The sequence below is a fragment of the Priestia sp. D3YE.R1 genome, from assembly GCF_049199565.1.
GTDB classification, from domain to species: Bacteria; Bacillota; Bacilli; order Bacillales; family Bacillaceae_H; genus Priestia; species Priestia aryabhattai.
The window spans coordinates 1-57671 of the sequence record NZ_JBLTHW010000008.1 but is presented as its reverse complement, the minus strand read 5'-3'; the positions used below and the strand labels follow the sequence as shown (position 1 = coordinate 57671).

The 57671-nt window shown below is 38.1% G+C and carries 50 protein-coding genes, 4 tRNA genes and 1 pseudogene (1 of these 55 running past the window's edge); 14 read left to right on the top strand and 41 right to left on the bottom strand.

Annotated features, from left to right (window positions below; all coding sequences use genetic code 11):
• Together ACOZIR_RS26045 and proB are read right to left on the bottom strand one after the other, a co-directional pair.
• Nucleotides 1–25 carry the 5' end (the start) of a glutamate-5-semialdehyde dehydrogenase gene (locus ACOZIR_RS26045; RefSeq protein ID WP_340141656.1) on the bottom strand. The gene continues 1220 nt to the left of window position 1, outside the view, so only the first 25 of its 1245 coding nucleotides appear in the window; its start codon is at nucleotides 23–25; its stop codon lies beyond the left edge, outside the window.
• Complete coding sequence (gene proB / locus ACOZIR_RS26040) at nucleotides 22–855, bottom strand: glutamate 5-kinase (protein WP_310878176.1); 834 nt, start codon at nucleotides 853–855, stop codon at nucleotides 22–24. Before proB ends, ACOZIR_RS26045 begins: the two co-directional genes overlap by 4 nt.
• 244 nt (nucleotides 856–1099) lie before the next feature.
• Here proB and cstA point away from each other — a divergent pair, with 244 nt between their 5' ends.
• Together cstA and katA are read left to right on the top strand one after the other, a co-directional pair.
• A complete protein-coding gene (gene cstA, locus ACOZIR_RS26035; protein ID WP_045293904.1) occupies nucleotides 1100–2908 on the top strand; it encodes a carbon starvation protein CstA in 1809 nt (602 codons plus the stop codon).
• Between the two features lie 274 nt (nucleotides 2909–3182).
• Nucleotides 3183–4643: a catalase KatA gene (gene katA, locus ACOZIR_RS26030; protein WP_340141655.1), complete on the top strand. Its 1461-nt coding sequence runs from the start codon at nucleotides 3183–3185 to the stop codon at nucleotides 4641–4643.
• Nucleotides 4644–4968: 325 nt separating this feature from the next.
• On the opposite strand, the pseudogene ACOZIR_RS26025 reads toward katA, so the two are convergent.
• Nucleotides 4969–5169, bottom strand: a pseudogene (locus ACOZIR_RS26025) (ATP-binding protein); the annotation flags it as partial.
• A gap of 238 nt (nucleotides 5170–5407) precedes the next feature.
• On the opposite strand from ACOZIR_RS26025, the gene ACOZIR_RS26020 reads away from it, so the two are divergent.
• The gene (locus ACOZIR_RS26020; protein ID WP_045293907.1) at nucleotides 5408–6859 is read left to right on the top strand and encodes an alpha-amylase; all 1452 of its coding nucleotides are present in this window, start codon (nucleotides 5408–5410) and stop codon (nucleotides 6857–6859) included.
• A 27-nt stretch (nucleotides 6860–6886) separates the two neighbouring features.
• On the opposite strand, the gene ACOZIR_RS26015 is transcribed toward ACOZIR_RS26020, so the two are convergent.
• The 3 genes from ACOZIR_RS26015 to ACOZIR_RS26005 all read right to left on the bottom strand — a co-directional run bounded on the left by ACOZIR_RS26015 (nucleotide 6887) and on the right by ACOZIR_RS26005 (nucleotide 11021).
• The gene (locus ACOZIR_RS26015; RefSeq protein ID WP_045293908.1) at nucleotides 6887–8320 is read right to left on the bottom strand and encodes an anion permease; all 1434 of its coding nucleotides are present in this window, start codon (nucleotides 8318–8320) and stop codon (nucleotides 6887–6889) included.
• Between the two features lie 277 nt (nucleotides 8321–8597).
• Entirely contained in the window at nucleotides 8598–9797 is a 1200-nt protein-coding gene (locus ACOZIR_RS26010; RefSeq protein WP_045293909.1) for a class I SAM-dependent rRNA methyltransferase, read from the bottom strand.
• A 186-nt stretch (nucleotides 9798–9983) separates the two neighbouring features.
• On the bottom strand, nucleotides 9984–11021 hold the full coding sequence (locus ACOZIR_RS26005; RefSeq protein WP_340141653.1) for a PepSY domain-containing protein: 1038 nt from the start codon (nucleotides 11019–11021) through the stop codon (nucleotides 9984–9986).
• 233 nt (nucleotides 11022–11254) lie between these two features.
• Here ACOZIR_RS26005 and ACOZIR_RS26000 point away from each other — a divergent pair, with 233 nt between their 5' ends.
• A complete protein-coding gene (locus ACOZIR_RS26000) occupies nucleotides 11255–11938 on the top strand; it encodes a response regulator transcription factor (RefSeq protein ID WP_045293923.1) in 684 nt (227 codons plus the stop codon).
• Entirely contained in the window at nucleotides 11935–13380 is a 1446-nt protein-coding gene (locus ACOZIR_RS25995; RefSeq protein WP_340141652.1) for a HAMP domain-containing sensor histidine kinase, read from the top strand. The genes ACOZIR_RS26000 and ACOZIR_RS25995 overlap by 4 nt, the downstream gene beginning before the upstream one ends.
• A gap of 40 nt (nucleotides 13381–13420) precedes the next feature.
• On the opposite strand, the gene ACOZIR_RS25990 is transcribed toward ACOZIR_RS25995, so the two are convergent.
• The gene (locus ACOZIR_RS25990; RefSeq protein ID WP_328120462.1) at nucleotides 13421–14263 is read right to left on the bottom strand and encodes a PepSY domain-containing protein; all 843 of its coding nucleotides are present in this window, start codon (nucleotides 14261–14263) and stop codon (nucleotides 13421–13423) included.
• A gap of 381 nt (nucleotides 14264–14644) precedes the next feature.
• Between ACOZIR_RS25990 and ACOZIR_RS25985 the strand changes: the two genes are divergently transcribed.
• Together ACOZIR_RS25985 and ACOZIR_RS25980 are read left to right on the top strand one after the other, a co-directional pair.
• The gene (locus tag ACOZIR_RS25985; RefSeq protein ID WP_421536024.1) at nucleotides 14645–16543 is read left to right on the top strand and encodes a PhoX family protein; all 1899 of its coding nucleotides are present in this window, start codon (nucleotides 14645–14647) and stop codon (nucleotides 16541–16543) included.
• Nucleotides 16544–16936: 393 nt separating this feature from the next.
• A complete protein-coding gene (locus ACOZIR_RS25980; protein ID WP_028411924.1) occupies nucleotides 16937–17935 on the top strand; it encodes a tRNA dihydrouridine synthase in 999 nt (332 codons plus the stop codon).
• Between the two features lie 135 nt (nucleotides 17936–18070).
• Here ACOZIR_RS25980 and rlmH read toward each other — a convergent pair whose 3' ends face one another.
• The 24 genes from rlmH to ACOZIR_RS25860 form a co-directional block, all read right to left on the bottom strand.
• Nucleotides 18071–18550: a 23S rRNA (pseudouridine(1915)-N(3))-methyltransferase RlmH gene (rlmH, locus tag ACOZIR_RS25975; protein WP_028411923.1), complete on the bottom strand. Its 480-nt coding sequence runs from the start codon at nucleotides 18548–18550 to the stop codon at nucleotides 18071–18073.
• 83 nt (nucleotides 18551–18633) lie between these two features.
• A complete protein-coding gene (locus ACOZIR_RS25970) occupies nucleotides 18634–18792 on the bottom strand; it encodes a CxxH/CxxC protein (protein WP_080890215.1) in 159 nt (52 codons plus the stop codon).
• A 73-nt stretch (nucleotides 18793–18865) separates the two neighbouring features.
• Nucleotides 18866–20098, bottom strand: coding sequence for a S1C family serine protease (locus tag ACOZIR_RS25965; RefSeq protein ID WP_013059902.1), 1233 nt, complete (start codon nucleotides 20096–20098; stop codon nucleotides 18866–18868).
• 57 nt (nucleotides 20099–20155) lie between these two features.
• Nucleotides 20156–20950, bottom strand: a complete 795-nt coding sequence (locus ACOZIR_RS25960; RefSeq protein ID WP_014457688.1) for an MBL fold metallo-hydrolase — start codon at nucleotides 20948–20950, stop codon at nucleotides 20156–20158.
• 18 nt (nucleotides 20951–20968) lie between these two features.
• A complete protein-coding gene (locus ACOZIR_RS25955) occupies nucleotides 20969–21748 on the bottom strand; it encodes a two-component system regulatory protein YycI (protein WP_045293915.1) in 780 nt (259 codons plus the stop codon).
• Nucleotides 21735–23102, bottom strand: a complete 1368-nt coding sequence (locus ACOZIR_RS25950) for a YycH family regulatory protein (protein WP_028411920.1) — start codon at nucleotides 23100–23102, stop codon at nucleotides 21735–21737. The genes ACOZIR_RS25955 and ACOZIR_RS25950 overlap by 14 nt, the downstream gene beginning before the upstream one ends.
• Nucleotides 23093–25000 (bottom strand): cell wall metabolism sensor histidine kinase WalK, encoded by a 1908-nt coding sequence (walK, locus tag ACOZIR_RS25945; RefSeq protein WP_045293916.1) that lies wholly within the window; start codon nucleotides 24998–25000, stop codon nucleotides 23093–23095. Before walK ends, ACOZIR_RS25950 begins: the two co-directional genes overlap by 10 nt.
• A 6-nt stretch (nucleotides 25001–25006) precedes the next feature.
• Nucleotides 25007–25714 (bottom strand): response regulator YycF, encoded by a 708-nt coding sequence (gene yycF / locus ACOZIR_RS25940; RefSeq protein WP_013085552.1) that lies wholly within the window; start codon nucleotides 25712–25714, stop codon nucleotides 25007–25009.
• Nucleotides 25715–25976: 262 nt separating this feature from the next.
• Nucleotides 25977–26049: transfer RNA gene (locus ACOZIR_RS25935), tRNA-Phe, on the bottom strand.
• A 4-nt stretch (nucleotides 26050–26053) separates the two neighbouring features.
• Nucleotides 26054–26129 (bottom strand) — tRNA-Asp (locus ACOZIR_RS25930).
• 35 nt (nucleotides 26130–26164) lie between these two features.
• Nucleotides 26165–26236: transfer RNA gene (locus tag ACOZIR_RS25925), tRNA-Glu, on the bottom strand.
• Nucleotides 26237–26251: 15 nt separating this feature from the next.
• A tRNA-Lys gene (locus tag ACOZIR_RS25920) sits at nucleotides 26252–26324 on the bottom strand.
• Nucleotides 26325–26491: 167 nt separating this feature from the next.
• Nucleotides 26492–27778, bottom strand: coding sequence for an adenylosuccinate synthase (locus tag ACOZIR_RS25915; RefSeq protein ID WP_013085553.1), 1287 nt, complete (start codon nucleotides 27776–27778; stop codon nucleotides 26492–26494).
• 187 nt (nucleotides 27779–27965) lie between these two features.
• A complete protein-coding gene (gene dnaB, locus ACOZIR_RS25910; RefSeq protein WP_045293917.1) occupies nucleotides 27966–29330 on the bottom strand; it encodes a replicative DNA helicase in 1365 nt (454 codons plus the stop codon).
• A 115-nt stretch (nucleotides 29331–29445) separates the two neighbouring features.
• Nucleotides 29446–29895: a 50S ribosomal protein L9 gene (gene rplI, locus ACOZIR_RS25905; RefSeq protein WP_045293918.1), complete on the bottom strand. Its 450-nt coding sequence runs from the start codon at nucleotides 29893–29895 to the stop codon at nucleotides 29446–29448.
• Nucleotides 29892–31865: a DHH family phosphoesterase gene (locus ACOZIR_RS25900; RefSeq protein WP_013085556.1), complete on the bottom strand. Its 1974-nt coding sequence runs from the start codon at nucleotides 31863–31865 to the stop codon at nucleotides 29892–29894. The genes rplI and ACOZIR_RS25900 overlap by 4 nt, the downstream gene beginning before the upstream one ends.
• 36 nt (nucleotides 31866–31901) lie before the next feature.
• Nucleotides 31902–32846, bottom strand: a complete 945-nt coding sequence (locus tag ACOZIR_RS25895) for a YybS family protein (RefSeq protein WP_045293919.1) — start codon at nucleotides 32844–32846, stop codon at nucleotides 31902–31904.
• 138 nt (nucleotides 32847–32984) lie between these two features.
• Entirely contained in the window at nucleotides 32985–33224 is a 240-nt protein-coding gene (gene rpsR, locus ACOZIR_RS25890) for a 30S ribosomal protein S18 (RefSeq protein ID WP_013059913.1), read from the bottom strand.
• A 66-nt stretch (nucleotides 33225–33290) separates the two neighbouring features.
• The gene (gene ssb / locus ACOZIR_RS25885) at nucleotides 33291–33791 is read right to left on the bottom strand and encodes a single-stranded DNA-binding protein (protein ID WP_013059914.1); all 501 of its coding nucleotides are present in this window, start codon (nucleotides 33789–33791) and stop codon (nucleotides 33291–33293) included.
• 47 nt (nucleotides 33792–33838) lie between these two features.
• Nucleotides 33839–34126, bottom strand: coding sequence for a 30S ribosomal protein S6 (rpsF, locus tag ACOZIR_RS25880; protein ID WP_013059915.1), 288 nt, complete (start codon nucleotides 34124–34126; stop codon nucleotides 33839–33841).
• A 189-nt stretch (nucleotides 34127–34315) separates the two neighbouring features.
• Complete coding sequence (gene ychF, locus ACOZIR_RS25875; RefSeq protein WP_045293920.1) at nucleotides 34316–35416, bottom strand: redox-regulated ATPase YchF; 1101 nt, start codon at nucleotides 35414–35416, stop codon at nucleotides 34316–34318.
• A 170-nt stretch (nucleotides 35417–35586) separates the two neighbouring features.
• The gene (locus ACOZIR_RS25870; RefSeq protein WP_013059917.1) at nucleotides 35587–35784 is read right to left on the bottom strand and encodes a DUF951 domain-containing protein; all 198 of its coding nucleotides are present in this window, start codon (nucleotides 35782–35784) and stop codon (nucleotides 35587–35589) included.
• Nucleotides 35785–35798: 14 nt separating this feature from the next.
• Entirely contained in the window at nucleotides 35799–36692 is an 894-nt protein-coding gene (locus ACOZIR_RS25865) for a mechanosensitive ion channel family protein (protein WP_028409761.1), read from the bottom strand.
• Between the two features lie 67 nt (nucleotides 36693–36759).
• Nucleotides 36760–37773: a membrane protein gene (locus tag ACOZIR_RS25860; RefSeq protein ID WP_045293921.1), complete on the bottom strand. Its 1014-nt coding sequence runs from the start codon at nucleotides 37771–37773 to the stop codon at nucleotides 36760–36762.
• An 86-nt stretch (nucleotides 37774–37859) separates the two neighbouring features.
• Between ACOZIR_RS25860 and yyaC the strand changes: the two genes are divergently transcribed.
• Nucleotides 37860–38480: a spore protease YyaC gene (gene yyaC, locus ACOZIR_RS25855; protein WP_045293922.1), complete on the top strand. Its 621-nt coding sequence runs from the start codon at nucleotides 37860–37862 to the stop codon at nucleotides 38478–38480.
• Nucleotides 38481–38512: 32 nt separating this feature from the next.
• Here the strand turns inward: yyaC and ACOZIR_RS25850 are convergent, their stop codons facing one another.
• The 10 genes from ACOZIR_RS25850 to rpmH form a co-directional block, all read right to left on the bottom strand.
• Nucleotides 38513–39382, bottom strand: a complete 870-nt coding sequence (locus ACOZIR_RS25850) for a ParB/RepB/Spo0J family partition protein (RefSeq protein WP_013059921.1) — start codon at nucleotides 39380–39382, stop codon at nucleotides 38513–38515.
• Nucleotides 39354–40136, bottom strand: coding sequence for a ParA family protein (locus ACOZIR_RS25845; protein ID WP_028409764.1), 783 nt, complete (start codon nucleotides 40134–40136; stop codon nucleotides 39354–39356). The genes ACOZIR_RS25850 and ACOZIR_RS25845 overlap by 29 nt, the downstream gene beginning before the upstream one ends.
• A gap of 116 nt (nucleotides 40137–40252) precedes the next feature.
• Complete coding sequence (noc, locus tag ACOZIR_RS25840; RefSeq protein ID WP_045295507.1) at nucleotides 40253–41128, bottom strand: nucleoid occlusion protein; 876 nt, start codon at nucleotides 41126–41128, stop codon at nucleotides 40253–40255.
• Nucleotides 41129–41263: 135 nt separating this feature from the next.
• Complete coding sequence (rsmG, locus tag ACOZIR_RS25835) at nucleotides 41264–41980, bottom strand: 16S rRNA (guanine(527)-N(7))-methyltransferase RsmG (RefSeq protein ID WP_045295506.1); 717 nt, start codon at nucleotides 41978–41980, stop codon at nucleotides 41264–41266.
• Between the two features lie 30 nt (nucleotides 41981–42010).
• The gene (gene mnmG / locus ACOZIR_RS25830; protein ID WP_013059925.1) at nucleotides 42011–43900 is read right to left on the bottom strand and encodes a tRNA uridine-5-carboxymethylaminomethyl(34) synthesis enzyme MnmG; all 1890 of its coding nucleotides are present in this window, start codon (nucleotides 43898–43900) and stop codon (nucleotides 42011–42013) included.
• A gap of 22 nt (nucleotides 43901–43922) precedes the next feature.
• Nucleotides 43923–45311: a tRNA uridine-5-carboxymethylaminomethyl(34) synthesis GTPase MnmE gene (gene mnmE / locus ACOZIR_RS25825; protein WP_080890254.1), complete on the bottom strand. Its 1389-nt coding sequence runs from the start codon at nucleotides 45309–45311 to the stop codon at nucleotides 43923–43925.
• A gap of 308 nt (nucleotides 45312–45619) precedes the next feature.
• Nucleotides 45620–46249 (bottom strand): RNA-binding cell elongation regulator Jag/EloR, encoded by a 630-nt coding sequence (gene jag / locus ACOZIR_RS25820; RefSeq protein WP_045295504.1) that lies wholly within the window; start codon nucleotides 46247–46249, stop codon nucleotides 45620–45622.
• Nucleotides 46246–47010, bottom strand: coding sequence for a YidC family membrane integrase SpoIIIJ (spoIIIJ, locus tag ACOZIR_RS25815; protein ID WP_045295502.1), 765 nt, complete (start codon nucleotides 47008–47010; stop codon nucleotides 46246–46248). Before spoIIIJ ends, jag begins: the two co-directional genes overlap by 4 nt.
• A 115-nt stretch (nucleotides 47011–47125) precedes the next feature.
• Complete coding sequence (gene rnpA / locus ACOZIR_RS25810; RefSeq protein ID WP_045295500.1) at nucleotides 47126–47479, bottom strand: ribonuclease P protein component; 354 nt, start codon at nucleotides 47477–47479, stop codon at nucleotides 47126–47128.
• 110 nt (nucleotides 47480–47589) lie between these two features.
• Nucleotides 47590–47724, bottom strand: a complete 135-nt coding sequence (gene rpmH, locus ACOZIR_RS25805; RefSeq protein WP_013059930.1) for a 50S ribosomal protein L34 — start codon at nucleotides 47722–47724, stop codon at nucleotides 47590–47592.
• A gap of 754 nt (nucleotides 47725–48478) precedes the next feature.
• Here rpmH and dnaA point away from each other — a divergent pair.
• From dnaA to gyrA, 6 genes are all read left to right on the top strand, one after another.
• Complete coding sequence (dnaA, locus tag ACOZIR_RS25800; RefSeq protein WP_028411911.1) at nucleotides 48479–49822, top strand: chromosomal replication initiator protein DnaA; 1344 nt, start codon at nucleotides 48479–48481, stop codon at nucleotides 49820–49822.
• A gap of 186 nt (nucleotides 49823–50008) precedes the next feature.
• Complete coding sequence (gene dnaN, locus ACOZIR_RS25795; protein WP_013054821.1) at nucleotides 50009–51145, top strand: DNA polymerase III subunit beta; 1137 nt, start codon at nucleotides 50009–50011, stop codon at nucleotides 51143–51145.
• 100 nt (nucleotides 51146–51245) lie between these two features.
• The gene (gene yaaA / locus ACOZIR_RS25790; protein WP_013054822.1) at nucleotides 51246–51461 is read left to right on the top strand and encodes a S4 domain-containing protein YaaA; all 216 of its coding nucleotides are present in this window, start codon (nucleotides 51246–51248) and stop codon (nucleotides 51459–51461) included.
• Between the two features lie 14 nt (nucleotides 51462–51475).
• Nucleotides 51476–52594 carry a DNA replication/repair protein RecF gene (gene recF / locus ACOZIR_RS25785; RefSeq protein WP_013054823.1) on the top strand — a complete coding sequence of 373 codons (1119 nt, stop codon included), beginning with the start codon at nucleotides 51476–51478 and terminating at the stop codon, nucleotides 52592–52594.
• Nucleotides 52595–52834: 240 nt separating this feature from the next.
• Complete coding sequence (gyrB, locus tag ACOZIR_RS25780) at nucleotides 52835–54751, top strand: DNA topoisomerase (ATP-hydrolyzing) subunit B (RefSeq protein ID WP_045295496.1); 1917 nt, start codon at nucleotides 52835–52837, stop codon at nucleotides 54749–54751.
• 126 nt (nucleotides 54752–54877) lie between these two features.
• Nucleotides 54878–57388: a DNA gyrase subunit A gene (gyrA, locus tag ACOZIR_RS25775; protein ID WP_045295494.1), complete on the top strand. Its 2511-nt coding sequence runs from the start codon at nucleotides 54878–54880 to the stop codon at nucleotides 57386–57388.
• The last annotated feature ends 283 nt before the right edge of the window (nucleotides 57389–57671 follow it).

Below are 57671 nucleotides of genomic sequence, written 5' to 3'. Positions count from 1 at the left end.
TTCCTTTAAGCTGCAATTCACTCATTTCATTACTCCTTCAGCTTGTTTTAAGAATAACGTTCCAATTTCTTGGCCTTCAATAATATCTCGCAAAATACTTGGCTCTTTACCATTTGCTAAGATTAAGCTCACGCCTGCACTTGTAGCTGTTTTAGCAGCGGTAAGCTTTGTGACCATTCCGCCTGTTCCAACGTCAGTTCCACTATCTCCAGCAAAATTCTCAAGCTCCGGCGTGATGCCATCTATTACTTTCATTAATTTAGAGTTAGGGTTTTTTGTGGGATCTGAATCAAAGAAACCTTCAATATCAGATAAAATAACGAGTAAATCTGCGTGAATCAAAACTGAAACAATGGCCGATAAATTATCGTTATCTCCAAAACGCACGATGTTTTCAATCTCATCGATTGCAACTGTATCGTTTTCATTCACAATAGGAATCACTTTGTCTTCAATTAATTTTTCAAACGTGTTCACAACGTTATTGCGCACATGTTCATCTTCGATTACATCTTTTGTTAACAGTACTTGACCAACAATGTGACTGTACTCACCAAAGAATTTACTGTAGATATGCATAAGCTCACATTGCCCGACAGAGGCTGCTGCTTGTTTTTCTCGAATAGAAGTTGGCTTTTCTTTTAACTTTAGTTTTTTTACTCCCACTTGAACGGCACCTGATGTAACAAGCACAACTTCTTTTCCTGCATTCATTAAATCAGATAAAACACGCGCTAGTTTTTCAATGCGTGCTAAGTTAATATCTCCATTATCATAAGTCAACGTAGAGGTCCCTACTTTGACTACAATACGCTTGCTATTTTGTAACTCTTGACGATGGTTCACTCTTTTCATCTCCCTAACTAAAAACACCTAAATGCGTACTAATTTTTTTAAAAATTATAGCAGAGATTATGCGAAAAGTCTTATAGTTTTTCAAAGGGAATTTGAACTTTCTAATTTTTAAAATAATTAAGGGAAAAACTGGTGATAAAAGCGCTTTCTTCTTTTATAATGAAAGTTGTAAGGGGAACACACAATTACATAACGTTGTGTAGTAGTACAAACATCAGACAACTAAGGGATAGGGGGATTTGTAATGAATGCGGTTACGATTGTTATTGGATCTATCTGTATTTTAATGATTGCGTATCGGCTTTATGGAACATTCATGGCTGTTAAGGTCTTGAAGCTAAACGATGCGCAACAAACGCCGGCACATGAGCTTGAAGATGGAAAAGATTATGTGCCAACCAACCGATGGGTAACATTTGGTCATCACTTTGCAGCTATTGCAGCTGCGGGTCCGCTTGTTGGACCTATTTTAGCGGCTCAGTTTGGCTATTTACCCGGACTGCTCTGGCTTTTAATCGGAGCTGTAATCGGAGGAGCCGTTCACGATGCAGTTGTGTTATTTGCATCTATGCGCCAAAAAGGCCAGTCGCTTTCAGAAGTGGCTAAAAAAGAGCTAGGACCCGTCGCTGGTTTTTGTACAGGTTTAGCTATGCTTTTTATCATTACCATCACAATGGCCGGTTTATCTATGGTCGTGTTACACGCACTTGAGAAAAATCCTTGGGGTACATTCGCTGTTGGAATTACGATTCCGATCGCAATGGGGGTAGGTATTTACCACAAAAAAACAGGTAATTTAAAAGCGGCTTCTACCGTCGGCTTCATTTTAATTTTAATTGCCGTATTTAGCGGTCCTTATATTCAAGGAACAGCTTTAGGAGATTTTTTAACGCTAGATATTAAAACACTTTCAATTATTCTTCCCGTTTATGCATTTTTCGCAGCGGCCTTGCCCGTTTGGCTGCTTTTAGCACCTCGAGATTACTTAAGCAGCTTTATGAAAATTGGTGTCTTTATCGCGCTGATTGTAGGCGTGTTTTTCGTAAATCCAGCAATTCCATTTCCTGCAGTTACTGAATTTATTCACGGAGGCGGCCCTATTTTAGCAGGACCTGTGTGGCCGTTCATTTCCATTACGATCGCCTGCGGTGCTATTTCTGGCTTCCATGCATTTGTTGGTTCAGGAACAACCCCTAAGATGCTTGATCGTTGGAGTGACATTAAAGTTGTAGGCTTCGGCGCGATGTTAGTCGAATGCTTAGTAGGAATTATGGCATTAATTGCAGCAACAGCTTTACATCCTGGAGACTATTTTGCAATTAACTCTACACCTGAAGTGTTCAAAACGCTTGGCATGAATGTAACAGCTCTTCCTCAGCTTAGCCAAGAGATTGGTCTAAACTTAGAAGGCCGCACAGGGGGCGCTGTTACACTAGCTGTAGGAATGACGTATATCTTCACGGAAATTCCTTGGTTCAGCCACCTGTCTTCTTATTTTTTCCAATTCGTCATTATGTTTGAAGCAGTGTTTATTTTAACTGCTATCGACGCTGGCACACGCGTTTCCCGCTATTTAATTCAAGACTTTTTCGGTGAGTTTTATAAACCTTTAAAGCGAGTAGACTGGCTTCCGGGGTCAATTTTTGCAAGTGCCCTAGCCTGTTTTATGTGGGGGTACTTATTGTTCTCAGGAGATATTGGCTCCGTTTGGGCGCTGTTCGGCGTATCGAATCAGTTAATGGCCTCTATTGGTTTAATTATTGGAGCAACCGTCATTCTTAGAATTGCAGATAAACGCTCCTATATGCTTACTTGCCTTATTCCACTAGCCTACCTTTACGTAACGGTTAACTATGCGGGTTATTGGATGGTTAAGAATGTGTATTTAAACGAAGCTGCGGCAGGTTACAGCATATTAAATGCGACTCTTTCGATCATCATGCTTATACTTGGTCTCATTATTATGATAGCCGCGATTCAAAAATGGACACAGCTTTGGCGCACGCCTCAGGCTGAGCTGGCAGCAAAAGCAAATTTATCACAAAATATATAAAACGAACACGCTTGCTTATATAAGCAAGCGTGTTTTTAATGTAGTAATAGCCGTTCAAAATAATTACACACCAGGCATTTTTATCATTAAACTAAATATACTATACAGAAAATTTTAAAAATAGTTCGTACATTCCACATGCGTATCCCCCACTGATTACATCTCAGAATACACAGGTTAAATTATAATAATTATAAATTAGTATTGATTTTTTATTTAAAAATGTTATCATTATTTCTAACATAACAAAATTCAAATAAGAGGTGGTTCTAAGATGACAACAAACAAGAATAACCTAACGACTAGTTGGGGAGCTCCGGTTGGAGATAATCAAAATTCAATGACCGCTGGTTCACGCGGTCCTACCTTAATTCAAGATGTTCACCTTTTAGAGAAATTAGCCCATTTTAACCGAGAGCGTGTTCCTGAACGTGTCGTGCACGCAAAAGGCGCCGGTGCCCATGGTTATTTTGAAGTGACAAACGATGTTTCAACCTATACAAAAGCAGGTTTCCTTTCTGAAGTAGGAAAACGAACACCTCTATTTGTTCGCTTTTCAACAGTAGCTGGTGAAAACGGCTCAGCAGATACCGTTCGCGACCCTCGCGGATTTGCTGTTAAATTTTATACAGAAGAAGGAAACTACGACTTAGTCGGAAATAATACACCTGTATTTTTCATCCGAGATGCGATTAAATTTCCCGATTTTATTCATACACAAAAACGCGATCCACGCACGCATTTAAAAAATCCGACGGCCGTGTGGGATTTCTGGTCCCTCTCTCCTGAATCTTTGCATCAAGTTTCTATTTTGATGTCTGACCGAGGTATCCCGGCAACGTTACGCCATATGCATGGATTTGGCAGCCACACATTTAAGTGGGTTAACGCCGAAGGAGATGGCGTTTGGGTGAAGTATCACTTTAAAACAGAGCAAGGCGTGAAAAATCTGGCTCCAGACGTAGCCGCCAAGATAGCTGGTGAAAATCCAGATTATCATACCGAAGATTTATTTAATGCCATTGAAAAAGGCGATTTGCCTTCATGGAAGCTGTACGTTCAAATTATGCCGTTAGAAGATGCTGATACGTATCGCTTCGACCCGTTCGATGTAACAAAGGTATGGTCACAAAAAGACTATCCACTAATTGAAGTAGGTCGCATGGTATTAGATCGCAATCCGGAAAATTATTTTGCAGAAGTGGAGCAGGCTACATTCTCACCTGGAACGCTTGTGCCGGGAATTGACGTATCACCTGACAAAATGCTGCAAGGTCGACTATTCGCATACAGCGACGCACATCGCTACCGCGTCGGCGCTAATCATCAAGCGCTACCGATCAACCGTCCCCGCAGCGAAGTAAATAACTATCAGCGTGACGGTCAAATGCGCTTTGACGATAACGGCGGCCGTTCTGTTTACTATGAGCCAAACAGCTTTGGGGGCCCGACAGAATCTCATGAAAACAAACAAGCGGCATACCCTGTTTCAGGCGTTGCTGATAGTGTTGCATATGATCACAACGATCATTACACACAAGCAGGTGATTTATACCGCCTTCTAAGCGAAGAGGAGCGTACACGCTTAGTTGCAAACATCGTTGAAGCTATGAAGCCTGTAGAAAAAGAAGAGATTAAACTGCGCCAAATTCAACACTTCTACAAAGCGGATCCAGAGTATGGAAAACGCATTGCAGATGGTTTAGGGTTGTCTGTTCCACAGCAAGTAAAATAAATTTATCAGTTTTCTAAATGAAAAAATAAAGAGATTTTTCTCATTATAGATTCTCGTTTATTCTCAATTAGTTTAATATTTTATCAATAAATAAGTATCCGTATTTTATGGATACTTATTTAAATTCCTGTAAAAAGAGGAAGGGATGAAGAAATGATTGGACAAGAAATAAGATGTAATCAGTGTCATAGAGAAATAAAAGTACTAAAGCACAGTACGCTTTGCGGTTGCGGAATAAAATTAAGAACGTTAAAAAAAGAGAAGCAACCAGCATAATGAGGTTGCTTCTTTTTTTTACTAGATATGCTGTTTATATTCACTCACATTAAAGAGTAATCGTTACTTTAAATAAATCTCCGTCAATTTCAATATTCAGTTCTCCTCCGTGCAAATCAATAATTGACTTAGCAATAGCTAACCCAAGTCCGGAGCCATCGGTTTGTCTTGAAGTGTCCCCTCTTTTAAATCGTTCAAACAGCTCATTGTTTACAACTAAAACCACATATTCGTCCATTGCTTTCTCAGTCTCCTTTCAAAAGTATGTCATGGGTCATTTCGTCTATGGGTTTTATTGTAAACTGCATTTTTTAAGAAAAAAGAAGAGAAAATTTTAAGATTTTCTTAAGCGACATATATTGAAAAAGGTTTAAGGAATAGGGATAACAGGAACGTTAAAAGAAAAAATATAATCAATTCCTCATTTGATTCTAAAGAACTATCCGTGAGCGATTATATCTTTTTATTTAAAAGGAGGATGATTTAACTTGGAACGGAATCATACAATTATGCAATTTTTCGAATGGCATGTGCCAGCTGATGGCGAGCATTGGAAACGCCTCAAAGAGCTCGCTCCTCAACTAAAAGAACAAGGAATTGATTCCGTGTGGATTCCCCCGGTTACAAAAGGTGTTTCATCAGAGGATAATGGCTACGGCGTTTACGACTTATACGATCTTGGCGAATTTGATCAAAAAGGAACCGTTCGTACAAAGTATGGAACCAAACAAGAGCTGCATGAAGCGATTGATGCCTGTCATAATCATGGAATTAATGTCTATGTGGATGTTGTAATGAACCATAAAGCCGCAGCAGATGAAAAAGAAACGTTCCACGTCATTGAAGTGGACCCCATGAACCGAACAGAAGAAATTTCTGAACCTTTTGAAATTGAAGGATGGACAAAGTTTACATTTGAAGGGCGCGGCGATCAATATTCTTCTTTCAAATGGAACTTTAATCATTTTAACGGCACTGATTACGATGATAAAAATGGAAAAGAAGGCGTTTTTCGTATTGCCGGAGAAAATAAAAGCTGGAACGAAAATGTGGATCAAGAGTTTGGCAACTACGATTATTTAATGTTTGCGAATATTGATTACGATCATCCTGAAGTTCGAGAAGAAATGATCAAATGGGGAAAATGGTTAGCAGACACTCTGCAGTGCGACGGTTATCGATTAGACGCCATTAAACATATTAACCACGATTTTATTAAAGAGTTTGCCCACGAATTGTCCTCTTCTCAAGAAAAGCCCTTTTATTTTGTGGGAGAGTTTTGGAATCCAGAGTTAACAGCCTGTCAGGAATTCCTAGACGTGATTGATTATCAAATCGATTTGTTTGACGTATCGCTGCACTATAAACTGCATGAAGCCTCTCAGCAGGGAAGAGATTTTGATTTAACCACGATTTTTGATGATACATTGGTTAAGACTCATCCGTTGAATGTTGTCACATTTGTAGATAACCATGACTCTCAGCCAAATGAATCTTTAGAATCTTGGGTAGAAGATTGGTTCAAACAAAGTGCTTACGCTCTAATTTTACTTCGTGAAGACGGCTATCCTTGTGTGTTTTACGGAGACTATTTTGGGATAGGCGGAGAGCACCCAATTGAGGGAAAAGAAAAAGATATTTCCGCTCTCTTGCATGTGCGGTATGACAAAGCATACGGCCAGCAAGACGATTATTTTGATCACCCGAATACCATTGGATGGGTAAGGCATGGTGTAGAGGAATTTGAGAAGTCTGGATGCGCTGTGGTGATGTCAAACGGCGAAGATGGCGAAAAGAGAATGTTCGTCGGCGAACACCGAAGTGGACAAACGTGGATCGACTTCACAAATAACCGAGAAGACCAAGTTGTGATTGAAGAAGACGGCTACGGACACTTTCCTGTAAATGGCGGCTCTGTATCCGTTTGGGCTGAAGCATAAAAAAACAGTGGCCTGCGCCACTGTTTTTTACCATAGACCTATCAGTTTCCACCACAAGCCGCCAATTCCAATCCAAATGATAATATGAATAATTGAAATTAAAAAGCCGAGCGACCACCATTTTTGCTGCGTTACATATCCACTACCGAAGAACACCGGTGCCGGTCCACTGCCGTAGTGAGTTAAACAGCCAAATAAATTGCTAAAGAACGCTAAAATTAATGCTGACAGTAACGGAGGCGCACCAGCGGCCACGATGACAGATAAAAATGCTGCGTACATAGCGCTGACGTGAGCCGTATTACTGGCAAAAAAGTAGTGAGAATAAAAATACGCAATAGCTAGTACAATTAACGCCGTCATCCAAGACATATGACTAACAGTGCCTTTCATCAGATCACTGAACCAAGGAATCATGCCTAGATCATTTAAGAAAGTTGCCATCATAACCAAAACAGCAAACCAGACTAATGTATCCCATGCTCCCTGTTCTTTTTTGATGTCCGACCAGCTTAATACTTGTGTTAAAAGCAGCGTACATAGACCAATAAAAGCAGTTGTTGTTGCATTAATATTTAAATTAGCTCCAAAAATCCAAAGCACAAGAAGAAGTAAAAATACGCCAATCATGTACCATTCTTCCTTCTTTAGTGGCCCCATTTCATTTAATTTTTTCACTGCAATTTCAGATGCTTCCGGTGTTTCTTTTAATTCTGGGGGATACAGCTTATAAATAACAAGCGGAATCACAATTAAACTAATAATTCCAGGTACAATTGCAGCCGCTGCCCAGCCAACCCATGAAATAGTCTTGCCTGTAATTTGTTCCGTCATTTTAACAGCAAGAGGATTGGCCGCCATTGCGGTTACGAACATAGCGGATGTAATCATATCTCCTTGAAACGATACTTTTGTTAAGAAAGCACCGACTCTGCGCTCCGTACCGTCTCCAGTTCTCGATCCGTATGTTTCAGATAAAGAACGAATGATTGGAAGAATAATTCCTCCAGCTCGTGCTGTATTAGACGGCATTGCAGGTGATAAAAGTAAATCACTTACGATAAGAGAATACGATAGTCCCAACGTCTTTTTACCGAACAAACGAACAAAGATATAGGCAACCCTTGTTCCTAGACCAGTCTTAATAAAGCCTCTAGAAATAAAGAATGCAATAACAATTAACCAAATCGTCGTATTTTGAAAACCGCTGAGCGATTGTTCAAGTGTTAATGTATTAGTTAATACAATAATGGTTAAAGATAAAATAGCTACACTGCCTAATGGCAATGGTTTAATGATAAGCCCTACGATAGTAGCCACAAAAATAGCGAATAAGTGCCAAGCCTTTACATCAAGTCCGGACGGAGGTGTAATAAACCATAAAATAAGTCCGATTGCCAGACAAATTAATAAAGGAATAAATTTCACTTCGCCGGCAGGCTTTTTTGTTATTTCAGCCATAATCTTTCTCCTTTCATGTTTTTAAATAATAGTAGTAGTATGCTCTTTCCACTTCGTACCCAATCTTATCCCATTCAAAATAAAACAATTGTAAAAATACGTTTCTTAAGGATGATATTGTAAAATTGTGAAGTGTTGAGCATAATTCCTTTATTATTTTATCATACATATTGACAATATTTATCTTTCACCTTCATTTTATTCCCTTCAAAATAGCTTGTAAGCGTTATTTCATCACAATAAATAAGCTGCATGAGTTCATCATGCAGCCTTGCATTTAGCGATTTACTTTTTGAATAAACACGACTTTGAGATAATCACCTGACTTAAATTCTTTTATTGTTTTAAAATCAGCTGGAAGAGAGAACTGCTCCATCATTTTGTAGCGTTCCCCTTTTTCATCAAAAGCTTTTTCAATAAACGAATGAAATTTTTTCATATCAAAATTACTTGCATTCGTAGATGCTACAATGACACCATTTGGCTTTGTAAGAGCAATGGCTTCTTTTAATAAATCTTTGTAGTCTTTTGCCGCACTAAACGTATGCTTTTTCGATTTAGCAAAGCTCGGCGGATCTAGCACCACAAGATCAAACGTCATGTTCTTCTTAACCGCATATTTAAAATACTTAAAAACATCTTCTACAATAATGTCCTGTGCCTCATGATCAATTCCATTTACACTAAATTGCTCAATTGTTTTTGCCAAGCTGCGATTGGCTAAGTCGACACTTGTTGTTTTCGCAGCTCCTCCAAGAGCGGCCGCCACTGAAAATGCGCCTGTATATGAGAACATATTTAAGACGGTCTTTCCCTTTGCATATTTATCTCGAATCGTTTTACGGACGTCTCGCTGATCTAAAAAGACCCCAACCATCGCTCCGTCATTTAAATAAACGGCAAAACGAATACCATTTTCTTTTACAATTAAAGGGAATTCACCTTTATTTCCTGTGACAAAATCATCTTCTTCAATATACTGCCCTTTTACGTTGAAACGTTTTTTCTGGTATAGCCCTTTAAAGTTAGGCGCAGACTTTAAAGCTTCAATAACGGATTCTTTAAATTGATAAATTCCTTCACTATACCAACTCGTGACGTAATATCCGTCATAATAATCAATGATTAAGCCGCCAATTCCGTCGCCTTCACTATTAAATACACGAAAAGCAGTTGTATCTTCAGACGCATAAAAATCGTGACGAGAGGCAATCGCTTGCTGAATTTTCCGTGCAAAAAACGCCGCGTCAATTTGTTCACTTTTCTTCTTCGTCAGAATCCAGCCGTAGCCTTTGTTTTGCTTTCCATAATAGCCTTTGGCTAAAAATTGATTCTTCGGAGTGACTAAGTTAATAATAACGCCTTCTTCTTGCAGTTTATGACCATCAACAAGCGCATCTTTTTCAATGAGTGGATAACCTTTGTTCACTTTTTTAATAAAAGCTTCTTTGGCTATAACTTGTACTTCTTTTCTCATGTATACACCCTATCTATTTAATTTAGTTCATTCTAGTTTTATCCATTTTATAAGAATAATCTACATTTATCTTAACATAGATAACCGTTGATGTTTCCAGTTACAAAATAGAAAAGCAGAGGGTGCTTTGAAGCATCCTCTGCTTGATATGAATGAAAAATGAAATGTATATTTTAAGATAAAAAGTTATGAACACTCTTGTCCCGTATAAGCATCGAACTTAAGCGTCTGCTGCTTGCTTCCGCTCACTATCTTTACTACGTATACAGTTATTGACTTTTCCGTTGTAAGCTCAATATGCTCTACTTTTCCTTTTTGATGTTTTAAAGCAAGAACTTTTACAGCGTTCTCCGTTAACGGCTGAAGCTTATCTTGTTTTACATATGTGATTTTACCCGAAACCGCATCGATTCTGACTGTGTATTCCGTATTGCCTTTGATTACTTTCACTGTGAAAATTGCTGTGTTTTGATCATATTCTACCATTTTCACCTTACCTGCATATGTAGCCAATGCAAGATCTTTTGCATCTTGTCTCGTTAATAGCTTTACTTCTTGCTGAGAAGTATTAACTACTGTTCCAGTGAAAGCATCTAACGTTACGGTATATTGAGTGCCATCTTTAAGAATCACTGCGATATACTGACTAGTGGCTTCTTTAAACTCTAGACTATATACGTAACCACTATACTGTTTGACAGCTGCTTCTTTTATTTTTTGCTCTGGCATTAGCTGCAGCTCTTTTTTATTTTCATGAATGACTTTCCCCGTTAGACCATCCACGGTTAGCGTATATTCTACTTTGCCATCTACTACAATAACATTATATTCAAGCATTTCTTTGTTAAATATAATAGATTGAATGGCTCCTTTATAGTTCTTAGAAACAGATTCTTTCACTTGATTTTGTGTCCATAGCTTCACTTCTTGCTTCTTTACTACTTTTCCAGTGCTCGCACTTACTTCTACGATTCTTTGCTCCAGGTTATTCGTTACAATGGTAATTACATACACACTTGATTCCTGCTTAAATTCCGTAGATGTGACCGTCCCGTCGCAATCTTGCAAAGCAATACCTTTCGCCTGAGCTTGCGAGATACTCACATGTTCAGTTGTCTCTGCTTTCGCTGTCTTCATTTCTGCAGCGTGACTCGTTGTAATAGAGCTAAATGCAATTGCAGTTCCTAAAGCAGATGTAGACAATACTTTTGCCCATTTAATCATCTTTAAATTTCCTCCTCTTTCACCATTAGACTTTCCGTCCAATTTATGGTGTTTTATCTAGTACGCCGTTCATTATGCAAAAGATTTCTGAGAATAAGACGAATAGAAGCTTAAAGTTAGCTGAAGATATAAGAATAGCTACTATTTTTCAGCTTGCTTTCAGCTATTATTCAGTGCTGTTTCAGATAAAAAAGCATAATAGAAAGTAGAGGAGCAAAGGAGTTTTCACCATGATGGATCAACTAAAAGGAATTAAAGTCTTGCTTATAGATGACGAACCAACTATTTTACAGTTTTTATCTTTAGGTTTAACGAATGAAGGATTTGATATCAAAGCTGCCCAAGACGGAATTGAAGGAATTAATATAGCCAAAGAATTCAAGCCTCATATCGCTATTGTAGATGTTATGCTTCCGGGAATGGATGGATTTGAAGTATGCCGCTTGTTGAAGAAAATGGGGAATATCGCTGTCATCATGCTAACAGCAAAAGATCAAGTAGACGATCGAGTAAAGGGGCTGACCATCGGAGCAGATGATTATATGGTTAAACCTTTCAGTTTTGAAGAACTTCTTGCGCGCATTCAAGCTAGAATCCGCAATCAATTTCCAAACTTATTAGACGAAGTATCAATCGGTCCATTTAAAATTGATGACCGCCGCAAAGAAATTAAATACCTTAATCACATACTTGATTTATCCCCTACTGAATATGCACTCTTAAAATTCTTGGTTATTAATCACGGTCTCGTACTAAGTAAATCCACCATTTTAGATCGAGTGTGGGGGTATGATTTTGGAGGAGAAGAAAACATTGTAGAAGTATACATTCGATCACTGAGAGAAAAATTACAGGACCATAGCCGAACCGTTATTCGAACGCTTCGCGGTGTAGGGTATCGGATTGATATTTCATGAAGTACAAACGGTTCTTTCCACTGAACTCTCTTCGCCTTCAGCTCTTATTCAGAAGTTTGCTTGTTATTTTGAGTTTACTGATACTGATAGGCTTGTTTCAATACGTGTTCATGAAGCAATTTATCTACACAAACAAAATTAGAAGCATCGAGGATCAAATTCACTTGATTCCTGATGATGTCTGGAAGCATGATATTGAAACAAGCCAGAATGTAAAAAAATCAAGACCAATGGTTTATTTCCCGGGTGTTAATATTACCTTTATTAATCAAAAGATTACCTTTCTAAGGTTGGCTAAGGATCCACATCACTCATACTTTCCTAGGCTTTCCGCATCTACATACAAACAAGTAATGAAAAACATCAACCAGCCGGAAAACACGATGAGCATCGTCAAAAAAATCGATGGTCATCAAGAGCAAGTTATTGTTTTAAAACCTATTGTCTTTGATGGGGAAATACAGGGCGTTATCCAAATCAATACTCCAACAGAATCACTGAGAGATTTGTTAATCAGACAAATGATGATCTTTTTAATGCTTTCACTTACTGCAATGACCATTGCTTTTTTTGTTTTTTCTTCTGTTTTAAAACGGACGTTAATCCCTTTATTTACTACTACTAAAAAAGTGGAGCATATAAATGCCGGAAGCTTACATGACCGCTTACCCGTTAATCAAGGGCAAATTGAAATGGACCGTCTTTCTCTTTCTATTAACGAAATGCTTGAGCGTCTTGAAAAAGCATTTAAAGCTGAAACAGAGGCCAAAGAACAAATGCGACGTTTTGTTGCGGACGCTTCTCATGAACTGCGAACGCCGCTTACATCCATTCATGGCTTTTTAGAAGTTTTACTAAGAGGGGCTAGCAGTAACCCTGAACAGTTAAACGACGCATTAAAAAGTATGTATGGGGAGTCTAAAAGGCTGCGCAAACTGATTCAGGATCTTCTGCTTCTTGCTCAGCTTGATCAACTTCCCCTGTTTCAAAAAGAGTGCTGTTTTGTAGATGAATTAATTTTAGATATGAAACCTCAATTAATGCTATTGGCTGGGAACAGAAACGTTTTATTCGACTTCCCAAGCCGTTTACCATCAGAAATTAACAAAGATCAATTTAAACAAGTTATTTTAAACTTATTTTCCAATGCGGTACAGCATACGAACCCAAATACAGGAGTTATTCAAGTGATAGGGAAAACAAATGAGAAAGAACTTTCATTAACAATACTAGATAACGGTCATGGCATTCCTCAAGAGCACCTTCCTCATTTATTTGAACGATTTTACAAAGCTGATGCTTCACGCTCTCGAGCATATGGAGGAGCGGGCTTAGGCTTGGCCATCAGCGCATCTATTATAGAGCTGCACGGGGGAAAAATACGTGTAGAAAGCAAATTGAATGCAGGAACTGCTTTTCAAATCGTATTGCCCTTAACGTAAAAAAGACGATTGCCGTGAAGCAATCGTCTTTTTTATCAAATCAGCATACTTTTCCTGTTTGAGGGCTGATTTTTACAGTATGTTTTATATTGTCTGTTCCTTTGATCACAAACGTGTACGCTTGTTCACTGAATGAAACAGATTGAACCGTTCCTCTGTGCTGTTGAAGAGCAGCTTGTTTAGCTTGTTCTTGCGTAAACTTTACCGCTTCGACTTTGATTACTTTGCCTGTTTCAGCGTTTATTTTCACATGGTGATCTTTGTTATCTTTTCCGTGAATTAAAAATGTGTATACATCATTTGCGTATGAACTAGACTGAATCGTTCCGCTGCAATTTTTTAATGCGATCGTTTGAACCTGTGCTTTTGTAAATGCAGCGCTTTGAATTTGAATCACTTTTCCACTTTTTGCGTTCACTTTCACGTGATGATCGCGGCTATCTTTCCCATGAATTAAGAACGTATACACTCCATCATTGAAGCCTACTGACTTAACTGTTCCTCCACAGTTTTTCAACGCTACTGCTTGTGCCTCACTTCGAGAAAAAGATAGTTTTTCAACCTTTACCACTTTTCCGCTGTGTGCATTTACTTTTACGTGGTGATCTTGATTATCTTGTCCGTGAATTAAAAACGTATAGGCATTATTTTCAAAAGAAACCGATTGAACCGTTCCTCCGCAGTTCTTTAAGGCAATTGTTTTTGCTTGAGCTTGTGTATATGTTGCCGCTTCGGTATGAGCCGACGCTTTTGTTGAAGTAATGTGCTGGCCGTCTGAAGCAAATGCACTTGTCATTGATCCAAGAGCGATAGCTGTTCCAATTGTGGCACCTCCCACGGCTTTTGCTACTACTGCTTTTCCTGCTAATACTTTTCCAATCATGATTATACCTCCGCGTAATTTTCAATGTATTTACAGCTCAAGCTAAAGGTTTTAGCAGCGGTCATTTATCAAAATAGCGCCATTGGAGTAACGTTTTTTTCTGCTAAAATACCTTTCACTGTTGCTGTACGAGCCAAAGCGCTTCTTGTCCTCTTTAGCTATGTGTTTATTGTAAGAGCGGAACATGAATTCACTATGAAGCCCAGCTGAATACTATCTGAATAAATTCTGAAAGATAGCTGAATAACTTCTAGTTAAACTTGTCATCTAAATGTTCAACGTTCTTAACAACAGCTCAACAAATCCAGCGCTTCTCTTTATATTTCCTCAACAATCAAATGATTTAATAAGTATATGAATACGATTTGGAGGTTATCAACCATGAAAAAACGAGTATCCCTTGGACTATCTCTCACTCTCTTAGCTTCTAGCGCCGCTTCTGCTTTTGCAGCAGAGCATCATCCAGTTCAACATCCGAAACAAATAAAAAGCGTCGAGTTTCAGCCAATGAAAGCACCTACGACGATTGAAAATATGATTAAAACGTATACAGAAGCCTCTGTAAAAGTAACGTATAAAGATGGAAGTGTGGAAGAAACACCGCTTAACTATAACCAGCTCTTTCTTTCAAAAGATAAAATTGTCGATAATAAAGGGGAATTAATCGCCGCTGGTACACCAATCGATGCAAACGGCGATCCAATTATTGACCGAAGCGTTCCTGATCAGCCATCACCATACGTATCGGACGCACCGGATTCAAACAGCTTTATCACCATCAACGGTAAGTCTTATATTATTTCACATTATGAATATGAATCTGTTAATAATGCTGGAAAAGAGATTTCCGGTCTTCCTGCTTCCATGACGCTTACACAAGTTGATCGAGATGATAAAACAGGAAAACTAACTGTCAACCATGCTAAAAAAATTGATTTTTCAAATGTAAATGGTTTGTGGACACCATGTAATGGTTCGACAACCGATTGGGGGACTCACCTCGGTTCAGAAGAGTACGAGCCAGATGCACGCGCTTTTGAAGACCCTTCATCTAGCTCTTATAAAGACGTCACGAACTTCGCCAAACTTTATTTCGGTGACACGTCAAAAGCAAACCCTTACTACTACGGCTGGATTCCAGAAATTTCAGTGGATGAAAGCGGCCATGCGTCCGTCGTAAAACATTACAGCACAGGTCGTTTTTCACACGAAATGATGCAGGTACTTCCAGATAATAAAACCGCTCTTTTTGGAGACGATGGGTCTAATACTATGATGTTTATGTATGTAGCAGATAAGGAAAAAGACTTCTCAGCAGGAACGCTTTATGCTGCAAAGTTTAAACAAACGAGCACAAAAAATGGAGGTAAAGGCGACCTTCAGTGGATCAAGCTTGGCCATGCAACAGACAATGAAGTGAAAGCAATTATTGACAAAAGCACAAAATTTAGTGATATTTTTGAAACAGCTGATCAGCCTACAAAAGGATTTAAAGCAGTCAAAACCGCCGCAAGTAAAAAAGTTGAATATTTAAAAGTAAAGCCTGGCATGGAAAAAGCAGCTGCCTTTTTAGAATCACGCAGATACGGTGCGATTTTAGGTGCCACGTCTGAATTTAACAAAATGGAAGGACTAACGGTTAACAAAAAAGATAAAAAAGCGTATATGGCTATTTCTTACCAAAATAGTGCCATGCTAAAAGAGCCTGGTGCTGTACAAGATGATATTCAGCTTCCAAAATTAGAGTCTGGTGTGACCTACCAGCTGAACTTAGGCTCGCATCAAAAAGACCAAGCAAAAGGCAAGATTAACAGCGGCTACGTTCCTGCAAGTATGGAAGGACTGCTGATTGGACAAGACCTAGAAAAAGCAGATGCCTATGGCAATACAGCGAATCCAAATAAAATTGCCAACCCTGATAACCTTACGTATTCAAACGACTTAAATACACTGTTTATCGGAGAAGACAGCTCACTGCATACAAACAACTTCGTATGGGCTTATAATGCGAAAACAAAAAAACTATCACGCATTCTTTCAGTTCCAGTGGGAGCAGAAGCAACAGGACTTCGTGCAGTAGAAAACATTAAAAACTCTCGCTACGTACTAAGCAACTATCAGCACCCAGGCGAGGACATCAGTGACAAAAATATTACCGCTGTTGATAAAGAAGAGTTAGCTAACGCAATGAAAGAAAGCATTGGCATTCAAGAAACAGGTGGTGTCGGATACATTTCTGGACTGCCTTCTAAGGACGGGGCTCCTTACAAAAAGCATTAATACGTAATGAAGCCACGTCTGTTGTGCAGTGACAGACGTGGTTTTTATATAGTAGAAGTTATTGATAAAACCTTTTATCGTGGTCATAATTATGGTGAATACTTTATAATATCCTTAAAGAAAGTGCCTAGCCCCAAACGCGTTAGCATATTTATTGGTAAGTATCCGGTATATCCCTTCAGGCTCGCTTATCCCCCACTAATACTAGATATAGAATTCGTTTCAATAAGTATTTCCAGCCAAACAAAATGTCTCGTTCCCTTGCACTTTTCGTTCCATACCATTAAAGTATATATTGGTTGAAGTTTATACTAGCATTCAACCTTATAAAAGAAATTACACTTTTTAATTTTGGGAAGATGTTTTCCCTAAAAGAAAGGGTTTAGATATAAGATGAAAGATAATTTTTGGCATGAGTTGCCGCGTCCGTTTTTTATTTTGGCACCGATGGAAGCTGTGACGGATGTCGTTTTTCGCCATGTTGTGACTGAAGCAGCACGACCTGACGTATTTTTTACAGAGTTTACGAACACGGAAAGCTACTGCCATCCGAAAGGAAAAGATAGCGTAAAAGGACGTTTGACGTTTACAGATGATGAACAGCCAATCGTTGCGCATATTTGGGGAGATAAACCTGAATACTTCCGTCAAATGAGTATTGGCATGGCCGAAATGGGCTTTCGCGGCATTGATATTAATATGGGCTGCCCTGTACAGAACGTTGCAGGAAACGGAAAAGGTTCTGGTTTGATTCGCCGTCCAGATACTGCGGCTGAGATTATCCAGGCAGCCAAAGCTGGAGGGCTTCCAGTAAGCGTAAAGACTCGTCTTGGCTATACTCAAGTTGACGAGTGGTATGAATGGCTGAAGCACATTCTCGAACAGGATATCGTGAACCTTTCTATTCACCTTCGTACGAAAAAAGAAATGAGCGATGTTGACGCGCACTGGGAGTTAATTCCGGAGATCAAGAAGCTTCGTGACGAAATTGCGCCTCATACGCTACTAACAATTAACGGTGATATTCCTGACCGCCAAAAAGGTCTTGAGCTTGCGGAGAAGTACGGCGTTGATGGAATCATGATTGGACGCGGAATTTTCCATAATCCGTTTGCGTTTGAAAAAGAAAAGAAAGAGCACACAAGCGAAGAGCTATTAGAACTTCTTCGCCTGCAGCTAGACCTTCATGACAAATATTCTGAAGAACTAGAGCCGCGCCCTTTCAAACCGCTTCGACGCTTTTTCAAAATTTACGTTCGTGGGTTCCGCGGTGCAAGTGAATTAAGAAATCTCCTGATGAGCACGGAAACGACTGATGAAGTGCGTGCGTTACTTGATGAGTTTAAAGACAGAGCTGGAGTGAAAGAAGACGAAGGTTTTTCTGTTTCTTAAATAAGAGCTCGTTTGCTCAAACTCAATTGTTCTTTTTATAGAGGTGTGCTATTTATCCACATATGATAAAAGCAGAGGCAGAAGGTTTCACATTTCCTTCTGCCTCTGCTTTTAATGAAAAAATATCCACACGTTCTATTTATGATACGGTTCATTTCGAATAATACGAAAAGCTCGGTAAATCTGTTCTACTAATACTAGGCGCATAAGCTGATGAGGAAAGGTCATTTTTGAAAAAGAAAGAGCTGCGTTTGAACGTTTCATTACTTCGCTGCTTAAGCCAAGCGATCCGCCAATGACAAACGCTACTTTACTTTTTCCGTAAGTAGCTAATGAATCGATTTCTTTTGCCAGTTCCTCGGAAGATTTTTGTTTTCCGTTGATAGCTAATGCGATCACGTGAGTATCATCTGAGATTTTCGCTAAGATGCGCTCTCCTTCTTTTTGTTTCACCTGTTCCATTTCAGATTCACTTAAGTTTTCGGGCGCTTTTTCATCTGCAAGCTCAATAATTTCTACTTTTGCATAGCTTGATAAACGCTTTAAATATTCTTCAATACCTTGTTTTAAGTATTTTTCTTTTAACTTCCCAATGGTTATAATAGAGATATTCACAGGCTGTTCTCCTCTCCTTTATCTCTTATCCACAGATATTATCCACATATCCACATGTTATATCCACATTTTGTATAAGAATATTAGTTCCCTACTACATATACAGCTTCATTGTCACAATATTCGCAGCCTTTTTTGTCAGTTGAGTTTTCTATTTTTTCAAAAACCGGTGCTAGCTCAATCTCATCTACCATTACATCCAGCGCTAGTTCTGTGTGTTCTAAACAGCAATATATCTTCATGTATTTATCTTCCTTTCTCTATTCTTTTCATTAAAAAACCACAGGAGTTTATCCCCTGTGGATAACTTTTCTTTTACTTCATTTGACGCGTTAATTTTACTTCTGTGGATTTCTTTTTGCCATCACGATAGAACGTTACATTCATTTTATCGCCAATTTCTTTTTCAATGTAGAGGTGTTTGCGAAGTGTCGCAATATCCCTTACTTTGCTGTGATCTAGCTCAACAATCACATCATATTCCTTCAACCCAGCTTTAGCGGCTGGCGAACCTGGTTCGACTTTTAGAACAGCGACTCCGTTTACTACATCATGCGGTAACTTAAGGGTTTCTTTTAAATGATACCCTGATACCTCACTTAATGATAGTGTACTAACTCCAAGATACGGACGTCTGACTTCACCATATCGTTCTAAGTCATTAATAATGGGCCTAGCCATGTTAATTGGAATCGCAAGACCAATGCCTTCTACTGCTTCTTGGGCAATCTTCATGGAATTAATGCCTATTAATTCACCATCAATATTAACAAGAGCACCCCCGCTATTGCCAGGGTTAATGGCTGCATCTGTTTGAATGACTTCTGATTGCCAATCAGGATTTCCATCGCCATTCAAATCTTGAGGAATGACACGATTAACTCCTGAGACAACTCCTTGTGTAACGGATCCAGAAAATTGAAGGCCTAGCGGGTTTCCGATAGCAATCACTGGTTCACCAGCTTTAAGCTTATCAGAATTTCCGAAGGTAGCCACTTTTGTCACGTGACCTGCATCAATTTCAAGAACTGCTAAGTCCATTAAATCATCACTGCCAAGAATTTTAGCTGATACCCTTGTGCCGTTACTGAAGCTTACTTCAATTTCGTTAGCACCTTTAATGACATGATAGTTTGTCACAATATAAGCTTTATTGCCCTGCTTTTTGTAAATAACACCTGAGCCCGTCCCGGCATCAGTTCGTTCATCATTCCAAAAGCTTTCAGAGTTCTGGATGTTTACAACTCCTACAACTGCTGCATTGGCTTCAGAAACAGCTTTTGTGACGGCCGTAGTGACGTCAAGAGATACTGACTTTTGAATGGTAGATCCTGTTTGTTCATCTCTATTTTCATCCGTCATCCATCCATCTGGCAAAATCCCGTTCCTCACCAAGGCTGGCATAAGAAGCAGTACAATAAGTGCACCTATAATAGCTCCAATGAGAGCAGAAGCGAAATATCCTCTGCGGCGTTTAGGCGGCCGACTATTCGGCTCTTGGCCTTCATCATAATGTTCCACACTATCACCGAACCCTTCATTTATCATCGTGAATGTCTGCATTCACGTACTAAATGAAGTTATTTTTCGCTTCCTTTCTAGAGACTATACATAAACAATATCAGTTGGTCTTTTTGGATCAGTATCACATAGCAGAATATTGTCCTCTACATTGATGTCTTTTTGTTGTAACACTTGTGCAACCGACATGCGGGCAATTTCCTTCATGTTATTGTCTTGACTCAAATGCGCCAAGTAAATGCGTTTGGTTTGATCTCCAATCACATCTGCCATTGCAAGCGCCGCGTCTTCATTTGATACGTGTCCCACGTCGCTTAGAATTCGTCTTTTAATGCTCCAAGGGTAGCGCCCCATTCTCAGCATTTCAACATCATGATTGCTTTCAAATACGTACATATCGCTATTTTTAATCGTACCTTTCATGCGATCACTTACATAGCCGGTATCCGTAATAAGGGTTAATTTTTTAGACCCTTGATGAAAGACATAAAACATAGGCTCTGCAGCATCATGCGAAACGCCAAAAGACTCCACTTCCAATTGACCAAACGATTTCGTTTGGCCAATTTCAAAGTGAAACTTCTGTTCCGTATCAATGTTGCCGATCAAGCCATCCATTGCGTTCCACGTTTTTTCATTTGCGAAAATAGGGAGCTTATATTTACGTGCCAGAACACCTAGTCCTTTAATATGGTCACTATGTTCGTGAGTCACTAAAATTCCTGATAAATCCGGGATATTGCGATTTACTTGTTGAAAGAGAGCTTCCATTTGCTTTCCGCTCAGCCCTGCATCAACTAGTAAGGAATGTTCTCCATCACTTACTAAAATCGCATTTCCTGTGCTCCCACTCGCTAGCACGCTGAAATGCAGGCTCATTTATCTCACTCCAAATACTTATTTATTTCCTTTTTTAATAATCTGCCCTTCAAAGGCATTTACAAAATAACTTGTATCTCCATTTACAACGATGTGCCAAGTTGGTGCTAAAACTTGAGAATTTAGTAACGGCAGATCAAACGTATAGTACCCAAACTCTACTTTTGTTACAGAATCTTTCTTTTTCAATTCACCCTTCAAAAACAAATTTTCCAATGCTTTTAAAGGCGTTAAAACATCCTGCTCATCATCCAACGTTTTCACAGAACCTAGCATAGTTTGTTCATATGAAACAATTTCGCCTTTATCATTTAAATGAGCAATGATCATGCCATTTTCATTGTCATAGATTTTATGCTTCTTATATTGTTGAAAGAATGTAACTGTGTTTTTCTCTTTGTTAACATTCCATAGCTCATAATCCTTACCCGAGAGCACATACCGTTTTAGAAATTGACTTAGCTTTGCTTCGGGACTTTTCTCAGGCACTGAAAAAGGTTTGTCTAATACGCTTCGAATTGTTTTTTCCTCAAGCAGCGCTGCTTTTTGTTCTTTAAGCTTTTTTAAATCTTCATCTTTAAACAGTTTGCTTTTAGCATTTAACGACGAAGCTTCCTTCACATCTTTAGCTAAATGTTTGTATTCAATGCCTTCACTCGTTAATTGTTCTTCAACGCTCGACTCTACAAATAGAGAGTACTGATCTTCTTGATGGGTTTTAAAAATCTGATAGCCTAAGTAAATATTAAGAATCAAGAAAGTGAAAATAAAAATGGTTTTTGTTCTATTCCAATCCATCGTTATCGCCTCCTTCGGTCGGCGGTGCAATTCGATACCATTTGCTATTATAATAATAGAACCAAGAAGGAACGAGTTTGACAGAATTAGAATTAAATTCAACCGTCTTTTCACCGGTTTTCGGCTGCTGTGAAACTTCTTCTAGCTGATAGCCTATTGAAATATCTTTTAACAGATTCGGGTCAAAGTTTTGATGTTTTTCAATTAATTGAATCACCTTTTGAGATGACTGCAGCTTTTCTACACTGGAGTCCTGTACTCTTACAAAACGATAAAGAGGACGACGGTAATTTAAAATCTCCGCATTTCCCCATCTCTGATATATTTCAGTCATTCCCTGATTGCTGTACACGGGATAGTTATCTTTATAATAACGATAGCTAATTTCTTTTGTAATACGATTCCAGCTGTTGAATCTGTAATTAGATTCTGTCCAGCCGCCATGGTCATTAACGAAGCTAAAGCTGCGATTTATCAAATTATAATCTTCCATTACCTCGGTCGTGGAATTTACAAGATTCACATATTCCATCACATCTGTCTTCGTATTGACATTAATCACTTTTGTACCTTCGGTGTAGACATCTCTGTTTGTAGACGTTTCTTTCCGTGCATAGTCTGGGTTGTTAAAAAGCGCTTCTTTATATTTTTCAATATCTAAATGCCTCATGCTCGTATAGTAGACTTCACTATTCATCGTAATATTATTTTCCGGAAGGAAGATATACCGATTTTTGTTTTCTTTATATACAAGACTCGGGGCATACGTACGCTTCATTTTATCTTCTAATTCTTTGATATCATCTTTGGCCAAATTCTTGACTGTAACCGAATAAATCTTTTTTTGCTCATAATTCACAAGATACACGCTCACGAAAAAGGAAGGTGTACGCTTAATTTTAATGAGTACACGGTCAAATGTTTGATTAGGCAAAGAAGTTTGAGAAAATGAAAAAAGCTGTTGAAATGTTTTTAACGGTAGCGCGTCTGGATACAACACTTCAATAGAATTACTTCCATGGACATAATTTAAAAATCCATCAGGAGAAATAGCATCCGAAACGTCCGTCACATTCGAAAACTTCCACTTTTTCATTTCATTTACCCATTTGTTTACATCATCTTCGTCGTGAGACATGTAGTGATTATCGTTTCGATGATAGAGAACTTCTGTTGGAAGAATATGATCTTCTATTTTACTTTTTGAACTCACTTCAACTTCCTGCAAATGTTGATTTTTTGAAATGACCTTATAAGAAGGCTGATACGTCCATATATGATACGTCATAATTAAACTGGAAGCGACGAGAACAACTAAGATGGCCGTTTTGATATGTTCATATCTCATTCCCATTCGTCATCATTCTCACTTTCAATCGGAAGAGTAAAGTAAATCGTTGTTCCTTTTCCTTCCTGACTATCTGCCCAAATGCGTCCATCATGTGCTTCAATAATTTCCTTGGCAATAGCAAGCCCTAATCCTGTTCCGCCTAATTTACGCGTTCGTGCTTTATCTACACGATAGAAGCGTTCAAAAATTTTAGCTAAATTTGATTTTGGAATTCCCATACCTTGGTCTTTAATGCTCACAACAATTTCATGCGTATGCTGAGCAATTGAAAATGTAATGGTTCCGCCTTCAGGTGAATATTTTATTGCATTGGAAATAATGTTATCTAATACTTGTGTAATTTTATCTTGATCGATAGCGACATAGATTGCTTCATTTGGTAAGTCGCGCACGAACGAAATACCTTGTTCAATTGTCATTTCAAAGCGATCAATAATGTAATGATAGAACTTCACAAAATTGATTGGGTCACGACTAAATCGGTAATCTTGGCTATCTAGCTTAGATAATTGAAGCAAGTCGTTAACGAGACGAATCATTCGCTCTGTTTCCGTTTGCGTTACATTTAAAAATGTTGGAGCTAAGTCCTTATCTTGCCAAGCTCCGTCTGCAAGCGCATCTAAATAACTGCGCATTGTTGTTAACGGCGTACGCAATTCATGTGAAACATTCGCTACAAATTCTCGGCGATCTTGATCAATTTTCTCCTGCTCTGTAATGTCATGCAAGACAATGATAATCCCGTTAATAAAACCGGTCTCTTTTTGAATAGCGGAAATGGTAGCTCGTAAAATAAAAGGATCCGATTTTGTACTAAAGTCCAAAATTAATGACTCTTGATTAGCGAGCAAGCTTTCAAACGTATGCGTTTCTTCAAGATCTAATAGGGAAACAACTGGGTCAGACAAAACCGTTTCACGTGAAACATTTAGCATAGCTGCGGCTGGATCATTAATTAAAATTACTCTTCCCTTTCGATCCGTCGCAATAACGCCGTCCGTCATATGAGCTAATACCGAACTAAGCTTACGGCGCTCCCCTTCTGTCGTTGCCTGTGCTTCTTGAAGCTTTCTTGTTAAGTTGTTGAATGTGAGAGCTAGCTGACCAATTTCATCATACCCGTATACCTTAGCTTTTCTCGTGAAGTTCCCTTTGGCCATCTCAAGTGCTTGTTTTCTCATTTCAGACATTGGACGAGTAATTGTCTGAGCTAAAAACACGCCTAAAATAGCTGTGATAAAAAGAGCAATCACCGTACCTGCCTTAAAGATCTGATTGATATTACTCATTTGATCGTAAACAGGCTCCATGGAAGCTGTTAAGTAAATAGCACCTAAGATTTCTTCGCTAGACTGAACTTTTCCATTTTTATTAGCGGAATTTGATTGACTGGCACCTACTTTATCCTGTAAACGAATAGGCTGTATCATAACTCTGATTCGCTGTCCGCTTTGATCAACAAATACATTATCAGAGTTCGTTCCTGCTAACAACGCATTTGTAATCGCTAAATCATTAGTCTTTTTACCTATAATCTGTTGAGGATTTGAGTTCGATGTAGCAATGATTCTTCTATTTTGGTCAATGACTCTTACTTCAGAGATGTCATTCATATCATTTGAAGCTAAATTGGGTCTTGAAGCAAAATCTCGTAAAATAGTCTTTAAGTCTTCCTCAAGAGTGGGTGAATCATCATCACGATTTTTCACCATTTCTTGTCCAATATTATACGTCAGCAAGTCCGTCCGCTCTTGAAGAGACGTTCGAAAGTTGTTAACTAATTCCTTTTCTAATTGTCGTGCAAAATAGACCCCAATAATTTGCATCGCAATTAAAATGAGCAGCACATAAATCAATACAAACTTTAAATGAATAGATTGCAGGAGCCTTACTTTCTTCATCTAAAATTACTCCTGCTCTGGGCTGCGTAAATAATAGCCTACTCCACGTCTTGTTACAATCCACATTGGATGGCTTGGATTATCTTCAATTTTTTCACGTAATCTTCGAACTGTTACATCTACCGTACGCACATCACCAAAATAGTCATAGCCCCATACGGTTTGAAGCAAGTGTTCACGCGTCATGACTTGTCCAATGTGCTTCGCTAAATAATGCAGCAGCTCAAATTCACGATGAGTCAGTTCAATCGTTTCTCCGCGCTTAGACACGATATAAGCATCTGGGTGAATAACAAGTGCTCCAATCGTAATTTCATTCGTTTCACTTTCTTCTGTTGGAACAGCTACCTGCTGATGTCTACGTAAATTAGCTTTTACACGTGCTAATAATTCACGCGTACTGAACGGCTTAGTTACATAATCATCTGCACCTAATTCTAGACCTAAAACTTTGTCAATTTCAGAGTCTTTTGCTGTTAACATGATAATTGGCATATCATATTTTTTACGCACTTCTCGGCAAACTTCCATTCCATCTTTCTGAGGAAGCATAATATCTAATAAAATCATTTCAGGCTGTACTTCTTCCACTTTTTCAAGTGCTTCTACGCCATCATAAGCACAAAATACTTCGTAACCTTCTTTTTGCAAATTAAACTTTAAAATATCTGCAATCGGCTTTTCGTCATCTACGACTAAAATACGTTTATCCATGATCATCGTTCTCCTTTATTAGTTGAAGCAAAATATAAAAGATAGTATTCATACTGTTTGAATACCGTAGTTTTATTATACTTGATAACCCTTGAAACGTCACAAGTTCATCCTCTACTATACATGAAGATATATGATTTTCAACCATCTCTAAATACAAAAGTAATATATTACCACAAAAGAGATACAAAGCAAATAACGTTTTCTTTTAAATGTAAATAAAAGAAAAAAGCATGACTTTAAATAAAGTCATGCTTTTTGATGGCTCGGGACGGAATCGAACCGCCGACACAAGGATTTTCAGTCCTTTGCTCTACCAACTGAGCTACCGAGCCAAAATGGCGGTCCCGACGGGAATCGAACCCGCGATCTCCTGCGTGACAGGCAGGCATGTTAACCGCTACACCACGGGACCTCAGTTTATATGCTATGTATTAAAATTATTAAAAATGACCCGTACGGGATTCGAACCCGTGTTACCGCCGTGAAAGGGCGGTGTCTTAACCGCTTGACCAACGGGCCACGTTGTAACAAAAGTGAGCCATGAAGGACTCGAACCTTCGACCCTCTGATTAAAAGTCAGATGCTCTACCAACTGAGCTAATGGCTCATGTTATATCTCTTAGCGACGCTTATTATAATAACACGATATTTTATATAAATGCAATAGTTTTTTAAAACTTTATTTTTATTATTGAGCTTTTTTTAAAAATCTTGTTAACAAACCACCAATTATATATATAAAAGGTTAGCTCACGAGGAGCTAACCTTTTTTATTTAGCTATATACACCACGTAATACATTTGTTTGTGTACGATCTGGACCTACAGAGAAAATAGATAAAGGAATACCTGTTAATTGAGACACGCGCTCTAAGTAGTGGCGAGCGTTATCAGGTAACTCATCTAATGTTTTCACACCCGTAATATCTTCTGTCCAACCTGGAAGCTCTTCATATACAGGTTCGCATTCTGCAAGTGTTTTTAAGCTAGCAGGGAATTCTTCCATAACTTCCCCTTTGTAACGGTAAGCTACACAAATCTTTAATGTCTCAATTCCCGTTAATACATCAATCGAGTTTAAAGATAAATCTGTGATTCCGCTAACTCGACGAGCATGACGTACAACTACACTATCGAACCAACCTACACGGCGAGGACGACCAGTTGTTGTACCATATTCACGTCCTACTTCACGGATTTGATCACCGATTTCGTTTGTTAATTCAGTTGGGAAAGGACCGTCACCAACACGAGTTGTATACGCTTTTGATACGCCTACCACGTGTTTGATTTTAGATGGACCTACACCAGAACCAATCGTTACTCCACCAGCTACTGGGTTCGAAGATGTAACAAATGGATATGTTCCTTGATCGATATCTAACATAACACCTTGTGCGCCTTCAAATAGTACACGACGTCCTTCGTCTAACGCATCATTTAATACTACTGATGTATCAACAACATATTTTGCAACTTGTTGACCATACTCATAGTACTCATCTAAAATTTCTTCTAATGTAAAGCCTTCTACTTCATACATTTTTTCAAGAAGGCGATTCTTTTCAGCTAAGTTTTGTGTTAATTTTGCTTCAAATACTTCACGGTCTAGTAAATCGGCAATTCGAATACCAACACGTGCTGCTTTATCCATATAAGCTGGTCCAATACCTTTTTTCGTTGTACCAATCTTATTTTCACCTTTACGTTCTTCTTCAACTTCATCTAATTTTAAATGATATGGAAGAATCACATGAGCTCGGTTACTAATACGTAAGTTTTCTGTTGTTACACCGCGATCATGTAAGTATTTTAATTCTTGAACAAGCGCTTTTGGATCGACAACCATACCGTTTCCAATTACACACGTTTTGTCATTATAAAAAATACCTGAAGGAATTAAATGTAACTTATAAGTTTCACCATTAAACTTAATTGTGTGACCTGCATTGTTCCCCCCTTGGTAACGTGCAATCACTTCTGCATTTTCTGATAGGAAGTCTGTAATCTTCCCTTTTCCTTCATCTCCCCATTGTGTTCCTACTACAACGACTGAAGACATATCTTAAGCACCTCCGCTTAGTAAGCAACAGCTCACTACGACATAATTTAACCATGGATAAGTGTATCAATTTATCACGCTAAAGTCAATTAAATCCGAACGATTTAACAAAAGTTATTACAAATATATCGTATTTTGCGGAACGAATGCGATAACAATAAAATAAAACCTCTCATATTGAGAGGTTTTATGCACCAGGCGGCACTCCTGCGTCATCAAAGCGCCGCTCGAGATTAACGAATTTATTGTACTCTTTTACGAAGGCAAGCTGTACGGTTCCAACGGGACCGTTACGCTGCTTAGCTATAATAATCTCGATAATATTTTGATTTTCTGTATCTTTTTCATAATAGTCTTCACGATATAAGAAAGCTACGATATCGGCATCCTGCTCAATACTTCCGGATTCACGGATATCAGACATCATCGGTCGCTTATCTTGTCTCTGCTCTACTCCACGAGAAAGCTGTGATAAGGCGATAACAGGAACTTCTAATTCACGGGCTAAACCTTTTAACGCACGCGAAATTTCAGATACTTCCTGCTGTCTGTTTTCTCCGCTTCGTCCATTTCCTTGAATGAGCTGTAAGTAGTCAATTAAAATCATCCCAAGCCCGCCTTCTTGCTTCAGGCGACGACACTTAGAACGAATTTCACCTACTCGAATACCCGGTGTATCATCAATATAAATCCCTGCATTGGACAAAGATCCCATTGCCATCGTGAGCTTTCCCCAGTCATCAGCTGTAAGCGAGCCTGTACGCAACCTTTGTGCATCAATATTTCCTTCGGCACACAGCATCCTCATAACAAGCTGCTGAGCACCCATCTCTAAACTGAAGATTGCTACGTTCTCATCCGTTTTCGTTGCAACGTTTTGCGCAATATTTAAGGCAAAAGCCGTTTTACCTACCGATGGACGGGCCGCTACAATGATTAAATCATTTCGCTGGAACCCTGCTGTCATTCTATCTAAGTCACTAAACCCGGTTGGGATACCTGTAATGTCACCTTTTCGATTGTGAAGAACTTCGATATCATCGTACGTTTGTACAAGTACATCTTTGATATTTTGAAACACACCGCTGTTTTTACGCTGTGCTACTTCTAAAATATTTTTTTCCGCTTCATTTAATAAAACTTCTACTTCGTCTTCCCTTGCATATCCTTCTGAAGCAATATGCGTTGCAGTACGAATTAGACGGCGTAAAATCGACTTTTCTTCTACGATTTTACCGTAATACTCTACGTTTGCAGCCGTTGGAACAGAGTTAGCTAAATCACTTAAATACGATACGCCGCCAACTTCTTCTAAGATTTTTTGATCAGCTAATTCAGACGTTACCGTTACCAAATCAACCGGTTCACCTTGGTCAGAAAGTTTCAGCATACATGTAAAGATTTTCTGGTGCGATGCCCGGTAAAAATCTTCAGGTATTAGCAGCTCAGATGCTAAGGTTAAAGAAGAAGGCTCTAAGAAAATGGCCCCTAATAGCGCTTGCTCTGCTTCAATATTCTGAGGCGGAAGACGATCAGCAAAAAGATCACTCATATTTCTATGCCCCTCTTATATTCTTTCGTATTTTCTTTCATCATAAATGTTGGCGCGAACAAATACAAGTCCGCGCCAACCCTTTATATTATTTACCTATTTTTCAATCGTACGTTTATTTTTGTTCAGTCACGTGTACCTTTACAGTAGCCGTTACTTCTGGATGTAATTTAACCGGTACATTTGTGTAGCCTAATGCGCGAATAGCATCATTTAATTCAATTTTACGCTTATCTACTTTAATTTTGTGTTTTTTCTTTAATTCTTCAGCAATTTGTTTGCTTGTGATAGAACCAAATAAACGGCCTCCTTCACCAGATTTTGCTGTTAATTCAACTGTTAGTTCTTCAAGAGTTGCTTTTAACTCTTTGTTTGCTTGAAGTTCTGCAGCTGCATCTTTTTGCTCTCTATGTTTTTGTGCTTCTAATACCTTCACATTACCGCCTGTAGCTTCAACAGCATAACCATTTTTTAATAAGAAGTTATGTGCATAACCGTCTGAAACATTTTTCACTTCACCTTTTTTGCCTTTTCCTTTTACATCTTTTAAGAAAATTACTTTCATGATCTTCTACCTCCATCTAAGTACTCATCAATTGCTTGTTTAAGCCGTTCTTCAGCTTCATCCAAACTAATGTCTTGGAGCTGAGTAGCAGCATTCGTTAAGTGGCCTCCGCCTTGGAGACTTTCCATAATAACTTGTACATTGATATCCCCAAGCGATCTAGCACTAATACCAATTAGATTATCCCGTCGCTTAGAAATAACAAATGAAGCAACCACTCCGCTGATTGAAAGCAGCGTATCTGCAGCTTGCGCAATTAACACCTGATCATACATTTTGTTTGGTTCAGCTCGTGAAATGGCAATACCTGCTGTATAAATCTCTGCATGTTCAATAAAGCGTGCTCGCTGTACATATTGCGTGATATCTTCTTTTAAAAACTTTTGAACAAGAACCGTATCTGCGCCTTGAGAACGTAAAAAGGACGCTGCATCAAACGTACGAGATCCCGTGCGTAATGTAAAGCTTTTTGTATCGACAATAATACCGGCTAAAAGTGCTGTTGCTTCTAGCATATCAATTTTAAATCGTTTTGGCTGGTATTCAAGCAGCTCAGTAACGAGTTCTGCTGTCGAGGAAGCGTATGGCTCCATATAGACAAGAAGAGGATCTTCGATAAAGTCTTCTCCTCGTCTATGATGATCAATGACCACGACATTTTCAATACGATTTAATAACCTTTCTTCAATAACGAGCGACGGCTTATGCGTATCTACTACTACTAAAAGAGTATCATCGCTCACAAGATTTAAGGCTTCTTCAGGCGTAATAAATCGTTCCCACAGGCCTTCCTTCTTTTTAATCTCTTCTAGCATTCGCTGAACACCTGTATCAATATGGTCAGGATCTAATACGATAAAACCGTCTTTTTGATTCACTTGTGCTACTTTTAATATTCCAATGGCAGCTCCTACAGCATCCATATCCGGATACTTATGACCCATAATAATCACTTTTCCACTCTCTGTAATGAGCTCTTTTAACGCGTGAGAAATAACTCTTGCACGCACGCGCGTCCGTTTTTCCATTGGATTTGTCTTGCCGCCAAAGAATTTCACTTTTCCATTCGGCTGTTTAATCGCTACTTGATCTCCACCTCGACCTAAGGCCAAATCCAAGCTAGATTGAGCTAAAGCACCCAGCTCAGGTAAATCAGCAGCACCAGCTCCGATACCAATGCTTAATGTAAGCGGTATATTTTGTTTAGACGTCTCTTCTCGAACTTGGTCCAAAATAGAAAATTTACTTCGCTCTAAATGAATTAAGATTTGTTCATTCATAATCGCAATAAATTTCTCAGAAGACGTACGTTTAATAAAAATACCGTATTCTTGAGCCCAACTATTTAACATAGAAGTTACTTGGCTATTCAAGTTACTTTTAACTTGATCATCCATTCCTTGCGTGAGTTCATCATAATTATCTAAAAAGATAATGCCTAAACTTGTTCGTTCTTCTTCATACAATTTTTCGATTTCTATTTGCTCTGTAATATCAAAGAAGTACAGTAAGCGCTCGTCTCGTTTAATCACCACTTTGAATTTCCGATCATGCAACGTGACAACTTCTGTTTCCACTTCTTGTTTGATCAGTGGAATAATACTCTCTGCTACATCGTATAATGATCTTCCCACTAGTGTGTCTTCACCGAGACAAGATGCTAGAAAAGGATTGGTCCATTCAATTTGATATTCATCATTAAATAGCATAATCCCAATCGGCATTTCCATTAATGCCTCTTCGCCTACTTTTTTCAGCCGATGAGACAGCATTGAAATATAGGTTTCAAACTCATCGGACAGCATTCGCTCCATTCTCATGTATAGAAAAAGACAGGCTAATAGTAATATAAAGCCTATCATTCCTATGATCCAATTATGATAGGTCACGATACCTACTAAAATCAGGGCTATACTATACAATGAGTAAAATGGATAGCGAATGACGTTCTTTTTTGTAAAGACAGGCATCCATTTCAGCTCCTACTTTTTTAAGTTCCACAATATCTACTTTTTTGTGTCTAATTGTTTTCTTAAATTAAATCCTAAATCAATTATACCTAAGATGCGCACAATTTGAAGGATAATTGGAATAATTAATGCTAAAATTGTTACAACAATTGGAATTGCTTTGGCATACCCTTTTTGATACGAGAAATAGAAAATAAAAGAGATCCCTTGTAACACTACTAGCATTTGCAGTCCCATCACGATGTTGATAATAGCTACGTACATAAATGTACCTTGTTCAATATTAAAAGATGGGAAAGATAAGATTAACGCAATCAAATAATACCATAGAATACTTTTAGGAAGTTTCAATTCACGAAAAGGCGGGAATGCTTGCACCTCATAACCTGTTCTTTTAAGAATAGGCGTAGCAATAAGCTGAGAGAAAAAGGCCAGAATAACTCCGCCCATAACAATTAATAGAGGCAACAGATTTTTAAACATATCAAACGCATCTCTCATTTGGTCAATTTGAGATTCCTTAACGTCTTGTCCTAAACTTTTCATCATTTCAATACTTTGATTAATCGATTGATCTAAAGCATTATTTATTTGCTCCATTAAATTAACATTAAAAATGACATTTGCTCCTACGAACAATAAAAGTAAACCTAAACTAAATGCAACCGTGCCGCCTAGTAAAATGGTATACCTTTTTTGTTTTTGTCGGTAAAGCATTCCTATTGCTAATCCACCAATACCAAATACAAGTGTAAAAGGAAGAGTCAACACATTTCCAAATAACAAAGTCAATAACAACCCTACTACTAAAAATAATATTGCCTTTTTCCACCCATGACGAACGGTATACACAATAAATGGAACAGCTAGCGCTAGTTGAAAAATGGTTCCCACAACAGGTATGTATAGTGAAAAAAGCAACAGCGCCACAAACAGCGCTAAAAGAGCTGCTCCTTCTGTAATATATCGAATTCCTTTCACAACTTCACCTCGTTGACATAGACTATTATTTATTTTATCGATTCAGTTCATAAGAAGCAACTATTTGACAAAAGAGCACCTATGTAATGTAAAAAGAGGCAGTAAGGAAATCCTTACTGCCTCTTTTTATACCGTTCATTATTCACCAGAAACATATGGTAATAATGCCATTTGACGAGCGCGTTTGATAGCGATCGTTAATTTACGTTGGTATTTAGCGCTTGTTCCAGTTACACGACGAGGTAAAATTTTACCACGCTCTGAAACGAATTTTTTAAGCATATCTACATCTTTGTAATCGATGTGAGTGATGCCGTTTGCTGTGAAGAAACAAACTTTACGACGTCTGTTGCGTCCACCTTTACGTCCACCTGCCATTTTGATACGCCTCCTTCCGCTTAAAAGTTTCTATAAAATTTTATACTCCGGATAATCTACTGCGAATTAAAACGGTAAATCGTCATCTGAAATGTCAATTGTCTCGCCATTATTTGCAAATGGATCATCATCAACGCGAGTATAACCTTGATTACCTGAGTTACGGTTCTGATTATCTCCAAATGGAGAGCCTTGTCCAGATCCTCCAGTGTTAGCAAAGTTACTGCGTTGCGTATCCCCACCGCCACTTTTCGGCTCTAAAAATTGCACACTTTCCGCTACAACTTCCGTTACGTATACGCGACGACCGTCTTGTCCTTCGTAACTGCGAGATTGTAGTCGACCATCAACACCAGCTAAGCTTCCTTTTTTAAGGAAATTCGCTGCATTTTCAGCCTGACGACGCCATACAACACAGTTGATGAAGTCAGCTTCACGTTCACCTTGCTGATTTGTAAATGTGCGGTTTACCGCTAAAGTGAATGTTGCAACCGCTGCTCCACTCGGGGTATAACGTAATTCAGGATCTTTGGTTAAGCGTCCTACGAGAATTACGCGATTCATCATCAGAACCACTCCTTAAGGAAATAAAACCCATTTATTTAAACGTTTAATTATGCTTCTTGTTTAACAACGATATGACGGATAATGTCTTCGTTGATTTTCGCAAGACGATCAAATTCAGAAACTGCTTCTGAAGTAGCCGCCACGTCAAGAATCATGTAGTAACCGTCACGGAAATCATTGATTTCGTATGCTAAACGACGTTTACCCCATTCTTTAACATTTGCGATTTCAGCACCATTATCAGTTAATACGCCGTTGAAGCGCTCAACTAATGCTTTCTTTGCTTCGTCATCAATGCTTGGACGGATGATGTACATTACTTCATACTTTCTCATCACTGTCACCTCCTTTTGGTCTAACGGCCCGAAACGGGCAAGGAGCAATAAAATATTACTCACGAATTAAAATTATAGCACACTACCATAGGCAAAGCAATATGCATTGCGGGCTGTTTCGTAAATATACGCTAATATTTTCGCCAACGACAAAAGCCGAAAGAAGATATCTTCTTTCGGCTTTTAATCTTATACGTTAAAGCGGAAATGCATAACGTCTCCATCTTTTACGATGTATTCTTTTCCCTCTAAACGTACTTTTCCAGCTTCACGAGCCGCTCCCATTGTTTTAGCAGCTAATAAATCCTCGTATGACACCGTTTCTGCACGAATAAATCCACGTTCAAAATCTGTGTGAATAATACCTGCACACTCAGGAGCTTTCATACCTTGTGTAAACGTCCACGCGCGTACTTCTTGCTCACCAGCTGTAAAGTACGTAGCTAATCCAAGTAAATCGTACGCTGCACGTACAAGCTGATCTAGACCTGACTGTTCAATGCCTAGTTCTTCAAGGAACATTGCTTTTTCTTCTCCTTCAAGCTCAGCAATTTCAGATTCAATGCGTGCGCAAACAACAATTACTTCTGCACCTTCACTTCCCGCATACTCACGCACTTTTGCTACATATTCGTTAGCAGATGCATCGGCTACTTCATCTTCAGAAACGTTCGCTACATAAAGAATAGGTTTGATCGTTAGCAAATGAAATTGTTTTACTAATTTCATTTGTTCTTCTGTAAACGATACAGCACGAGCTGGCTGATCACTTTCAAATGCATTCTTTAGTTTCTCTAGAATTTCGTATTCATACATTGCTTCTTTATCTTTTTGTTTAGCCATTTTTTGAACACGGCCAATACGCTTCTCTACCGTTTCTAAATCTGCTAAAATCAACTCTAAATTAATTGTTTCAATATCTGAAATAGGATCTACTTTTCCTGAAACGTGCGTGATATTTTCATCTTCAAAACAACGCACAACGTGACAAATTGCATCTACTTCTCGAATATGAGATAAGAATTTATTTCCCAGTCCTTCACCTTTACTAGCACCCTTTACGATTCCAGCGATATCTGTGAATTCAAATGCTGTTGGAATTGTTTTTTTAGGTTTTACAAGCTCTGTAAGTTTTTGAAGACGATGATCAGGTACTTCTACAATACCTACGTTAGGATCAATCGTACAGAAAGGGTAGTTCGCAGATTCTGCGCCCGCTTGTGTAATTGCATTAAATAATGTTGATTTTCCAACGTTAGGAAGACCAACAATTCCAGCTGTTAAAGCCATATATTTATTCACTCCTCTTTATATATCCGAAACAAGTTAACCTGTCACAATTATAGTGAGTCAACTTTTGAAATACAAGTTTGATAAAGAACCTTTAGCCGCATGGCGTTAGGGTGCTTCATTTTGTCCCACCTTACAGTATAAGGCATAAACATAGAAAATGCATGAGGTTATTCCTCATGCTTTACAAGAATTTTTTTCATTTTACGTGCAAAATCACGTCTTGGAATCATTACGCTATGGCCGCAGCCTTCACATTTAATACGGATATCCATTCCCATTCGAATGATTTTCCATTCATTTGTACCGCAAGGATGAGGTTTTTTCATTTCCACAACGTCATTTAAACCAAATTCTTTTTCCGTCATCAGCTCTCTCCTCCTTATGTCCCTTTCAACGTCGACGAATGCTGTGCTTCTTCTGTACGATTATACATAACCATACGAGGAAATGGAACTTCAATGCCATGTTCATTTAGCCTTGTACGCACTTCTTTACGAATCATACGAGAAATATGGAAATGTCTCATTGGTTTTACTTCGCTTGTAATCCTCATTGTGACTTCAGTTGCATGGATATTTTGAACGCCCAGCAATTCAGGCGTTTTAACCATATCTTCATAGCGACTTGGCAATTCTTCTAACAGGTCTAAGATCACTTGTTCTGCTTTTTGTATGTTTTCTTCATAAGAAATGCTTACATCAACGAAAGCTACGCTGTTATGTAAAGAAAAATTAGTGACCTCCACAATACTGCCATTGGGCAAAATATTAATTTCGCCTGTCCAACTCTTAATCTTTGTTGTACGCAACCCAATTTCCTCCACAGTTCCCTCAAATGTTCCTACTCGAACATAATCGCCAACGGAGAACTGATCTTCAAAGATAATAAAAAAACCAGTGATGATGTCTTTCACTAAGTTTTGAGCACCAAACCCTACCGCGAGCCCTACGATTCCAGCCCCCGCTAGCAATCCACGGACATCTACGGATAATGTTTCTAAAATCATAACTCCCGCAACGAAATAAATAGCATAAGAAAAAATATTCTGAAGCAAACGGACCATCGTAGCTTCTCGTCGCTCAGAAATACGCAGAGGGCTATTTGTGCGAACCTCTACAAATTTATTTAACGCTTTCTTTCCAATTCGAATTAAAAACATGGAAATAAGCAGAATCAACAGAATTTTTATAAATCCCTCTCCAATATGTGCCCACGTTTCTTCTTGAAAAAATGGCTCAAACACGTTCTTAAAAACTGACTTCAACGAATTCATACTACATGTAGCTCCTATCGTAACATAATCTACATACGAGAAAGTTTTAATCTATTGTAGCAAGTTTCTACGAACTTTTGTAGCGATTTCGAAATGGATACAATAGAACGGCTGTTACTAAAAATAAATTGACGATTCCATACATTGGATATAAAACGGCAATCAAAGTAGAAAAACCTAACTTTGTAAAAGGAATCATTAAAAGTAGCCAGCAGGCTGCCAGTTTCCAAAGAGATTGCACCTTTTCGGTATGAAAACGCGCGGTCAGTCCTAAGATTCCCGATACGGCTGTTGTATAAATTGCAATGAGCAAAACAATGCTCATTAAAAACAGCATCGTATAAGGAAAGTCTTTAAGAATAGCGAATAATGGAATTTCATAAGAAGAAAGAAGGCCTGAAACTTGAATAAGCGATTCATTATAAATAAAGGAAAGCCCCCCTAATAAAAAACCACTGCCAATACTTGCAATATAAATCTCTTTTTTGCTTTTAATTTCCTTTCCAATTGTAGATAATACCGCCACAAGAGGGAGGATATTTAAAGCCGTAAAGGTAAAAGCAGCAGGCCAATTATGCTGAAGATGCCAATCAGTTACTCCAGGATGACGTAAAACAAATGTAAGAAGTACGCCAGCTAGTCCAATCATTAAGATTGGCATAACAAAAGAATTGATAGAAAGAAGCCCATTTAATCCTCTCGAAAAAACAAAGACGATAAACGTACTAAGAGCGCCAATTCCCCACCAGTAAGGAACATGCCACATTTCCAATGTCGCCCCACCGCCCGCGATCATAATCACAGTTGTCGTAAATAAATAAAAAACGATTAAAACATCGTAAGCTGCAGCCCATCTCTTTCCTATTAATTCAATGAGCACTGGATAAAATTGATTGGTTCGGTAACGATAGCTGATTTGCATAATCACATTGCAAGAAATCGCAAAAATAATAGAAAATAGAAAAATAGCAAGTCCGCTTTCTTCGCCAAAAAACTGCCATAGCTCTCTCCCTGAAGCATATCCAGCGCCTATCATGGTTCCCATAATTAAGAATATCCATTTACATCCTGCTCTCCACATCGATTTTCCCCCAATCCATGAAATATATGTATAGAATCTTCAAAATCTTCGTATACTGTTACTATTATGTATAAGGAGTGGACCCTATGAATTTAAAATCTCCCTTCTTTGAGAAGACACAACATTCAACCCGCGTATTTCATGATGAAGAATCTGCTATAAAGAAGCTGAGTACACAGTTACTATCTTTACTTCCAGCACAGAAAGACAGACCAATTGTTTTTGTATGTATTGGAACGGACCGTTCAACTGGGGACTCATTGGGTCCATTAGTCGGAACGAAACTGAATGAAAGAAAAGTTTCATCTTTTCACATTTTTGGAACGTTAGAAGAGCCTGTTCATGCTGTTAATTTGAAAGAAACGTTAAAGCATATTCAAAAGCTTTTCCCAAATCCTTTTATTATTGGAATTGATGCTTGTTTAGGTCGTATGAAAAGCGTAGGCTCTGCATCACTTGGAGTAGGACCCGTTAAACCAGGAGCAGGAGTTAATAAAGAATTGCCGCCAGTCGGAGATATTCATATAACAGGAGTTGTCAACGTGAGCGGATTTATGGAGTTTTTCGTCTTGCAAAATACGAGGCTTCATCTCGTTATGTGCATTGCCGATTTAATTGCGAAAAGCATTGAGACTGTGCACACCGAACGAGAGAAAGAGTTTAATGCTTCTCCGGTTTACCAAACTGTAAGACACTATAAACAATAAAAAAGGTTGTCCTAAAACTAGGACAACCTTTTTTATACAGAAGATTTATTGGTTTGAGAAAGATCATTAAATAATTCGAGAAGACGGTTTAAATCTTCTTTAGAGAAAAATTCGATTTCAATTTTCCCTTTTTTCTTGCTTTGTGTAATGTGAACGGAGGTACCAAAACGCTCACGGAGCTGTGTTTCACTTTGTTTTATAAATAAATCTTTATCTTTTTTAGTTTTTGATGTTTCACGTGGAACGGCTTTATTTAAGTGGGCAATATAAGCCTCTAGCTGCCTGACATTCAACTGTTCCTTGCGTATTTTTTCGACTACTTTAGGTAGAAGAGCTTTATTTTTTAAACCGACTAGCGTACGCCCGTGTCCCATAGACAATTCATTAGTAGAAATGAGGGTTTGAATTTCCTCAGGCAGTTGCAAGAGGCGAACATAGTTAGCAATATGAGGTCGGCTTTTTCCTAGTCGTGTAGCAAGTTGCTCCTGTGTCATATCGAGCTTATCCATAAGCAATTGATAAGCGGTTGCTTCTTCAATTGGCGTCAAATCTTCACGCTGTAAATTCTCCAACAAAGCTAGTTCCATCATTTGCTTTTCTGAAAAGTCTTTTATAATGACAGGAACAGTAGCAAGGTCGGCTTCTTTAGCAGCTCTAAATCGTCTTTCACCTGCTAAGATTTCATAGCCTTTAATGCTTTTGCGAGCTACAATAGGCTGTAAGATGCCATGATGTAAAATGGATTGCTTTAACTCATTAATTGCTTCTTTATTAAACGTTTTACGTGGTTGATAGGGGTTGGGTCTGAGTTCGTGAATAGCAACTTCCTGAATTGAATCATCAGCCTGTGCATCTAAGCCTGAAAATAAGGCATTAATTCCTTTCCCTAATCCTTTCGCCATTATAAATCACTTCCTTTGCAAGTTCCGTATAAACTGCGGCCCCTCTAGATCTTGCATCATATAAGATAATTGGTTCACCATGACTAGGTGCTTCGCTCAAACGAACATTTCGAGGAATAATCGTTTGATAAACGCGATCCTGAAAGTACTTCTTCACTTCTGCTGTTACCTGCAGTCCTAAATTTGTACGTGCGTCAAGCATAGTCAGCAATACACCTTCGATACGCAGTTGATTATTCAAATGTTTTTGGACTAATCTAACCGTATTTAGCAATTGACTTAATCCTTCAAGCGCATAATATTCACACTGTACAGGTATTAAAACAGAATCAGCTGCAGTTAACGCATTTAATGTCAGTAAACCAAGAGAAGGGGGACAATCAATAATAACATAATCAAAGTGATCTTTCACCGTTTCTAAAGCTCTCTTAAGTCGAACTTCACGTGAAATAGTCGACACTAATTCAATTTCTGCACCAGCTAATTGAATGGTCGCGGGAATGATTGATAAATTTTCGACGGCTGTTGAACGCACAACGTTTTTGGCTTCCATATCTTCCACGATTACATTATAGATACATTCATCTACATCTGCTTTATCTATGCCAACTCCACTCGTAGCGTTACCCTGGGGATCTCCGTCTACAAGTAGAACCTTTTTTCCTTGTTCAGCTAAACAAGCTCCTAAATTAACAGCGGTTGTTGTTTTTCCAACTCCGCCTTTTTGATTCGCAACTGCCACAATTTTCCCCATGTTGTCACCTACTTTCATTTCCATCCCATTTGTCCAGACAGTTTAATTGTTCATTGAATTTTCTGACGAAAAACTTTGATAAAAAAGCCTCATCAAAAAAGATGAGGGCTATTTCTTTATTTTTTCGGAATCTTAATAGTAAACTGAAAATATTCATCAAACTCTTCTTCTTCCGTGTTTAATGAAATACCGCTGTCACTAACCATTGTCAACGATTGACGAATTGTATTCATTGCGATACGCGTATCTTTACTAAACGCTTTTCTTTTTGCTTTTGGCCTTTTAACCTGCGTTTCTAACAATTTAACTACTCGATCTTCCGTTTGTTTTACATTTAATTGTTTTTCAATAATCTCAGCTAATACTTGAAGTTGTTTTTCTTGATTTTTGAGGGGAATGAGCGCTCTTGCATGTCGCTCTGTAATCAATTTTTGTTTGATTGCTTCTTGTATTTCAACAGGAAGCTTTAACAAACGAAGTTTGTTTGCAATTGTGGATTGGCCTTTTCCTAAACGTTGAGCTAATGCCTCTTGGGTAAGATTATGTAACTCAATTAACTTTGCGTAGGCTAGTGCTTCTTCGACAGCCGTTAGCTCTTCACGTTGTAAGTTTTCTATTAAAGCCACAGAGGCCGTTTCTGTATCGTTAAAATGTTTCACAATTGCAGGAACCGTATCCCAACCTAAGCTTTGTACAGCTCTCCACCGGCGTTCTCCAGCAATTAATTCGTATTCTTCGCCCTCAGTCGGTCGAACCACAATAGGTTGAATAATACCGTGTGTATGAATAGTAAGAGCTAGCTCTTCAATTTTTGCTTCATTAAACACAGTACGCGGCTGATAACGATTCGGAATAATACTTGAAACTTTAATTTGTTTTACTTCATCTCTTAAAACTTTTTCGACATTTTCATCTTGGACAGTTTCAATCTCTACATGAATATCCTCATCTTTTTCTTTTAAATTAAAAAAACGTGAAAAAGCAGATTTCATAGTCCCACACCACCTTCAGGAAAATCCCGCCTTAAACTAATTCGATGTTTTTTAATCATATCCTGCTTTCTAAACAGAAAATATAGAGAAGAAAATGTTTCATATGAAACATTTTCTTCTCTATCTATTTACCACCTACTCTAATGGAAGCTTAACTGGAGTACCAGGTTTTCTAGGATATTTTTTAGGCGTTTTCTTTATTTTATCTATTAAAATAATGTAACGTTCACTTTGCTCCAAAGGCAATTGGAAATGTTCAATCGACTTCACTCTTCCACCTAATACTTGAAATGATTTTTCCCCATTTTTTAATTCCTCAGGGGCAGAAGCACCTTTCATTGCTAAAAAGCGTCCTTGTTCTTTAACAAGCGGTAAGCAAAATTCATTAAGAACCGAGATACGTGCCACAGCTCTTGCTGTTACAAGATCGAATGACTCGCGAATCGTTTCTTTTTTACCAAATGTTTCAGCTCGATCATGACATAGTGTGACATTGTCTAGTTCAAGCTCATTTACAAGATGCGTTAAAAACGTAATACGCTTTTGTAACGAATCAACGATTGTTACATGCAAATGCGGGAAGCAAATTTTGATCGGAATACTTGGAAATCCCGCTCCTGCACCTACATCACACATGGATTCAATTTCTGTAAAGTCTTGAAAAAAAGCAGCTGAAATAGAATCGTAAAAATGCTTTTCATATACTTCACCGTGATCAGTGATAGCAGTTAAATTCATTTTTTCGTTCCATTCCACTAAAACTTGATAATACTTTTCAAATTGATTCAGCTGTTTAGAAGAAAGAGAAATTCCCTTTTCTTCTAATAGCTGTTGAAACTGTTGAATATTCATTGAGTTTCCCTTTCTTCGCGCCTAAGAGTTTTAATCATTTGATACTTTAGCGATGCGCCCTTGTTCAATATAAACAAGCAAGATTGAAATATCAGCTGGGTTGACTCCAGAAATACGTGAAGCTTGTGCTACCGTTAGTGGACGCACTTGATTTAATTTTTGACGTGCTTCTGTAGCTAGACCGTTAATTGCATCATAATCGATATAATCAGGAATCTTTTTGTTTTCTAACTTCTTCAAGCGTTCAACTTGTTGAAGTGATTTCTGAATATATCCTTCGTATTTCACCTGAATTTCTACTTGTTCAGCTACTTCAGGATCTACCGTCTCATCAGCTGGTGCTAATTGATGAATATGAGTATATGTCATTTCAGGGCGGCGAAGTAAATCTGTCGCACGAATGCCATCTTTTAATTCGCTGCCGCCAGCTTCTTTAATCAGTTGTTGAACAGCTTCATTCGGCTTAATAATAAAGGAGAAAAGACGTTTCTTCTCTTGCTCGATTTCCGCTTTCTTTTGTTCAAATTTAGCATAGCGCTCATCGCTGATTAATCCTAGTTCACGACCAATTTCAGTAAGGCGTAAATCAGCGTTGTCGTGACGAAGCAATAAACGATATTCTGCACGGGATGTTAGCAGACGATACGGTTCATTTGTTCCTTTTGTTACTAAATCATCCACCAATACACCGATGTAAGCATCAGAACGTCCTAAGATGACTTCTTCTTGTTCCAGCGCTCTTCTTCCTGCGTTAATTCCAGCAAGAAGACCTTGGCCTGCAGCTTCTTCATAACCAGATGTTCCGTTAATTTGTCCAGCCGTATAAAGATTTTTAATTTTTTTCGTTTCAAGCGTTGGCCATAACTGAGTCGGAACAATTGCATCATATTCAATAGCATAGCCCGCACGCATCATTTGGACTTTTTCAAGACCAGGAATTGTCGCAAGCATTTGACGCTGTACGTGCTCAGGAAGGCTTGTTGATAGTCCTTGAACATATACTTCTTGCGTATTTCGTCCTTCTGGCTCTAAGAAAATTTGGTGGCGCGGTTTATCATTAAAGCGCACAACCTTATCTTCAATAGATGGACAGTAGCGTGGTCCAGTACCTTTGATCATCCCAGAATACATAGGAGATAAGTGGAGGTTGTCATCAATAATTTGATGCGTTTGTTCACTTGTATATGTTAACCAGCAAGGCAATTGATCTGTAATATACTGTGTTGTTTCGTATGAGAAAGCACGAGGCACATCATCTCCAGGCTGAATCTCCGTTTTGCTGTAATCGATAGTTGAGCTATTAACACGAGGTGGAGTTCCTGTTTTAAAACGGACCATGTCCAGTCCTAACTCCTCTAAGTGTTCAGAAAGCTTAATAGCCGGTTGTTGATTGTTAGGACCGCTTGAATATTTTAGTTCACCTAAAATAATTTCCCCGCGTAAGAATGTTCCTGTCGTAATAACCACTGTTTTAGCTTTATACACAGCTCCCGTTTGAGTGACAACACCCGTACATACACCATCTTCTACGATTAACTGTTCTACCATGCCTTGCATAAGCGTTAGGTTTTCTTCGTTTTCTAACGTTTTTTTCATTTCATGCTGATAAGCAAATTTATCTGCTTGAGCTCTAAGTGCTCGAACGGCCGGACCTTTTCCTGTGTTTAACATTCTCATTTGAATATGCGTTTTATCGATATTTCTACCCATTTCTCCGCCAAGAGCATCAATTTCACGTACGACAATACCTTTTGCAGGACCGCCTACAGAAGGGTTGCAGGGCATAAACGCCACCATGTCTAAGTTGATGGTCAACGTTAACGTTTTAGCACCCATACGCGCAGAAGCAAGCGCCGCTTCACATCCTGCATGACCCGCTCCAATGACAATAACATCATATTGTCCACCTTCATATTGCATAATAGTAGCCTCCTTTAATAATCTATTTTCCTAAACAGAATTGAGAGAACAACTGATCAATTAAGCTTTCATGAACAGCATCACCAATAATTTCACCTAATAGTTCCCACGTTCTTGTTAAATCAATTTGGACAATATCGATTGGAACACCACTTTCAATGCCTGTGATGGCCTCATCGATAGCTCCTCTTGCTTGCGTTAAAAGCGCAATATGTCTCGTATTAGATAAATATGTTAAATCTTGAGATTCAATTGTTCCTTCAAAGAAAAGAGCTGCGATTGCTTCTTCAAGGTGGTCCACTCCTTGTTCTTGAAGAAGCGAAGTCGTTACTACTGGATGATCACCAGCAAATTGCTGCACTTCCTCTAGATTAATTTTTTGCTCAAGATCTGTTTTATTCACAATCACAATAACGTCCATGCCTTCTACAGCTTCAAACAGCTTTTTATCTTCGTCCGTTAATTCTTCATTGAAATTCAACACAAGCAAAATTAAATCTGCTTCTTTCAAATACTGACGGGAGCGTTCCACACCAATTCGTTCTACAATATCTTCTGTTTCACGAATTCCAGCTGTATCAACTAATCGTAGAGGAACTCCTCGCACATTAACGTACTCTTCAATTACATCTCGCGTCGTTCCAGGAATGTCTGTGACAATAGCCTTTGCATCTTGCACTAAACTATTTAGAAGAGAAGATTTCCCTACATTAGGACGTCCAATAATAACCGTAGCTAATCCTTCTCTTAAAATTTTCCCTTGATGAGAGGTTTGAAGAAGCTTATCAATTTCTTGACGTACATTTGAAGCTTTTTCGATTAACACTTGGTGAGTCATTTCCTCTACATCGTCATATTCTGGATAGTCAATGTTCACTTCTACGTGGGCAAGTGTTTCGAGAATTTCCTGGCGTAAATGACGTACTAGCTTGGACAAACGCCCTTCCATTTGGCCAATTGCCATATTCATCGCTTTATCTGTTTTGGCACGAATTAAATCCATTACAGCTTCTGCTTGTGATAAGTCTACTCGACCATTTAAAAATGCTCGTTTTGTAAACTCACCTGGCTCAGCTAAACGGGCACCATTTGCAATAACTAACTGCAGCACACGATTAACGGATACAATTCCTCCGTGACAGTTAATTTCAATAATGTCTTCTCTAGTAAATGTCTTGGGACCTTTCATAATGGAAAGCATCACTTCTTCAACGACTTGCTCCGTCTTGGGATCTACGATATGACCGTAGTGAATAGTATGAGAAGCTACGTCTGTTAATCGTTTATTCGAAACGCTTTTAAAGATACGATCTGCAATCGTAATTGCTTCTTCACCACTCAGGCGGACGATGGCAATAGCTCCTTCTCCCATTGGTGTAGAAATGGCCGCAATTGTATCAAAATCTAGCACCAACTTCACCTCATTTCATTTTATAAACCTTTTATTTTAAACGATGTTATATACTATCATCGTTAACAATTTTCCACGAACAAAAACATCTATTTTAAGGCCCGTGATTTGTATGAACCAAATAAATAGAATACCACAATTCACCGCTTTGGAACATCTCTAACGTTCTTCTGTTATGCACAGCAAGAAAAACAGGCAGTATGTACTATTTTAACTTATCCACATGTGAATAACAACGTATGCATCTTGATTTTTTTGAACGCTAGATCGATAAAAATAAGCACATAAAAAAGCACTAGCTTATTTTGCTAGTGCTTTTTGGCAACTGGCTGAACCAAAACACTTCTTTTGGGCTCTTTGCCAACGGATTGTGTCTCAACTAAAGAATTTTTAGCTAATGCTTGGTGAATCATTTTTCTTTCATGGGAAGGCATTGGTTCTAGTTGAACAGATCGATTCGTTTTGATCGCCTGGTTAGCTATTTTTAATGCCAGTTTTTCGACCATTTCTTTTCGTTTTTCTCGGTAGCCTTCTGGATTTAATACAACATTTAAGAATTGCTGACTGTATCGATTAGCTACCAATTGTGTGAGAAGCTCAAGCGCATTGAGGGTTTGTCCATGTTTTCCAATCAACATTCCCGCTGAATCGCTACTAATCTCAATTATGCAGTTTCTCGAGGTTTTTTTGACATTCGTATGAATCGAAATCCCCATTTCACGGCTAACATTTGTAATAAAATGAACCGCTTCCTCTACAGGGTCAACTATTTTTGTAACTTTTACAACTGCGGGTTTTCCCTTAAAGATTCCTAAAAATCCTTTTTTGCCTGGTTCAATTATTTCTACATTTGTTTGATTTCGCTCTACTTCTAAAGCATCTAATGCTTCTTGAACAGCAGCTTCAATCGTCTGGGCCGTAATTGTGATTTCGTTCATTTTTTAACCCCTTCAATATTCGCTCGTTTTAAGTCTGGCCCTTTAATGAAGTAGGTTTGAATAATCATAAATAGATTTCCCACTACCCAATAAAGAGATAAGGCGGCTGGAAAATTGATTGCAAAAATCACAATCATGATCGGCATAATCCAAAGCATCATAGCCATTTGAGGATTTTGATTTGCATTTCCGGCCATCATCATCTTTTGCTGAATAAACGTTGTGATTCCTGCGACAATTGGTAAGATAAATAGCGGATCACGCGCACCTAAATCAAACCATAAAAAGCTGTTGTTTGCGATTTCCGACGTTCGTGTAATCGCGTGGAAAATCCCAATAAGAATGGGCATTTGAATTAGAATTGGGAAGCACCCAGCTAAAGGATTTACTCCGTAAGTTTGGAATAATGCCATCGTTTCTTTCTGCAATTGCTGCTGCGTCTGGGCATCTTTTGAACTGTACTTCTCCTTTAACTTCTGCATTTCGGGCTGAAGCGTCTGCATCGCTTTCGTGTTTCTCATCTGTTTAATCATAAGCGGTAGAATAAGTAAGCGAATCAGGATTGTGACAACGATGATCGCAACTCCATAGCTTTTGAATACCTCCGCCAGATACGTAATGACTAATGACAGCGGATACACAACATACTCATTCCAAAAACCTTTACTATCATCTGTAATAGGTTGGTTCATTTCCGTACACCCCGCTAAAACAGTTAATAGAAAGATAAGCGTTATCCCTAAAAACAACTTCTTCTTCACCTGTTTTTCCTCCTTCTACATGTTCACCTTTCAATTCTGAAAGTGCGTCAAAATCCATTATATAAGGATGCGGTAGAAAAACAACAGCTATTAAAGGCTTTTCTTCTATTGTTTATTAATCATTTTGTCTATGTTTAAGTAATTTGCCACGCTTAAAGACATGCTGCAAACTGCTTTTAATTTCTTCATAGCTCATTGTTGCAGCAGGCTGCCTTGCAATTACAATATAATCTTTGTCTTGCTTTAAATACGGTGTGAATTCAAACATAATTTGTTTAGCAAGGCGCTTAACTCGATTACGAGTCACGGCATTTCCAATCTTTTTGCCCACAGAGAATCCTACGCGGAAATGTTCTTGATCCGGTTTGTCTAGAACATACAAGACAAATTGGCGATTCGCTACGGACTTGCCCTTTTTAAAAACTGTTTGAAATTCATCATTCTTTTTTATACGATATCTTTTTTTCATTTTTAACAACTCCTGCCCTTTTTCAGGTCATGCTCTTATGTAGTCCCTACAGGAACAGAGGTGATTTTAGCCTTATAAAGCGAAAAAAGACCACTGGCGTCAGTGGTCTATTATGCTGATAATACTTTTCTTCCTTTACGACGACGACGAGCTAAAACTTTACGTCCATTCGCTGAGCTCATACGAGCGCGGAAACCGTGTACTTTACTGTGCTTACGTTTGTTTGGTTGGTAAGTTCTTTTCATCTATAAACACCTCCTCGAGGAATAACTGAAAAAGACAGTCCTTGCAATTATAATGAAAAGACTAAGAAGATGTCAATGTTATTTAAAAAATAAAATTTTCAATCTCTTGGTTTCATTATCTGTTTTACTCAATCTTCTTCATTCTAATATCTTTATAACCCAATTGTCTATACCTAATCAATAAAATTCATTGATTTATTAAAGAAAAAATTTTTCCTTTTCATCTCTTTTTCTTTCTCTACCAGTTGCGATCGCATCGTTACTGAACAAAACTACAACAATAAATGTTATAAAAAGCCTCTTTTTTATTCAAATTCTTCTCTTAAATCTTTGTGGATAAGTTTTTTCGACATTTTTCTACTTTTCCATTTCTTATCGACAACTCATGCACACTATCTTGTGTTGTGGAAAACTTTTCTCCACAAGGTGTAGTGATTGTGGATAAGTTTCGAAAATTCATTGCATCATGCCGAATTCTTTGATATTATATTTTTGTTTTCACTCTTAATTACTTTTCCACAGTTGGTTTTTATCCACAAACTGTGGACAACTTGTGGACATCATTTCCACTATCACTGTATAAAGTTATCCACACCATGTGGAATCTGTCGAATAGTCGGCTTTCTTCTATAATATATATTTACCCACATAATAGCAATTGTATAAATATAAATTTTTTATGCATAAGGGTTTGTACAGGTTGTACAATGGTTGTACAAAGCGCATAAAAACTAGAAAAAGGAGGGGTTGCTCGTTGGAAAACATTCATGATTTATGGAACAGAGCTTTAGATCAAATTGAAAAAAAATTAAGCAAACCCAGTTTTGAAACCTGGCTCAAATCGACAAAAGCTCATGCTTTACAAGGAGACACGCTCATTATTACTGCGCCTAATGATTTTGCACGGGACTGGTTAGAATCTAGGTATTCTAATTTAATTGCTGAAACACTTTACGATCTTACGGGGGAAGAGTTAGATGTGAAATTTATTATTCCTCCTAACCAGGCCGAAGAAGAATTCGATATTCAAACTCCTAAAAAGAAAGTCAATAAAGACGAAGGAGCAGAATTCCCTCAAAGTATGCTAAATTCGAAGTATACCTTTGATACATTTGTTATCGGATCTGGAAATCGGTTTGCGCATGCAGCTTCTTTAGCAGTAGCAGAAGCGCCTGCTAAAGCGTATAATCCGCTTTTTATTTACGGGGGAGTAGGATTAGGTAAAACACACTTAATGCACGCAATAGGCCACTATGTGTTAGATCATAATCCTGCCGCTAAAGTCGTGTACTTATCATCTGAAAAATTCACAAATGAGTTTATTAACTCTATTCGTGACAATAAAGCAGTAGAATTCCGCAACAAATACCGCAATGTAGATGTGTTACTGATTGATGATATTCAATTCTTAGCAGGTAAAGAGCAGACACAAGAAGAATTTTTCCATACGTTTAATACGCTTCACGAAGAAAGCAAGCAGATTGTCATCTCAAGTGATCGACCGCCCAAAGAAATTCCTACACTTGAAGATCGACTTCGCTCTCGCTTTGAATGGGGCCTTATTACAGACATCACACCACCAGATTTGGAAACACGAATTGCTATTTTGCGTAAAAAAGCAAAAGCGGACGGCTTAGTTATTCCAAATGAAGTTATGCTTTATATCGCCAATCAGATTGATTCAAATATTAGAGAATTAGAAGGAGCACTTATTCGCGTAGTAGCTTATTCTTCACTAATTAATAAAGATATAAACGCTGATTTAGCAGCAGAAGCATTAAAAGATATTATTCCTAGTTCAAAACCTAGGGTTATTACGATTCAGGATATTCAACAGATTGTTGGACAAGAATTTAATATAAAATTAGATGATTTCAAAGCGAAGAAACGTACAAAGTCAGTAGCGTTTCCTCGACAAATTGCCATGTACCTTTCTCGCGAACTAACGGATTTTTCGCTGCCTAAAATTGGAGAAGAGTTTGGCGGGCGAGACCATACTACTGTCATCCATGCTCATGAAAAAATTTCAAAACTTGTTCAAACAGATACTGACCTACAAAAACAAATTAAAGAAATAAGTGAATCACTAAAAATATAGGCTTTTTTTACTTGTATTTTGTGTATAAGTGAGTTAGGATTGTACACAGTCTGTCCACATGTGGATAGGCTGTGTTCTCACGTTTTTAGGGGTTATCCACATTTCCACAGCCCCTATTACTACTACTATCTTAAAATATAATAAATAATAAGCTTTTAAACCTACTTTTAAGGAGGATTAATTATTATGAAATTTATCATACAGAAAGACTATCTAGTTCAAAGCGTTCAAGACGTTATGAAAGCTGTATCTTCTAGAACAACAATTCCAATTTTAACTGGTATTAAAATTGTAGCGACTGAAGAAGGTGTTACCTTAACCGGAAGTGATTCCGATATATCTATTGAATCGTTTATTCCAAACGAAGAAGAAGGAAAAGAGATTGTTGATATTCAAAAACCAGGAAGCGTTGTTCTCCCAGCTCGTTTCTTTAGTGAAATCGTCAAAAAGCTTCCTAAAGATATTGTAGAATTAGACGTCCAAAGTCACTTTTTAACAATCATTCGTTCAGGAAAGGCTGAATTCAACTTAAATGGTTTAGATGCAGAAGAGTATCCTCATTTGCCACAGATCGAAGAAAACAACATGTTTAGATTACCGACAGACTTATTAAAAAACATGATTCGACAAACTGTCTTTGCAGTGTCCACCTCAGAAACACGACCTATCTTGACAGGTGTAAACTGGAAAGTCGATGGCAAAGAATTAACGTGCATTGCCACTGACAGTCATCGTCTAGCTTTGCGAAAAGCGACCATTGAAACTGGAAATGAAGCAACGTATAATGTGGTTATTCCAGGTAAAAGTTTAAGTGAATTCAGTAAGATCCTTGATGATTCTCATGAATTAGTAGACATCGTTATCACGGAAAATCAAGTGTTGTTCAAAACAAAACACTTACTATTTTTCTCAAGATTATTGGACGGAAATTATCCTGACACATCAAGATTGATCCCAGCTGATAGTAAAACGGATGTTATATTGAACGTAAAAGAATTCTTACAATCGATTGACCGCGCTTCTTTATTAGCTCGTGAAGGAAGAAATAACGTAGTAAAACTATCTACGCTGGATGAAGGAATTGTTGAAATTTCTTCTAACTCTCCTGAAATCGGAAAAGTAATCGAAGAGGTGCAAAGTCAGTCTATCTCAGGAGAAGAATTAAAAATTTCTTTTAGCGCAAAATATATGTTAGACGCATTAAAAGCGCTCGAAGGAACAGATATCAAAATTAACTTCACTGGTGCGATGCGTCCATTTGTCATTCGAACATTAGAGGATGATTCAATGCTGCAGCTGATTTTACCAGTGCGAACATATTAAATCTCAGAAAGCTACTAGCATGCCGTACTAGTAGCTTTCTTTTCTCAAGAAGAATTATTTAGTAAAATAGAGATACATCATTAGAAAGTGAGAGAGTCGCATGAAAACAGAGGTTAAAATTTCAACTGAATACATTACGCTTGGCCAGTTTTTAAAACTAGCAGACGTCATTCAAACAGGTGGAATGGTAAAATGGTTTTTAAGTGAGCACGAAGTATATGTGAACGGTGAGCTAGAAGAGCGCCGCGGACGTAAATTATATGCAAATGACGAAGTGGATATACCGGCTGCAGGATCATTTGTTGTTATTACTTAAAGTTGGTGAAACGTTTGTATATTAAAGAAATTACTTTAACAAATTACCGAAACTATACGAAGACAACGATTCCCTTTGAAAATAAAGTAAACGTCATTTTGGGTGAAAACGCACAGGGTAAAACAAACGTGATGGAATCGATCTTCGTATTATCTATGGCTAAATCTCATCGTACATCCAACGATAAAGAATTAATTAAATGGGACTGTGAGTATGCAAAGCTATCGGGCATTGTAGAAAAGCATAGAGGGCCTGTTACACTGGATTTAGTCATCTCAACAAAAGGGAAAAAAGCAAAATATAATCACATTGAGCAGAAAAAACTCAGTCAATATATAGGATCAATTAACACTGTCATGTTTGCTCCGGAGGATTTGAACCTAGTTAAAGGGAGTCCGCAAGTAAGGCGCAAATTTATCGATATGGAAATTGGTCAAGTTTCGCCTGTTTACATGCATGATTTAAGCAGGTATCAAAAGATTTTGCAGCAAAGAAATCAATATTTGAAGCAGCTGCAGACAAAAAAACAAACGGATCTTTCACTTTTAGACGTACTTACGTTACAGTTAAGTGAAATGGCGGCGAAAATCTTAAAAAAACGTTTTGAGTTTTTACAGCTACTCCAACAGTGGGCAGAGCCTATTCATAAAGGGATCAGTCGAGACTTAGAAACATTAAAAATTGAGTATAAGAATTCAATTGATGTATCAGAAGATGCAGATTTGTCGAAAATGTTAGAAGCATATCATCAAAAGTTTGATAAAATAAAAAGTAGAGAAATTGATAGAGGTGTCACCTTAGCAGGACCACACCGTGATGACCTTCTTTTCTACGTTAATGAAAAAGACGTTCAAACATTTGGTTCACAAGGGCAACAGCGGACGACTGCTTTATCATTAAAGCTTGCTGAAATTGAGTTAATTCATCAAGAAGTAGGTGAATATCCAATCTTGCTTTTAGACGACGTATTGTCTGAATTAGATGATTTTCGTCAATCACACTTGCTAAATACCATTCAAGGAAAAGTTCAGACGTTTGTAACGACAACGAGCATTGAAGGAATTCATCACGAGACCTTAGAAAAAGCCGCTACATATCATGTAGAAGCTGGCCAAATTCAAAAGGTCAAATAGCAATTGATCTGTCTAAAAACTTTTCGCAAGGCAATCTAACTGAAATATGATATCATTATAGTTTTAAGTCTATATATTTCAACTCGTACCCTCGATTATGAAAATTTTGTGCATAAGTAAACAAATGGCAAATACATTAAAGGCTCCGTATTATTTCCACATAATATTCGAAAAACATAATACAAAATGATAAATACAGCAGTTTGCTGTTAAAAAAAAGTGTAGGTGATACATTTGACGATGGAACAAAAAGAAGTACAAGCATATGAAGCTGATCAGATACAAGTATTAGAAGGATTAGAAGCTGTTCGTAAACGTCCGGGGATGTATATTGGATCGACGAGCGCAAAGGGTTTACATCATCTTGTATGGGAAATTGTAGATAATAGTATTGATGAAGCGCTGGCCGGCTATTGCGATGAAATTAATGTTATTATCGAAAAGGATAATAGTATTACAGTCAAAGATAACGGTCGTGGAATTCCGGTTGGTATTCAAGAAAAAATGGGCAGACCTGCCGTTGAAGTTATCTTAACGGTTCTTCATGCCGGAGGTAAATTTGGCGGCGGCGGCTATAAAGTATCTGGTGGATTACACGGTGTAGGTGCCTCAGTTGTTAACGCACTTTCTACCTCTTTGGAAGTACACGTACATCGTGACGGTAAAGTTCATTATCAAAAATATGAACGAGGTGTACCTGCTGCTGACTTGAAAGTAGTCGGAGAAACAGATAAAACAGGTACTGTTATTCAATTCCATCCAGACGGTGAAATTTTTACTGAAACGCTTGAATACGATTTTGATACGTTAGCTAATCGTCTGCGTGAGTTAGCTTTCTTAAATCGCGGCATTAAAATTACGATTGAAGACAAACGTGAAGAAGGTAAAAGCCGTGAATATCACTATGAAGGCGGAATTAAGTCTTACGTTGAACACTTAAATCGTTCGAAAGAAGTGATTCACGAAGAGCCGATCTATATCGAAGGTAATCGAGATAACATTTCTGTAGAAATTGCTATTCAATATAACGATAGCTATACAAGTAATTTATATTCTTTTGCAAACAACATTCACACGTATGAAGGTGGAACGCACGAAGCAGGATTTAAAACGGCATTAACGCGTGTAATTAACGATTATGCACGTAAAAACAGCGTATTTAAAGACAGTGACGCCAATTTAACGGGTGAAGATGTTCGTGAAGGAATTACAGCTATCATCTCTATTAAGCACCCAGATCCGCAGTTCGAAGGACAAACGAAAACAAAGCTGGGAAATAGTGAAGCAAGAACAATTACTGACTCTGTGTTTGCAGAACACTTAGAAACTTACTTGCTAGAGAACCCTATTGTGGCGAAAAAGGTAATTGAAAAAGGTTTAATGGCTGCAAGAGCAAGAATGGCAGCTAAAAAAGCTCGTGAGCTTACAAGACGTAAAAGCGCGCTTGAAATTTCAAATTTACCGGGTAAATTAGCGGATTGTTCATCAAAAGATCCTTCTATTAGCGAACTCTATGTAGTAGAGGGTGATTCTGCCGGAGGTTCAGCTAAGCAAGGAAGAAGCCGTCATTTCCAAGCTATTTTGCCTTTGCGTGGTAAAATTATCAACGTAGAGAAAGCGCGTTTAGATAAAATTTTATCTAATAACGAAATTCGTACAATCATTACCGCTCTAGGAACGGGTATTGGTGACGATTTTGATATTTCGAAAGCCCGCTACCATAAAATTGTGATTATGACAGATGCAGACGTAGATGGTGCGCATATTCGTACGCTTCTTTTAACGTTCTTCTATCGCTATATGAGACAGATTATTGAGCACGGATATGTGTACATTGCCCAGCCGCCTCTTTACAAAGTTTCACAAGGTAAAAAAGTGGAGTACGCGTACAACGATCGTCAATTAGAAGAGGTATTAGCTTCTTTCCCTGAAGGCGCAAAACCAAACCTTCAGCGTTACAAAGGTTTAGGAGAGATGAATCCTGAACAATTATGGGAAACAACAATGGATCCAGAATTCCGTACACTTCTTCAGGTGAACTTGCAAGATGCAATTGAAGCTGATGAGACATTTGAAATTTTAATGGGCGACAAAGTAGAACCACGCCGTAATTTCATTGAAGAAAATGCTCAGTACGTAAAAAATCTCGATATTTAAATGAACGGTAATACCCTTTATATTTTTTATAAAGGGTATATAAACGTCAGGATAGAGATAGGTTCTATCCTGCGTTTACATATATATGAATTACTATACTGAACTTCGCGAAGGAGGTTCTTATCGATGTCAGATAAACCAAACTCTCAAATAAGAGAAGTAAATATTAGTCAAGAAATGCGCGCATCCTTTTTAGATTATGCAATGAGCGTAATTGTATCGCGTGCTTTACCAGATGTAAGAGACGGACTTAAGCCTGTGCACCGTCGTATTTTATATGCAATGAATGATTTAGGTATGGGATCGGATAAGCCATATAAAAAATCAGCTCGTATCGTAGGAGAAGTAATTGGTAAGTATCACCCGCACGGTGACTCAGCTGTATATGAAACAATGGTTCGTATGGCACAAGATTTTAGCTATCGTTATATGTTAATTGACGGTCATGGAAACTTTGGATCTGTTGATGGAGATGCAGCAGCAGCTATGCGTTATACAGAAGCAAGAATGTCAAAAGTTTCGATGGAACTGTTACGTGACATCAATAAAGATACAATTGATTATCAAGATAACTATGACGGTTCTGAACGTGAACCAATTGTATTACCTGCTAGATTTCCAAATTTACTTGTAAACGGTTCAGCTGGAATTGCGGTAGGTATGGCGACAAATATTCCTCCGCATCAGTTAGGGGAAGTCATTGACGGCGTTTTAGCTGTAAGTCAAGACCCTGATATCACAATTGCAGAGTTAATGGAGATTATTCCAGGACCGGATTTCCCAACTGCAGGACAAATTCTTGGCCGCAGCGGGATTCGTAAAGCTTATGAAACTGGAAAAGGTTCTATTATTGTTCGCGCAAAAGTAGAAATTGAAGAACAAAGCAATGGTAAACAAACTATTATTGTTCATGAACTTCCATACCAAGTAAATAAAGCAAAGCTAATTGAAAAAATTGCCGAGCTAGCTCGTGATAAGAAGATTGATGGAATTACGGACTTGCGAGATGAATCTGACCGTTCAGGTATGCGTATTGTTATTGAAGTAAGACGTGATGCAAATGCAAATGTTTTATTAAACAACTTATATAAGCAGACATCTCTTCAAACAAGTTTTGGTATTAATACCCTTGCATTAGTAGATGGACAGCCAAAAGTATTGAACTTAAAGCAATGTCTACAGTACTACTTAGACCATCAGGTAGTGGTTATTCGTCGTCGTACTGAATTTGAACTTCGAAAAGCCGAAGCACGTGCGCATATTTTAGAAGGTTTAAAGATTGCTCTTGATAATTTAGATGCTGTTATTGCTTTAATTAGAGGTTCTCAAACAACAGATATTGCACGTGAAGGATTAATGACGCAGTTCTCGTTATCTGAAAAACAAGCGCAAGCTATTTTGGATATGCGCCTACAGCGTTTAACAGGATTAGAGCGAGAGAAGATTGAAGCGGAATATCAATCTTTATTAGCGCTAATTGCTGAATTAAAAGCTATTTTAGCAGATGAAGAAAAAGTATTAGAAATTATTAGAGAAGAACTAATAGACGTAAAAGAAAGATTCAATGACGGCCGTCGAACAGAAATCGTAAGCGGAGGAGCTGAAATTATCGAAGACGAGGATCTGATTCCTCGCCAAGATATTGTTATTAGTTTAACGCACAACGGCTATATTAAACGCTTGCCTGTTTCTACGTATAAGAGTCAGCGAAGAGGCGGAAGAGGTATTCAAGGGATGAATACAAACGAAGATGATTTCGTTGAACATCTTCTAACAACATCTACTCATGATACGATTCTCTTCTTTACAAATAAGGGAAAAGTTTACCGTACGAAAGGATACGAAATTCCAGAGTACGGAAGAACGGCTAAAGGAATACCTATTATTAACTTGTTAGAAGTAGACAAAGGTGAGTGGGTAAATGCCATCATTCGCGTCGATGAATTTGTAGACGATTGGTATCTATTCTTTACTACAAAACAAGGAATTTCCAAGCGTACACCTTTATCTTCTTTTGAAAACATTCGAAATAGCGGACTTATCGCCTTGAATTTAAGAGAAGAAGATGAATTGATTTCTGTTAAATTGACAGATGGTAAGCGCGATATGGTTATTGGAACGAAGAAGGGTATGTTAATTCGTTTTAATGAAAATGATGTTCGTTCAATGGGACGTACAGCTACTGGAGTTAAAGGGATCACTCTCGATTCAGAAGATGAAGTAATCGGTATGGAGATTCTCGAAGAACAATCAGATATCTTGATTATTACGAAAAATGGTTATGGAAAACGTACGCCGATTGAGGAATATCGTGTACAAACAAGAGGCGGTAAAGGTTTAAGAACATGTAATATCACTGATAAAAATGGTGATGTTGTCGCCCTGAAATGCGTATCTCAAGAAGAAGATATTATGCTTATCACAGTAAGCGGCGTTCTTATCCGGGTTTCTGTTTCAGATATTTCACAAATGGGCCGTAACACACAAGGTGTCAAAGTCATTCGTTTAGGAGACGAAGAGTTTGTTTCAACGGTTGCAAAAGTACAAACTTCAGAAGATGAAGACGAAGTATTAGATGAATTAGATGAACATGAAGAGACAGATATAATAATTGAAGCTGAAGAAACGGAAGAATAAAAAAAGCCCCTGAAAAAGCAGGGGCTTTTTTTTATGTAAAAAAACCTTGCCATAGGCTTTTCATTTTGGTAATATATAAAAAGTCAGCAAAATACATATGAGTTTTTTAGTAGTTTTAAAAAAGTTATATAAAAGTGTTGACAACGATTCTTATAAAGTGTTATTATATAGGAGTCGCTTTAAGACAAGAGTTCTTTGAAAACTGAACGAAATAGTAAACGTCAACGTTAATTTTTATTTTTAAATTGAGCAAGTCAAACATTTCTTCGGAGAGTTTGATCCT

Bases quoted from the DNA above. Each gene is read 5' to 3' on its own strand.
- proB (WP_310878176.1), bottom strand. From the start codon at position 855: ATGAAAAGAGTGAACCATCGTCAAGAGTTACAAAATAGCAAGCGTATT.
- cstA (WP_045293904.1), top strand. From the start codon at position 1,100: ATGAATGCGGTTACGATTGTTATTGGATCTATCTGTATTTTAATGATT.
- katA (WP_340141655.1), top strand. From the start codon at position 3,183: ATGACAACAAACAAGAATAACCTAACGACTAGTTGGGGAGCTCCGGTT.
- ACOZIR_RS26015 (WP_045293908.1), bottom strand. From the start codon at position 8,320: ATGGCTGAAATAACAAAAAAGCCTGCCGGCGAAGTGAAATTTATTCCT.
- ACOZIR_RS26010 (WP_045293909.1), bottom strand. From the start codon at position 9,797: ATGAGAAAAGAAGTACAAGTTATAGCCAAAGAAGCTTTTATTAAAAAA.
- ACOZIR_RS26005 (WP_340141653.1), bottom strand. From the start codon at position 11,021: ATGATTAAATGGGCAAAAGTATTGTCTACATCTGCTTTAGGAACTGCA.
- ACOZIR_RS26000 (WP_045293923.1), top strand. From the start codon at position 11,255: ATGGATCAACTAAAAGGAATTAAAGTCTTGCTTATAGATGACGAACCA.
- ACOZIR_RS25995 (WP_340141652.1), top strand. From the start codon at position 11,935: ATGAAGTACAAACGGTTCTTTCCACTGAACTCTCTTCGCCTTCAGCTC.
- ACOZIR_RS25990 (WP_328120462.1), bottom strand. From the start codon at position 14,263: ATGATTGGAAAAGTATTAGCAGGAAAAGCAGTAGTAGCAAAAGCCGTG.
- ACOZIR_RS25985 (WP_421536024.1), top strand. From the start codon at position 14,645: ATGAAAAAACGAGTATCCCTTGGACTATCTCTCACTCTCTTAGCTTCT.
- ACOZIR_RS25980 (WP_028411924.1), top strand. From the start codon at position 16,937: ATGAAAGATAATTTTTGGCATGAGTTGCCGCGTCCGTTTTTTATTTTG.
- ACOZIR_RS25970 (WP_080890215.1), bottom strand. From the start codon at position 18,792: ATGAAGATATATTGCTGTTTAGAACACACAGAACTAGCGCTGGATGTA.
- ACOZIR_RS25965 (WP_013059902.1), bottom strand. From the start codon at position 20,098: ATGATAAATGAAGGGTTCGGTGATAGTGTGGAACATTATGATGAAGGC.
- ACOZIR_RS25960 (WP_014457688.1), bottom strand. From the start codon at position 20,950: ATGAGCCTGCATTTCAGCGTGCTAGCGAGTGGGAGCACAGGAAATGCG.
- ACOZIR_RS25955 (WP_045293915.1), bottom strand. From the start codon at position 21,748: ATGGATTGGAATAGAACAAAAACCATTTTTATTTTCACTTTCTTGATT.
- ACOZIR_RS25950 (WP_028411920.1), bottom strand. From the start codon at position 23,102: ATGGGAATGAGATATGAACATATCAAAACGGCCATCTTAGTTGTTCTC.
- walK (WP_045293916.1), bottom strand. From the start codon at position 25,000: ATGAAGAAAGTAAGGCTCCTGCAATCTATTCATTTAAAGTTTGTATTG.
- yycF (WP_013085552.1), bottom strand. From the start codon at position 25,714: ATGGATAAACGTATTTTAGTCGTAGATGACGAAAAGCCGATTGCAGAT.
- ACOZIR_RS25915 (WP_013085553.1), bottom strand. From the start codon at position 27,778: ATGTCTTCAGTCGTTGTAGTAGGAACACAATGGGGAGATGAAGGAAAA.
- dnaB (WP_045293917.1), bottom strand. From the start codon at position 29,330: ATGAGTGATCTTTTTGCTGATCGTCTTCCGCCTCAGAATATTGAAGCA.
- rplI (WP_045293918.1), bottom strand. From the start codon at position 29,895: ATGAAAGTAATTTTCTTAAAAGATGTAAAAGGAAAAGGCAAAAAAGGT.
- ACOZIR_RS25900 (WP_013085556.1), bottom strand. From the start codon at position 31,865: ATGCCTGTCTTTACAAAAAAGAACGTCATTCGCTATCCATTTTACTCA.
- rpsR (WP_013059913.1), bottom strand. From the start codon at position 33,224: ATGGCAGGTGGACGTAAAGGTGGACGCAACAGACGTCGTAAAGTTTGT.
- ssb (WP_013059914.1), bottom strand. From the start codon at position 33,791: ATGATGAATCGCGTAATTCTCGTAGGACGCTTAACCAAAGATCCTGAA.
- rpsF (WP_013059915.1), bottom strand. From the start codon at position 34,126: ATGAGAAAGTATGAAGTAATGTACATCATCCGTCCAAGCATTGATGAC.
- ychF (WP_045293920.1), bottom strand. From the start codon at position 35,416: ATGGCTTTAACAGCTGGAATTGTTGGTCTTCCTAACGTTGGAAAATCA.
- ACOZIR_RS25870 (WP_013059917.1), bottom strand. From the start codon at position 35,784: ATGACGGAAAAAGAATTTGGTTTAAATGACGTTGTGGAAATGAAAAAA.
- ACOZIR_RS25865 (WP_028409761.1), bottom strand. From the start codon at position 36,692: ATGAATTCGTTGAAGTCAGTTTTTAAGAACGTGTTTGAGCCATTTTTT.
- ACOZIR_RS25860 (WP_045293921.1), bottom strand. From the start codon at position 37,773: ATGTGGAGAGCAGGATGTAAATGGATATTCTTAATTATGGGAACCATG.
- yyaC (WP_045293922.1), top strand. From the start codon at position 37,860: ATGAATTTAAAATCTCCCTTCTTTGAGAAGACACAACATTCAACCCGC.
- ACOZIR_RS25850 (WP_013059921.1), bottom strand. From the start codon at position 39,382: ATGGCGAAAGGATTAGGGAAAGGAATTAATGCCTTATTTTCAGGCTTA.
- ACOZIR_RS25845 (WP_028409764.1), bottom strand. From the start codon at position 40,136: ATGGGGAAAATTGTGGCAGTTGCGAATCAAAAAGGCGGAGTTGGAAAA.
- noc (WP_045295507.1), bottom strand. From the start codon at position 41,128: ATGAAATCTGCTTTTTCACGTTTTTTTAATTTAAAAGAAAAAGATGAG.
- rsmG (WP_045295506.1), bottom strand. From the start codon at position 41,980: ATGAATATTCAACAGTTTCAACAGCTATTAGAAGAAAAGGGAATTTCT.
- mnmG (WP_013059925.1), bottom strand. From the start codon at position 43,900: ATGCAATATGAAGGTGGACAATATGATGTTATTGTCATTGGAGCGGGT.
- jag (WP_045295504.1), bottom strand. From the start codon at position 46,249: ATGAACGAAATCACAATTACGGCCCAGACGATTGAAGCTGCTGTTCAA.
- rnpA (WP_045295500.1), bottom strand. From the start codon at position 47,479: ATGAAAAAAAGATATCGTATAAAAAAGAATGATGAATTTCAAACAGTT.
- rpmH (WP_013059930.1), bottom strand. From the start codon at position 47,724: ATGAAAAGAACTTACCAACCAAACAAACGTAAGCACAGTAAAGTACAC.
- dnaN (WP_013054821.1), top strand. From the start codon at position 50,009: ATGAAATTTATCATACAGAAAGACTATCTAGTTCAAAGCGTTCAAGAC.
- yaaA (WP_013054822.1), top strand. From the start codon at position 51,246: ATGAAAACAGAGGTTAAAATTTCAACTGAATACATTACGCTTGGCCAG.
- gyrB (WP_045295496.1), top strand. From the start codon at position 52,835: ATGGAACAAAAAGAAGTACAAGCATATGAAGCTGATCAGATACAAGTA.
- gyrA (WP_045295494.1), top strand. From the start codon at position 54,878: ATGTCAGATAAACCAAACTCTCAAATAAGAGAAGTAAATATTAGTCAA.